The following is a 57,361-nucleotide window of genomic DNA, read 5'->3' on the forward strand; positions in this document are numbered from 1 at the left end:
GTCGAAGGCGCGGGGGGCGGCGGGCATGGCCCTGGACCTGGTCATGGCGGGGGCCTGGCCCAGGCCGAAGCGGCGCACGGTGGCGGTCATCGCGTCCATTTCCTCGCGCAGGGCGTGGGTGGCGGCGGTGCTTTCCTCGACCATGGCGGCGTTCTTCTGGGTCAGCTGGTCCATCTGGTTCACGGCGGTGTTGATTTCCGCCAGGCCCGAGGCCTGTTCCTGGCTGGCGGCGGCCATCTCGTCGACCAGACCGGAGATGCGGCCGACCTGCTCGGCGATGCCGCCGAGGGCCTGGCCGGTGGCGCCGACCAGGCGGACGCCCTCGCCGACTTGGCCGGTGGAGGCGTTGATCAGGGCCTTGATCTCCTTGGCGGCCTCGGCCGAGCGCTGGGCCAGGGCGCGGACTTCCTGGGCGACGACCGCGAAGCCCCGCCCGGCGTCGCCGGCGCGGGCGGCTTCGACGCCGGCGTTGAGGGCCAGCAGGTTGGTCTGGAAGGCGATCTCGTCGATCACCCCGATGATCTGGCCGATCTGGCGTGAGGACTCGGCGATGGCGGCCATGGCTGTGGTCGCCTGGCGGACAACCTCGCCGGACTCCTCGGCGGAACCGCGGGCCGAGCCCACCAGCCCGGCGGCCTCGCGCGAGCCTTCGGCGCTGCGGCGGACCGAGGCGGTGAGTTGGTCGAGGGCGGCGGCGGCCTCTTCCAAACCGGCGGCCTGGGTCTCGGTGCGGTTGGACAGATCGTCAGAAGCGTGGGCGATCTGGTCGGCGCTGGCGTTCAGCGTCTCGGCTGAGCGCAGGACGGCCGAGAGCGTCTCAGTCAGGGCCTCGACCGCGTCGTTGAAGTGGCCGCGCAGCTGTTCGTATTCCGGCGGGAAGGCGCTGTTGATACGCACCGTCAGGTCACGGGCGGCCAATTGTTCCAGCGCGGCGCCGAGGGCGGCGACCACCGCCTGCTGGTCGGCCTGGGTGGCGGCGCGCTCGGCGGCGGTGCGGGATTCGGTCTCGGCCTTGGCGACTTGGGCTTCGCTGGCCCGGTGGCCGGCGGCTTCGGCGGCGGCAAGGGCTTGGCGCGCTTCCTCGGCCCGCTGTTCCAAGCCGGCGAACAAGGCTTCGAGGTTGCGGGTAGAGACGATCAGAACCCCGGCCTCGACCAGCAGGATCACGGCATGGACGATGACCCGGCCGAGGCTGCCGGCGCCCGGGAAGACCGCCGCAGGCAGCAGGAAGTTGAGCGACAGATGGTGCAGGGCCACCGCCACCGTGGCCACGGCGATGGTCCGCCAGTCGCAGAACCCCGCCAACACGGCCAAGGCGGCGAAATAGGCCATGTGCATGTCGGCCTGCCAGGCATGACCCTGGAAGGCGGCGACCAGCACCGAGACCTGGGCCATCAGCAGGACGCCGAGGGTGGCGCGCACCGCCGAGGACTCGGCAAGCCCGCGCCAGGCGGCCGTCGCCGCGCCGGCCACGGCCACCGCCGCGAGGCTCAGCGCGATCCAGTCGCCGCCCTGCACCAGCCGCGAGGCGAGGATGATCGGCGCCAGCAGCCACAACAGGCCGACGACGGCCGCTGCGGTCTGGCGACGCTGGCCCTGGATGTCGAGGAAGGTCATGCGGGATCTCGATCAGTGGGCGTGGCGCAGAAGGACGCCAGGCGGGAGTCGATGAGGAACAGGGCGCCGGAGGCGCGCAGTCGGTGGCCAAGGTCGGGACGGTCGGACCGCACGACCAGGATGGTGGCGATCCCGCCGATGGCCTGCAGGTCACCTTCGGCGGTCGCCGAGGCGGCGGCGCGGGCGGGGGTCCACCAGGGGGGATAGACAGCGGCCATGGCGTCCGCGCGCCCCGGCGCGGCGGCCAGGGTCAGGAGGGCGGCCGTGCTGAGGGCCAGGGCTCCGATGGGGAGCGCCCAGCCACCGCCGGAATCGGGCTTGGAACCGGTCATTCGCCCCGCATCCCACGGAGCGCCTTACCAAATCCGGAACGGCGGGCCGCCCCGGCTGTGGAATTTTGTCGCGGGTTAACCGTAGCTCTGCAGCGGTCGCACCTGCAGGGACTCGGCCGGGGCGGTGGCGATGGCCTGGGCGGCCGCCACGGCGCCGGATGCGGTAGTGTAGTAGGGGATCTTCATCATCAGGGCGGTGCGGCGGATGGCGAAGCTGTCGCTCATCGACTGGCGGCCCTCGGTGGTGTTGATCACCAGCTGGACCTCGCCGTTCTTCATCGCGTCGACGATGTGCGGGCGGCCCTCCAGCACCTTGCGGATGAGCTCGACCTCCAGGCCGTTCTCCTTCAGCCAGGCGCAGGTGCCGCTGGTGGCCAGCACCTTGAAGCCGGCGCTCTTGAGGTTGCGCACCGCATCCAGGATGAACGGCTTGTCGGCATCGCGGACCGAGACGAAGGCGGCGCCCTCGCGCGGCAGGTCGATGCTGCTGCCCAGCTGGCTCTTGGCAAAGGCGCGGGCGAAGGCGGGGCCGAGGTCGGTCTCCCCCTCGCGCTTCCAGTCCAGGCCCATGACCTCGCCCGTCGACCGCATCTCCGGACCCAGCACGGTATCGACGCCCGGGAAGCGGGCGAAGGGGAAGACCGCTTCCTTGACCGCGATATGGTCGGGCGTCTCGTAGGTCAGGCCGAACCCGGCCAGGGGCACGCCGGCCATCAACTTGGCGGCGATGGCGGCCACAGGATGGCCGATGGCCTTGGCCACGAAGGGCACGGTGCGGCTGGCGCGCGGGTTGACCTCGAGGACGTAGATGCGCGGGCTGTGGGAGAGCGGCTCCTCGATGGCGAACTGCACGTTCATCAGGCCGCGCACATTGAGGGCCAGGGCCATCTCGGTGGTCTGGCGCTTCAGTTCCTCGATGGTCTCGGCTTTCAGCGAAAAGGGCGGCAGGGAACAGGCGCTGTCGCCCGAGTGCACCCCGGCCTCCTCGATATGCTCCATCACCCCGGCGACGAAGACGTCCTTGCCGTCGCACAGGGCATCGACGTCCACCTCGGTGGCGCGGCGCAGGTACTGGTCGATCAGGACCGGCGAGTCCCCGCTGACCTGCACCGCGGTGGCGATGTAGCGCTCCAGCTGGGCGTGATCGTGGACGATCTCCATGCCCCGGCCGCCCAGAACGTAGGACGGACGGATGACCACCGGGAAGCCGACCTCATCAGCGGCGGCGATCGCCTCTTCGCCGCTGCGGGCCAGGGCGTTGCGCGGCTGGGCGATGTCGAGGCGGTGCAGCAGTTGCTGGAAGCGCTCGCGGTCTTCGGCCAGGTCGATGGCGTCGGGGGTGGTGCCGAGGATCGGCACGCCGGCCTGTTCCAGCGGATGAGCCAGCTTCAGTGGGGTCTGGCCGCCGAACTGGACGATTACGCCGAGAAGCGTGCCTTTGCTCATCTCGACAGCGATCAGCTCCAGCACGTCCTCGGCTGTCAGCGGCTCGAAGTAGAGGCGGTCGGAGGTGTCGTAGTCGGTGGAGACGGTCTCCGGGTTGCAGTTGACCATGATCGACTCGACGCCGATCTCCGCCAGCGCAAACGCCGCGTGACAGCAGCAGTAGTCGAACTCGATCCCCTGGCCGATCCGGTTGGGGCCGCCGCCCAGGATGATGGCCTTCTTGCGGTCCGACGGCTCGGATTCGCAGTCGGGCGCCTGGCCCAGCGCCCCGGTCTCGTAGGTCGAGTACATGTAGGGGGTGGTGGCGGCGAACTCGCCGGCGCATGTGTCGATGCGCTTGAACACGGGGCGGACGTTGAGGGCGTGGCGGCGGGCGCGGACCTCGCCCTCGCTCATACCGGTCAGCCTAGCCAGGCGGGCGTCGGAGAAGCCCTTGGCCTTGAGGCGGCGCATGCCGTCGGCGGCGGGCAGGCCGGCGGCGCGGACGATGCCCTCTTCGCGCACCAGGTCGGCGATCTGGCGCAGGAACCAGGGCTCGTAGCTGCAGGCGGCGTTGACCTCTTCCACGGTCAGGCCATGGCGGAAGGCCTGGGCGATGACCCGCAGGCGGTCAGGGGTGGGATTGGCCAGGGCGCGCAGCACGGCGGCGTGGGCGGTGTCGGGGTCCTCGGCGCCGGGGATGTCGATTTCGTCGAGGCCGGTCAGGCCGGTCTCCAGGCCGCGCAGGGCCTTCTGCAGGCTCTCGGCGAAGGTGCGGCCGATGGCCATGACCTCGCCGACCGACTTCATGCTGGTGGTCAGGTAGGGCTCGGATCCCGGGTACTTCTCAAAGGCGAAACGTGGGATCTTGGTGACCACATAGTCGATGCTGGGCTCGAAGCTGGCCGGCATGGCGCCGCCGGTAATGTCATTATCCAGCTCATCGAGGGTGTAGCCGACCGCTAGCTTTGCCGCGATCTTGGCGATCGGGAAACCCGTCGCTTTGGAAGCGAGCGCGGAGCTCCGCGACACCCGCGGGTTCATCTCGATGACCACCATCCGGCCGTCGGCGGGATTGACCGCGAACTGCACGTTCGAGCCGCCGGTCTCCACCCCGATCTCGCGCAGCACGGCGATCGAGGCCGCCCGCATGCGCTGGTATTCCTTGTCGGTCAGGGTCAGGGCCGGGGCGACGGTGATGCTGTCGCCGGTATGGACGCCCATCGGGTCGATGTTCTCGATGGAGCAGACGATGATGCAGTTGTCCGCCTTGTCGCGGACGACCTCCATCTCATACTCCTTCCAGCCCAGCACGCTCTCCTCGATGAGGACCTCGGTGGTGGGGGAGAGGTCGAGGCCGCGCTCGACGATCTCGCGGAACTCCTCGACATTGTAGGCGATGCCGCCGCCGGTGCCGGCCAGGGTGAAGCTGGGGCGGATGATGGCCGGCAGGCCGACGAAATCGAGGCCTTCCAGGGCCTCGTCCATGGTGTGGGCGGCGTGGGACTTGGGCGATTCCAGGCCCAGCTTGTCCATCGCATCGCGGAATTTCTGGCGGTCCTCGGCCTTGTCGATGACCTCGGCCTTGGCCCCGATCATCTCGACCCCGTACTTCTCCAGCACCCCCATCGATTCCAGCGCCAGGGCGGTGTTCAGCGCCGTCTGGCCGCCCATGGTGGGAAGCAGGGCGTCGGGGCGCTCCTTCTCGATGATCTTGGCGACGATCTGGGGCGTGATCGGCTCGATGTAAGTGGCGTCGGCCACCTCCGGGTCGGTCATGATCGTGGCCGGGTTGGAGTTGACCAGCACGATCCGATAGCCCTCGGCCCGCAGCGCCTTGCAAGCCTGGACCCCCGAATAGTCGAACTCACAGGCCTGGCCGATGACAATGGGACCGGCGCCGATGATCAGGATGGACTTGATGTCGGTGCGTTTGGGCATGGGGTCTCTATGTCGTTCCAAGTCGCGCACAGAGGCGGTCGCGCAGCCGCGCGCCCGTCCCCCGTGAGTCATCATTCAGGCTAAGGCGCCCGTTTAGAGGGGGGAGGGGGGTTGGGCAAGCGTTGATCCGCGCTCCGCGATCCCGCACCATGCCCACAGGGAGACACCACCATGAAAGCCGCCGCCTTCGCCGCTGCCCTGTTGCTCTGCGTCGCCGCCCCGGCGGTGGCCCAGGCGCCGGAAACCGTGGTGCTCGGACGCTATGGGACGACCAACACCGGCCAGCCGATCCTCGGCCCCGATGGGCCGGTGGAGGTCACCGTCAGCCGGGTGACCATCCCCGCCGGCGCCAGCCTTCCGGTCCACAAGCATCCCCATCAGCGGCTGGCCTATGTCGAGGCCGGCCACATCCGGGTGACCAACCTGGACACCGGAACCTCGGCCGAGTTCAAGCCCGGCGACACCATCGTCGAGGCCCGCGACCAGTGGCATACGGGGACGGCGCTGGGGGATACGCCGACGGTCCTGCTGGTCATCGACCAGGCGCCGCCGGGGGCAGCGACCACGGTGCGGAAGGAGCCGTGAGCCGCACCGACACCGGCCAGCGCCTGATCGCCGCCAGCCCGGAGCGCCTCTACGCCGCCTACGTTGATCCGGATGCTATCGCCGCCTGGCGCCCGCCCGAGGGAATGACGGCGCGGATCGAGGCGTTCGACCCGCGTGAGGGCGGCGGCTATCGGATGGCGTTCGTCTATGAGGACGCCGCCACGGCGGGTAAGTCCGGCGACAATGTCGATCTGTTCGAGGGGCGGTTCGTCGAACTGGTCCCGGGCCGCCGCATCGTTGAGCAGGTGGATTTCGACAGCCCGGACCCCGCCTTCGCCGGGACGATGACCATCACCACCACCTTCGAGCCGGCCGAGGGCGGGACGCTGGTCAGCGTCGCCTGCGCCGATGTGCCCCCGGGGATCTCGCAGGCGGACCACGAGGAAGGCATCGCCTCCAGCCTGGCGAACCTGGCGTCGTTCGTCGAATAGGTTCATCGACCGGGTTCTGACGCCGAACGGCCCTATTTCCGCCCGCCATGATTCCGAAACATCCCCGACATGGGGCTGGGCGAAGGGACGACGCGCGGCCCCCTGTCGCCAGCGGTCGGCCGCGTGCGGCGCCGAAGCTCGTCGCGCGCTGGGGATGGCGCCATGGATAGACGCAGCCTGATCGTGGCCGCTCCAGCTCTGTGGCTGGGTGGCTGCCAGGATGGGGTGGAGGTTCAGGTCTCCGGGCCGGCCGAAGCGCCGCTGTTTCGCTTTCGACGCACCAGCCCGTTTGGTGAGCCCAACATCGAGTTTCCGGGCTCCCTGGAGATCACCGAGGACGGCCAGCGCATCTGGGCCATCCGCACCGCCCGCGTCGCGGACCGGCGGCCAACTGTGGTGCGATACGGCGAGGTTCCGGCGGGCGGGCAACTGTGGGGCCCGCCGGCGACGCCGCTGGCGCCGAGGGTGATCTATGATGTCAGGGTCTTCGGCCGTGGCTTTTCCGGCGCGGCCCGGTTCCGGATCGAGAATGGCCGGGCGATGCGCCTCTAGAGATAGCTCAGCCACCAGTCGCGGCGGCGCTGCTTCAACCGGCCCCACCAGCGGCAGATCGGCCAGAGCAGCACCAGCACCAGCAGCCAGACGGCATAGACCACGCCGAGCGAGAAGCCCCAGCCGCTTTCGATCAGCGGCTGGGGGTTGGCCATGAAGCCCAGGAACACCTGCAGCGGAAAGCCCATCGCCACCCCGATGATCAGCATCAGCGCATGGCCCAGAAAGATGTGCAGGACATAGAAGGCCATCGGCGCCCGGCCGAAGTCGAGCAGCACCTGGGCGAACCAGCCTTTGGCCTTTTCCAGATGCGGCAGGAGCAGGAAGGCCGGGCCCAGGGTGATCAGCACATAGGCCAGCGACGGCGGGTATTTGGCGACGTTGAACAGGGCGAAGCCGTCGCGCAGGACGCCGGGCTGGTCCTTCCAGGGCGCGGGATCGCCGTAGAGGTTGAAGCCGCGCAGGACCAGGAAGGCGCCGATCATCGACAGGCCGAGGATCGTGAGAATCCGCGCCCGCCGAGCCGGCTCCAGCTGGAAGACCGGGGCTATGCCGTAGCCGAAGGCCATCACCCCGATCCAGGGGATCACCGGATAGCCTACGAAGGTCATTGGCGGGATGAAGCCCGGCTCCATCAGCAGGACCCACAGCGGCCCCAGCGCGCCGACGGCATTCGCGTCGATCGGCGCCAGCAGCACATGGCCGACGATGATCGCCACCCCGATGCCCAGCACCACCCGCGTCGGCAGCCAGACCAGGGCGGCCAGGACCACCATCGCCGCGCCGATCGCCCAGATGACGATCAGCCCGAACCCGGCAAAGGTGAAGTTCCAGCCGAAGTTGATCAGGGTCAACTCCAGCAGGATGAGCCAAAGCCCCCGCGTCAGCAGGAACCAGGACAAGGCCTTCTTGCCCTTGCCGTTGGTTCCCTGGAGGAAGGCGGAAACCCCGGCCAGCAGGACGAAGGTGGGGGCGCAGAAATGGGTGATCCAGCGGGTCAGGTAGAGCCAGAAATGGGTCTTGGTCGGATCCAGCGGGTCCATGCTGTAGGCGGTGGCGTGGAAGAAGTCGCGGACGTGGTCGAGGGCCATCAGGATGATGACCAGGCCGCGCAGCATGTCGATGGAGGTGAGGCGTGGCTTGGGCGCGCCTTCGGCGGTGACTGGCTCGGTCATGCTGTGGCCCCCTCTTGCCCAGTGGGAGTTTGGCCATGCGCTAGCGAGGCCGACAAGGCCCCAGTTCCTCCCCCATCGGGCAGGGCAATCGCACTTGAACTTGCGTAGCTTGGTGAGGGAGTTCGCCTCTGGTGTCCCTTCTCCCCTTGCGGGAGAAGGTGGCCTGAAAGGCCGGATGAGGGGTCGCACTGGCCTCCTACACAGCCTGTGGTCACCGCCATATCGCCGCTTAGAGGGTCATCGACCCCTCATCCGTCGCTTCGCGACACCTTCTCCCGCAAGGGGAGAAGAGACATCTCACGGCGGCTGAACAAGTCTTCGAGACCATCAGCCATATGCGATAGCCCTCCCCCGAAGGGGGAGGAACTGGTGAGAGGCTACTTCGCCTTGTCCATCAGCCCGGCGAAGCGCTCGAACAGGTAGAGGCTGTCCGTTGGCCCGGGGGAGGCTTCCGGGTGGTGCTGGACGCTGAACACCGGCTTGTCGGTCAGGGCCAGGCCGGCGTTGGTGCCGTCGAACAGGGAGACGTGGGTCTCCGTCACCGGGGCGAGCAGGCTGTCCCGGTCGACGGTGAAGCCGTGGTTCATCGAGACGATTTCGACCTTGCCGGTGGTCAGGTCCTTGACCGGGTGGTTGGCCCCGTGGTGGCCCTGCTCCATCTTCACCGTCCGGGCGCCGAGCGCCAGGGCCAGCATCTGGTGGCCCAGGCAGATGCCGAACACGGGCTTGCCGCTATCGACCAGCTTGCGGATCTCAGGGACGGCGTACGCGCCGGTGGCGGAGGGATCGCCCGGGCCGTTGGACAGCAGCACGCCGTCGGGATTGCGGGCCAGGATGTCCTCGGCGGAGGTGTCAGCCGGCACGACGGTGGCGCGGGCGCCGATGGAGGCCAGGCTGCGGAGGATGTTGCGCTTGACGCCGTAGTCGATGACCACGACCTCGTACTTCGGGGTCTCGAGCTTGCCGTAGCCGTCGCCCCATTCCCACTGGGTCTCGTCCCAAGTGAAGGTCTGGCGGGTGGTGGCGTCCTTGGCCAGGTCCAGGCCGACCAAGCCGGACCAGTCGGCCGCCTGCTTGACCAGGGCAGGGATATCGAACTCGCCGGTCGGGCTGTGGGCGATCACCGCGTGGGGCATGCCCTTCTCGCGGATCAGACGGGTCAGGCTGCGGGTGTCGACGCCGGACAGGCCGATCATCCCCCGGCGGCTCATCCAGCTCGCCAGGTCGGCGTTGGAGCGCCAGTTGGCCGGGTCGGTGGGCGCATCGCGGAAGATGGCGCCCCGGGCCGCCGTCTCCGACCCGCCGCTCATCTGTTCCAGGTCTTCGCTGTTGGTCCCGACATTGCCCATGTGCGGGAAGGTGAAGGCGACGATCTGGGCCATGTAGCTGGGGTCGGTCAGGATCTCCTGATAGCCGGTCATGGCGGTATTGAAGCAGACCTCGCCCACCGCCGCGCCGACCGCGCCGACGCCGATCCCTTGAAGAACGGTCCCATCGGCCAGGACCAGAACGCCGGTGACGCCGGGCAGGAGGTCGGTCATGGTGGGTCTCCGGGTGGGCAAACGGCCGCGTAGGTAGTGACTCGGCCCCCCCGGGTCAAACGCTATCGGAGGCTCCTATGCTCCAACTCCGCCCCAATTGCGAATGCTGCGACACCGACCTGGCCCCAGACGCGGCCGGGGCTATGATCTGTTCTTTCGAATGCACCTTCTGCGCGAGGTGCGCGGAGCGGCGGTTCGCCGGGGTTTGCCCCAACTGCGGTGGCGGGCTGGTAGCCCGGGCGGCCCGGCCGTCGGCGCTGCTGGCCAAGTTTCCCGGATCGACGGGGCGGGTGGTGAAACGGCACGCAGCCTGCGTCTGACCGGAGCGGGAATCGGGTAAACCCGGCCCATGCGTATCACCACGGTCGGCCTCGATGCCGATGACACCCTCTGGCACAACGAGACCCTGTTCCGCCTGACCCACAAGCGGTTCGTCGGGCTGCTGGAGCCGCATGCCGATGAGGCGACCCTCGAGGCGCGCCTGGCTGAGGCGGAGAAGCGCAACCTTCGGCTCTACGGCTATGGGGTGAAGGGCTTCACCCTGTCGATGATCGAGACGGCCATCGAGATCACCGACGGAGCGGTTCCGACCCGCGTCATCCAGGAGATCCTGGCGGCCGGCCGCGAGATGCTGACCGAGCCGGTCGAGCCCTTGCCGGGCGTGGAGATCGCCCTGGCGCAGCTGTCGGAGAAGTACCGGCTGGTGCTCATTACCAAGGGCGACCTCTTGCATCAGGAGCAGAAGTTGGCGGCCAGCGGCCTGGGCGACCTGTTCGCCGCGGTGGAGATCGTCAGCGAAAAGGATCGCGGAACATACGAGCGGGTATTTTCCCGTCACGGCACCGGCGCCGAGCAGGCCGTGATGGCCGGCAACTCGGTGAAGTCGGACGTCATCCCGGCGCTGGAGGCCGGAGCCTGGGCCGCCCTGATTCCCTATCCGCTGGTCTGGGCCCATGAGGCGGCGAGCGCGCCGGCGGACCATCCGCGGTATCGGGAGCTGAGCACGCTGGCGGAGTTGCCGGGCTGGCTGGAAGAGCTGGCAGGATAGTCGCCACCCCAAACCCCGTCATCCTCGGGACGAGCCCGAGGATGACGGGGTTTGGGGTGAAAGGTGGCGGCTGGTGGAATCGACCCGCCGCGCTAACCTGCAGCGTCCCTCAGGAGCCCGCCATGAAACGCCTGCTGCCGCTCGTCGCCTTGCTCCTGCTCTCCTGCTCGACGCCGGACAGCGGCCCGACCCACGACCTCGTCATCCGCAACGGGGTGATCTACGACGGCTCCGGCGGGCCGCCGTTCAAGGGTGATCTCGCCATCGACGGCGACCGGATCGTCGCGGTGGGCAAGGTCTCCGGCCGGGGGCGCGAGGAGATCGACGCCGCCGGAAAGGCCGTCTCGCCCGGCTTCATCAACATGCTGTCCTGGGCCACCGAGAGTTTGATCGAGGACGGCCGGGGGCTGTCGGATCTCAAGCAGGGGGTCACGCTCGAGGTGATGGGCGAAGGCTCCTCGATGGGGCCGCTCACCCCCGCGATGACCGCCCAGGAGCTCGAGCGGCAGGGGGACGTCAAGTATCCCATCACCTGGAGCACCCTCGGCGGCTACCTGGAGATGCTCGAGAAGAAGGGCGTCGGGCCCAACGTCGCCTCGATGATCGGGGCGGAGACGGCCCGCACCTATGTGCTTGGCGAAGGCGACGTCGATCCGACCCCACAGCAGCTGGCGGCCATGCGCGGCCTGGTCGTCCAGGCGATGGAGGAGGGGGCACTGGGCGTCGGCTCCTCCCTGATCTACGCGCCGGGCGGCTATGCGGAGACCGACGAGCTGGTCGCCCTGTCGGCCGAGGCCGGCCGGTGTGGCGGCATCTATGTCAGCCACATGCGCTACGAGAGCGACCGGTTGCTGGACGGCATCGACGAGTTGATCGAGATTTCCCGCCGCTCCGGCGCCCCGGCCGAGATCTGGCACCTGAAAGCGGCCGGCAAGACCAACTGGGACAAGCTGGACCCGGCTATCGCCCGCATCGAGGCGGCCCGCGCCTCCGGCCTGCGGATCACCGCCAACATGTACACCTACACGGCGGGCTCGACGGGGTTCGACGCCGCCATGCCGCCCTGGGTCCAGGCCGGCGGTCGCGAGGCCTGGATCGCCCGGCTGAAGGACCCCGCCACCCGGGCAAAGGTGATCGGCGAAATCCGCGACCCCAAGGCGCCTTACGAGAACCTCTACCGCCACGCCGGGGCCGAAGGGACCATCCTGGTCGGCTTCCGCACCGCGGCGCTTAAAGCCCTGACCGGACGAACCCTGGCCGAGGTGGCCAAGGAGCGCGGCGTCTCTCCGGAGGACGCGATGATCGACCTGGTCATCGCCGACGGCAGCCGGGTGCAGGTGGTCTACTTCCTGATGAGCGAGGAGAATGTGAAGCGCCAGACGGCCCTGCCCTGGATGAGCTTCGGCTCAGACGCCGCCGCCCTGGCGCCGGAGGGGGTGTTCCTCAAGTCCTCCACCCACCCCCGCGCCTACGGCAATTTCACCCGGGTGCTAGGCAAGTACGCCCGCGACGAGAAGGCCCTGACCCTGCCCGACGCCATTCGCCGGATGACCAGCTTCCCGGCCCATAACCTGGGGCTGAAGGACCGGGGCCTGCTCAAGGCCGGCTACCACGCCGACGTGGTGATCTTCGATCCGGCGACGGTGGGCGACCGCGCCACCTATGCCGATCCCAAACAGTATTCGGTCGGGGTCAGCCACGTGATCGTCAACGGCGGTGTCGCCCTGGCCAACGGCGAGCCGACCGGCAAGCTCACCGGCCGGTTCGTGCGCGGCCGGGCCTGGACAGGCTGGAAAGACGGCGGCTGCCGCAAGTCCGCAAAGGACTGGACCTGGTAAGGCGGGTCAGTCGGCCTCGTAGGCGTAGAAGACCTGCCGGACTGCTCCGCCCAGGCGGGCATAGGTCGAGATCACGTGGGTGCGTGAATTTTCGATCTGGACGCGCTCCTTGCTGCAGTTCGACAGGGGCCACCTTGCCGACGGCATCTCGGGGCGGGAAATCTTCTCGAACTGGGATCCCATGACGTTCTGCGGCGGCCGGCCCTCGCCGTACCATTCGAAGACCTGGCTGATGACCACGCCCTTGGGTTCGGACGATTCGGCCGAGACGTAGCAGAACCAGGCGGCCGAGCCCTGGGCGTGGGCTGGCGCCGCTCCGAGGGTGGTCAGCACCAGCGCAGCGGCCGAAAGAAGGGCGGCTTTCAGGCCGAGCTTGAGAGAGGCGGTCATACCGGGAGCTCCAGGTTGGGCAGGCGCCAGGCTTCCGAACGCGACCGTCGGGACCTTGCGCCACGTGATGAGGCCATGGTCCAGCCGCGCGGAGTATCCCCATTTGCAGGGCCTTGATCAGGAGCTCATCGCCCAGGCCCAGACGACCCAGGCGCTGAACAGCAAGGTTCCGACCGCCAGGGCCTGTGTCGCCAGCCGCCGGCCGGTGTCGCCGATCAGCCGGGCTTCACGGAAAAGGGCGGCACAGCAAAGAACATAGGCTGTCATCGTGGAGGCCACGGTCATTCCGATCAGGATATTGAGCTGCTTGGCCAGGGTCGGTGAGGCGGTGGCCAGGGCGATGGCCGACATGATCACGCCCGTGACGATGATGCCGCGCCTAGGGATGGCCAACGGATCCGTCTCGGTCAGCAGTTTGGGGAAATAGCCGACGGCGGCTCCGGCGCGGGCCGTTTCGGCGGTGACCAGGATCCAGCCGGCCAGGGTGCCGCTGGTCTTCACCACCGCGAAGATCGCCACCAGCACGCCTGCGATGGGGCCGGCCAGTTTGGCCACCACGTCGGCGAAGGGGGCGGTCGACTTGGCCAGCTCGGCCGGCGGGATGACCCCCTGAACCGCCACGCAGGCGGCGACATAGACCACGGCGGCCAGGGCGATGCCGCCCATGGCGGCGATGGGGATGTCGCGTTCGGGGTTGCGGACCTTGGCGGCCACGGCATTGGCGCACTCCATCCCCAGGAAGGCCCAGAAGATCAGCAGCACCATGCCGGGGATGTTGGCCAGCACCGGCTTGCCGGTCGGGTTCCAGCTGGCGGCGAACAGCTCGGGATTGAAGGCGGCCAGGCCCAGGACAATCGCGGCGAGGATGGGCAGCAGGCCCAGGACCAGGGCCAAGCCGCTCAGCCGGGTGACCGTGCGGGGGCCCAGCAGGTTCAGCAGGGTGAACACCCAGATGGCGCCCATCAGCGCCAGCAGGGTGGGCAGGGGACCGGCCAGGCCTGGGATCAGCGAAGTGAGGTAACCCACCGCCGCCAGGCCGATGGCGACGTTGCTGAGCGGGCAACCGACCCAGTAGGCGAACCAGGTGACGAAGCCCAGGAAGGGATGGAGGGCGGCGCGGGCATAGGCGTGGATGCCGTCGGCTTCGGGGCGCAGTCGGCCGAGGATGGCGAACACCGCCGCCAAGGCGATCCCACCCGCCGCCGAGACCAGCCAGCCGACCAGGCTGGAGGTCCCGAACGGGGCGATGGAGGTCGGCAGGATGTAGATCCCCGCGCCGATCATGTTGCCCGCCACCAGGAAGGTGGCCAGCAGCGGCCCCATCCGCTTGCCTTCAGTCATGGTGTTCCCCCGCACGCTGTTCGGCGGGCAGTTCCACATGCGGGGGGGAACAGGTCAACTGGCGGGCGGGCCGTTGGCGCGATAGCCTGCCCGCATGAGCGAATTTGATTTCGATGCGGTCGTTGTGGGCGCGGGCGCCGTGGGTCTGGCTTGCGGCTACGCCCTGTCACAGCGAGGCCTGACGGTGGCTGTGCTGGAGAAGGAGGCGGCCATCGGCCAGGGTGTCTCCTCGCGCAATTCCGAGGTGATCCACGGCGGGCTCTACTATCCGACCGGCTCGCTGAAGGCGCGGCTCTGCGTCCAGGGCCGCCGGCTGCTGTACGCCTTCCTCGACAAGCATCATGTCGATTACCGCCGCTGCGGCAAGCTGGTGGTGGCCACCGAGCCCGAGGACGTCGCCCGGCTCGACGCCATCTTTGACCAGGCGACCACGAACGAGGTCGAGGACATGCAGCGCCTGACTGGCGCCGAGGCGCGCGCCCTGGAGCCCGGCCTGCGCTGCGAGGCGGCGCTGCTGTCCCCGCAGAGCGGGGTGTTCGACAGCCACGGCTACATGCTGGCCCTGCAGGGTGAGATCGAGGCGGCCGGTGGGGCGGTGGTCGCTTCCACCCCCTTTGAAGGGGCGACGCCTCTGACCGGTGGCGGATTCCGGGTAAAGGCCGGCGGCGAGGAGGCCACGGAACTGACCTGTCGCCTGCTAGTCACCGCGCCTGGCCTGTCAGCCCAGGGTGTGGCGGGCGCCATCGCGGGCTTCCCGGCGGACCGCATTCCGGCCGGCCACTACGGCAAGGGGGTCTACTTCCGCCTGGCGGCCAAGGCCCCGTTCGAGCGGCTGATCTATCCGCCGCCGATTCCCGGCGCCCTGGGCACCCACTACCGCAAGGATCTCGGCGGGCAGGCGGTGTTCGGCCCCGATCTCGAATTCGTGGCGACCGAGGACTATTCGGTCGACCCGGCCAAGGTCGAGGAGTTCGCCCGCTACATCCGAAAGTTCTGGCCAGACCTGCCGGTGGAGGACCTCGCCCCCGACTACGCCGGGATTCGGCCCAAACTGCATGGACGGGGTGAGCCTCAGCCCGATTTCCAGATCAGGGGCGCGGACGACCACGGCATCGAAGGCCTGGTGGCTTTGTTCGGGATCGAAAGCCCGGGGCTGACCAGTTCATTGGCGATTGGGGAATCGGTGGCCGGCAAGCTCCACCCTCCGTCATCCCGGCCGTAGCTCGGCGAAGCCGGGCGGAGAGCCGGGACCCCGGGGGTGCGTGATCTCGCTATCGAGCGCGGCGTTACGGCTGGTGCGCTGCAACCCCTGGGTCCCGGATCGGCGTTCGGCCGTCCGGGATGACGGGGAGGAGACTTAAGCCTTCGGAACGAGTTTGATCAGCGAACCGCCGTCGGTCAGCACATAGACCGCGCCGTCCGGCCCGACCCGCACGTCGCGGATCCGCTGGCCCAGGTCCTTCAGCAGCCGCTCTTCGCCGACCACCTTCTCGCCTTCCAGGGTCAGGCGAACTAGGTCCTTGTCCTTCATGCCGCCAATGAAGACGCTGCCCTTCCAGGCGGGGAAGAGGTCAGCCTCATAGAAGGCCATGCCGGAGGGGGCGATGACCGGGTCCCAGTAGTAGAGCGGCTGCTCCATGCCGGCCTTCTGGGTCAGGCCCTCGCCGATCGGGCCGCCGCTGTATTCATTGCCGTAGTTGATGGTCGGCCAGCCGTAGTCCTTGCCGCGGCGGGCGACGTTGAGTTCGTCACCGCCGCGGGGGCCGTGCTCGACGGTCCATAGTTCACCGGTCTTCGGATGGATCGCGGCCGACTGGATGTTTCGGTGGCCGTAGGACCAAATGGTCGGCAGGGCGCCGGCGACCGAGGTGAAGGGGTTGTCCTTCGGGACGGCGCCGTCGGGCAGGATACGGATCACCTTGCCGAAAGCGGCGTCCAGCTTCTGGGCCTGCATCCGGCCGGCCATGTCCGAGCGCTCACCGGTAGTGATGAACAGGAAGCCGTCCTTGGAGAAAGCCAGCCGCGAGCCGTAGTGCTTGTCGCCGTTGTAGGTCGGGGTCATCCGCCAGATGACCTTGACGTCCGTCAGCGCGTTTCCGTCCAGCTTGCCGCGCGCCACGGCCGTGCCGTTGCCGTCCGCGCGCGGCTCGGCGAAGCTCCAGTAGATCAGGCCGTCGGGACCGACAACCACGTCCAGCAAACCGCCCTGGCCCTTCGCGTCGACCGCCGGCACGCCGCCGACGGGGTCGCTGAGCTTGCCGTCCTTGCCGACGATACGCAGGGTTCCGCCCTTTTCGGTGACCAGCATCCGGCCGTCGGCCAGGAAGGCCAAGCCCCAGGGGCGTTGCAGCCCCTCGGCCACCGTCACGGTGTCAAAAGCGATGCCGGCGCTCTTGAGCGGGGCGCGGGTCTGGCCGGGGAAGGCGGGCTGGTAGTTGGTGTTGGCGGGCCGGGTCTCCAGCGACGTGCCGGCCGCGGGCGGCGTCTGGGCCTCCGAAGGCTGGCCTCCGCAAGCGGCGAGCACGGCGGCGGCGGCGATCAGGGACAGGCTGCGCATGGAAACTCCTCAGGCGTTACGGCTCGCCGAGCAAAGCAGCGAGGGCGGCTACGGGTTCCGCCCCCTCGAGGTGGATCAGGCTCCACAGGGCGAAGAACAGCAGGGGCCAGCGGCGGGCCTCATGTTGATCCTCGGTAAAGATGGCGCTGACCGCGTCAGGATCAATGGCGGCTGCCACCCCTTCGACGGCCGCGACGCTGACGGCCAAGTCGGCGGCGCGCGGCGCGATCCAGCCGGCAACCGGCACAGTGAAGCCCTGCTTCTTGGCCCAGGGCTCGGCGGCGGGACAGTGACGCTCCAGCCATTTGCGCAGCAGCCATTTGCCGAACCGGCCGCGCAGCTTCATCCGGTCGGGCAGGTTGAAGGCGAACTTCGCGACCTCGGGGTCGAGGAAGGGGGTGCGGCCCTCCAGCCCGTTGGCCATCAGGCAGCGGTCGAGCTTCAACAGCAGGTCGTCGGGCAGCCAGGTGGCGACATCGGCCGCCTGGATGTTCTGCAGCGGGGTGCGGCCGGGCAGGGCGCGCTGGTCGACGGTATCCCGCCAATCGCCGATCCAGGGATAAGGCACGCGCGGCTCGGCCGGCCGGCCGCCCAGCCAGCCAGGGCGCAGGGCGCGGCGATAGCGGCCGTAGCCGCCGAACAGCTCGTCCCCGCCCTCGCCGGTCAGGACGACGGTGAGGTCGCTGCGCGCCGCCTGAGCCAGCTTGTAGGTCGGCAGGATGGCGTAGTCGGCGGTGGGGTCGTCGAGCGCCCAGGCGACCTTGGGGGCGATTGCCCAGAAGTCGGCTTCGGTGAAGGTGGTCTCGCGCCAGTCGAGGTTCAGGGCCTTGGCCACCCGCTCGGCCTGGGCTCGTTCGTCCTTGGCGCCGGGGGCGTCGAAGCCGCAGGTGAAGGCCACCACCGGCCGCTCGTTCAGCCGCGACATGAGGGTGGCGATGGCGGCGCTGTCGATACCGCCGGACAGGAACAGGCCGTAGGGCACGTCCGACCGCTGGTGGACCCGGACGCTGTCTTCCAGCACCGCGTCGAGGCGGTCGAGCAGCTGGGCCTCGTCGCCGGGGGTGACGCCGGCCGGGGGCAGGGCGGGGCGGATGCGTCGTTGCTCGACGAAGTCGCCGACCACCTCGGCGATGGCGCCCGGCTCCAGCCGGTGGGTGTGGCCCAGCAGGGTGGGGCTGAAGGTATAATTCAGGTTCAGGAGCTGGCCGGCCGCGTGCCGGTTCAGAACCGCGGGCCGGTCGACCAGGGCCCGGGGCTCGGAGGCGAAATGCACGCCGGCGCCTTGGGCCAGGCCGCTGCCACCGTCGCGGAAGTAGAGCGGCTTGATCCCGAACGGATCGCGGACCAGCCAGGTGCGCCCGTCGTGGCCGACCAGGCAGAAGGCGTACATCCCGCGCAGCCGGTCGAAGGCCTTCTCGCCCTCCAGCGCGTAGAGGTGCAGCAGGGGTTCGAAGTCGGATCCGGTGGAGAGTTTGTCCTTGAGTCCGAACTCCTCGGCCAGCTCAAGGTAGTTGTAGATCTCGCCGTTGCCGATCACCGTCGAGCCGACGGCGTGCAGCGGCTGCCAGCCGCCTTCCAGGTCGATGATCGACAGGCGCGCATGGCCGATCGACCAGCCCTTGCCGTCCTCGACGCGGATGCCGTTCGGCCCGCGATGGGCGAGGGTCTCGATCAGATTGCGGGCCGAGCCCGGCCCGTTGAGCACGCCGGCGATGCCGCACATTCAGGCCGCCCCATACTGGGCGAAAAGCTCGCGCCACTGGGTCACGACGGCGGTCTTGCTGAACTCCGCCTCGACGCGGGCATGGCCGTTCTGGATCAGGCGGATGCGCTGCATCGGATCGGCCAGCAGGCCGGCGATCCGCTCGGCCAGCGCCGCATCGTCATCGATGGGAACCAGCAGGCCGTCTTCGCCGTCGCGGATCAGGGCGGCCGGCCCTTGGCTGGCGGCGGCCACCACCGGCAGGCCGTGGGCCCAGGCCTGGATGACAACATTGCCCAGTGGCTCATACCGCGAGGGGAAAACACAGACGTCGGCCGCCCGGTAAAGCGCCGAGGCGTCCGATCGCCAGCCCAGGAACCGCACCCGCTCCAGCACACCCAGCGACTGGGCCAGGGCCTTCAACTGATCCTCCAGCGCTCCAGCGCCGGCGATCCACAGGTAGGCCTCGGGCAACGCCTTGAGGGCCTTCAGCGACACGTCGTGGGCCTTGGCCGTGTGCAGCCGGCCCATGCCGAGCAGCAGTGGCGCGTTTTCCGGGGTGCCGAGCTCGGCGCGGGCGATGGGGGTGACCTCCTCGGGCGCGGCGGCGAAGTTCGGGATATGGCGCACCCGGTCCGCCGGCCAGCCCTGGGCGACGACCCAGTCCATGATGTCCTGGGTGTTGGCGACCAGGGCCTCGAAGCCGCGATAGTTCTTCAGCTTGTAGTAGCCGCCCAGCCGCCCGATCCGCGCCCAGGGGCCGGCCGGGGCATGACGCGCCGCCCGGTTCATCCAGGCGACCAGCAGTCTGGCGTCGGCGTTTCGCGCTGTGCCGGCCACGCCGGGCCGGGTGAGGAAGTCCAGCGGGCCGCCGAATCCCAGGGTGCGCACGGGCACCCCAGCCGCCGCCAATGCCTTCTCCCGCCCGGGATTGGCGCGGATGGCGCAGGCCTGTTCCAGCCCGGCGGCGCGCAGGGCGGCGACCAGCTCGACGAAGTAGGTCTCGGCCCCGCCTTCGCCGGCCGACCCCAGAAGATGCAGGACGCTCATCGGGCGCGACCCTAGCCGGACAGAGCCCGTTTCCCAAGACGCTTGATGGGAGGTTTCAACGCCACTATAAGGCCCGCCTCCCTCGGGATGGGCACGGCCTATGGCTGGGTAGCTCAGATGGTTAGAGCGGTGGATTCATAACCCACAGGTCGGCGGTTCGATCCCGCCCCCAGCTACCATCCCGACGTGTTCAGGCGGCCGCCGAGCCGCGCGCCTCCGACGAGTCTTCGGTCGTTCCGTTCAGCACCTTGTCCAGCACGCTCAGCAGCCGCTCGGCTTTGATCGGCTTTTCGACCACGTCGTTCATCCCCGCTTCCAGATAGCCGCGCACGTCCGAGGGATCGGCGTTGGCGGTCAGGGCGACGATGGGGGTCTGGCCGGCGGGGCCGGGCAGGGCGCGGATGGCGCGGGTTGCGGCGACGCCGTCCATGCGCGGCATCTTGATGTCCATCAGGATCAGGTCAAAGCCCCGCATCCGGGCCGCCTCCACGGCTTCGATCCCGTCGACCGCCTGCTCACTGGTGCAGTCGAACATCTCGCACAGGGCCTCGGCGACCATGCGGTTGGTGGCGTTATCATCGACGATAAGAATGTGGGCGGTGGTCGGGATCAGACCGGCTGTCGGGTCGGCGGCCTCGGCCACCGCTTCTGGGGCGACGAGCGAGACCACCACCGTGGCCCCCGCTCCGGGGTTGGCCTCTGCCCGGATCACCCCGTTCATCGCCTTGGCGATGGCCGCGGCGTGGGCCATGCCCAGGCCGATCGACAGGGGCCGATGGCCGGTAAGCGATTCGAAGATGTGCGCCAGTTCGGCCGCCTCGGGCGTTTCGCCGGCGTCGCGGACTCGGGCCTCCAGGATCAGGCCATCGACGGCCGGCCGGGCCGACAGGGTGACCTCGACCGCGCCGCGTCGGGTGGCGCTCAGCGCGCGCTCGACCAGCCCGTCCAGCATTTCGCCCAGCAGCACGGCATCGACCTCAGCGGCCAGCTCCGGCGCGCCGTCGTAAGCGCAGAGCAGGGTGACGCCCGCGTTGGCGGCGCGGTGAATCCAGCGTTCCTGCAGGTCGTCGATCACTTCGCGCAGCACCGTGGGCCGCGGCGTGATCGCGGCCAAACCGGCCTCGGCGGCGTGGACCGCAGCGGCCCGGCCCATCAAGCGGCGAACATCATCAAAGGCGTCACCCAGGGCCTGGGCGCAACTGCGCGCGTCCGAAGGCAGGTTCTGGCGTCCAAGGGCGTCGATGAAGGTGCGGGCGTCATCAAGCTGGCGCATCACGTCGATGGCCAGGGCCTGGGTGACGGCAACGGTATTGTCCCGGCTCTGGCGCGACCGCTTGGCGCGCGCGGCCAGCAGCGTGTGGGCGCCGCCTACCCCCAGATAGCGACCGCCGTCCGTGACCACAAAGCCATAGGCCAGGGCCAGCGGGTTCTCGGCCAGGGTCTCTTCTCGAAACTGAACGGCGTCGGACGCGCCGTCCACCGACAGGAAGGTGGTATCCATCAGCGCGAGGGCGCCGGGCGCACCGCCCGCCGCCTCAAAGGCCTGGCGGCGGACCAGGCCGATCGGCCGCTGGTCGGCATCGACGACTGCCAAGACCAAGGCGTCGGGCTGCTCGGCGAACACCGCGGCCAGGGCGGCCCCATCGGCATTGGCCGACAGGCTCGGGCGGCGTTCGATCAGGTGATCAAGTCGGTCCATGTGGGGCCAAGTCTCTATTGGGATCCCACAATGCACCTGTGCGCTTTCAGACAGGTTAAGCGCGCGAGTGGTTTGTGCCGACCACTGTAGAGCGAAACGCAACCTGTGGGCGGCGCTGAACGGGGCCGACGAAGCCAAGTAACGTTGGTCGGCGAACTCTTGCGGGTGAAGTCGGAATGGTTCGGCCGCGGCGATTCTGAAACTCACGCCGCAAAAGGAAACGGCGGGAACAGAAGTTCCCGCCGCCCAAGTTTGTCGTTGTTTGAACCTGAGGCTTACTGGCCGAAGGTCTTGGTGATCGAGATGCCGAAGGTCTGCGGCTCGGTGAAGAAGGCGTTCCGGAACAGACCCGAGGAGTCATCCGTCAGGTAGGTATCGGTGATCGACTCTTCATCGGTCAGGTTCTTCACGAACAACTCGAAGTACAGGCCGATGTTCTGGTTGCCGACCGTAAGGGTGGCATTGACGTTCTGCCAGCCTTTGATCTTGTCCGGCTCGCTGTTGTAGATCCGCGAGAAGCTGTCGTCCTGGCGGTAGTAGTCGCCGCGCAGGGTCGCGTCCCAACCGCCGAAGTTCCAGGTGTACTGGGCCCCCAGCGAGAAGGTGTACTTCGGCGCGTTCGGCAGTTCCTTGCCTTCCAGGTCGACCGCGATGCCGTCGCCGCCGTTCGGCAGGAGAGCCGGGTTGGAGACCACACCGAGAGCGGCCAGCGGGTTGACCGCCGGGTTGGTGGAGGCAAAGGCGCCGCTGCAGAGACCGAGCAGGGCGTAGGGCGAGACGCCGAAGTTGTTGATGGCGTTGAGCAGCGCCCCGACCCCGGCCGTGCTGGCGACGCAGTTGCTGGCGTTGCTGGCCTTGACCACGGTCAGGGTGGGATCGCCCTGGGTCCGGTTGAACACGTCGATCGACTCGCCGTCGGTGATTTCCGAGTCGAGCAGGCCGATGTTCATGTTGATGCGGAAGTTGTCGATCGGCTCCCAGATGGTCTCAAACTCGAGGCCTTGGATCTTGGCGTCGATGTTCTCGTTGACCGACTGGCGGTTGGTGATCTTCGAGACCTGGTAGCCGATGTAGTCGTAGCGGAAGTAGGTGGCGTTCAGCACCATCCGGCCGTCGAACAGGGTGTTCTTGGAGCCCAGTTCCCAGGCGTCCACGAATTCCGGATCGAAGGTCGGAGCAGCGCAGGCGACGCCCACGGCGCACGGCGGGTTCACGCCGCCCGCCTTGTAGCCCCGCGAGTAGAACAGGTAGAGCAGGTTGTTGTCGGTCGGCTTCCAGTCGGCGCCCAGGCGGCCGGTGACTTCCTTGAAGTCGGCCTCCAGGACCGGCGGAACGCCGGCGACGGTGCTGTCGCTGCCCGGGGTGGCCGGGGTGTTGCCGGCCAGCAGGGCCGTGGTGCGGGCCTGCTGCAGCTTGCGGTCATGGGTATAGCGGATGCCGCCGGTGATCTTGACGCTGTCGAGAACCTGCCAATAGACCTCACCGAAGGCCGCGCGGGACTTCAGGTGATAGTCGCCGGTGCTGTCGAAGTAGTTCCGGCCGCTGCCCGAGGGGGACGGCGACGGATCGATGAAGATACAGCCGGCGGTCGTGGCCGAGCAGTTCGGGTTACCGGTGACCAGGGCGTTGGCGATCTGGGCCTGGCCGGTCAGGGTGTTGCCGAACACATAGTAGTGGCCGTCGGTGGTCTTCAGGTCGAGGTAGATGGCCCCGATGTTGAAGTTGAACGGTCCGTCGAAGTTCGAGGCCAGCCGCAGCTCCTGCGACCATTGCTCAGCGTCGCCGCCGGAAATGTCGAAGGTGGTGAAGCTGTTGCGGGCGCCGACCTGCGGGTCGTTGACCACGCCGCCGGGGAAGAGGCTGGCGTACAGGCCATTGTAGATCGCCGTCGGCACCTGCTGGGCCGCCGGGCTGGAGCTGCACACCGGGGTGAAGTTGTTGCAGGACCCGGCCACCGTATTGAAGGTGTTGATCGGGGTGACGCGGTTGTAGTCCTGCTTCGTGAACAGGTAATTCTTGCTGTAGTTGGTCAGCGAGATCACCGACAGTTCATCGGTGATGTCCCAGGTGGCGCCGAACTGGATGATGTCTGTTTCGACCTGATAGACCGGATCGACCGCCGACTCGATATTGCGGATGTCCTTGTTCTGCATCTTGCCGGCGAAAGCGTCGCCGGTGATGAGGCCCGACAGGTTGCCGAGCAGGCCGCCCAGGGTGCCTTGCGAGTTGGGGGTGCCCAGGACGTTCGCCGAGTACAGCGAGGTCGGCAGACAGCCTTGGCTCAGCAGGCCGCGGGCAGCGGTGGCGCGGGCCGGGTCGGCGGAGTAGCCGAAACCGCCGACGGTGGCCGGACCCGGATCCTTGGTGCAGTACTGCTTGCCGATCCGCGAGCGCTTGTCGTCTTCCTCGAAGTGATCCCACAGGAAGTAGGTGCGGAATTCGTCGACCGGCTCAAAGGAGACCGTCAGGCGGGTGTTCCACAGGTCGCGGTCGTCGATTTCGTTACCGGTCACCAGGTTGGTGCCGTAGCCGCCACGTTGGAACACGTTGCCGGCCAGGCGGACGGCGATGGTGTCACCGATCGGCACGTTGATCATGCCGCGCAGCTTGTAGGATTCGTAGTTGCCGACCTCGGCCTTGATCATCGCCTCGAAGCTGTCGATCGGCTTGGCGGAAATCACGTTGACCACGCCGCCGGTGGCGTTACGGCCGTAGAGGGTGCCCTGCGGGCCACGCAGCACTTCGACCCGCTCCAGGTCGAAGAACTCCGATTCGAACAGGTTGTTGGCGGTCAGCGGGGCGTTGTTCAGGTGGATGCCGGTGCCGGCGTCGCCCGAACCGGCCACCAGCTTGGAGCCGATACCGCGGATCTGGAAGTTGTAGCCGGTGAAGTTCCCCTTGGAGAAGTTCACGTTCGGGATGGCCAGGACGAGGTTCGGGCCGCCGTCGATCTTCTGCTTTTCCAGGGTTTCCTGGTTGAAGGCCGACACCGCGATCGGCACATCCTGGATGGCTTCTTCGCGCTTCTGCGCCGTGATGATCAGCTCACCGACGGTCGTGCCGCTGGGGGCCTCTTCCTGAGCGAAGGCCGGCGCGGCGACGGCCATGATGGCAAACGCGGACGCGCTGACAGCGAGCGCCTTCCGCAGGCGCAGAGATGTGTACATTCTAACCCTCCCCGAGCGCCGCCGGCCTGACAGGGGGCCGTATCGCGGACGCCGTGTGTTTCCTCAAATGTCGCGTCTTTTGTTATGCCGTCGGGGACGCACGACACTCCCCCGCAGCTTCCATCGATTGCATACGCGCGTTTGGAATGTGTCAATGCTCGAGGCCAGGTGAACGGCGATAGGTTACGGCTTTTCACATAACTGTGGCCCAATAAACGCGCCGGTTTTGCGCTGTCGGGCGACTTCCTCCATCCACAGGAGAAATGACGTGGCGGAAGCTTCCGCAACGACAGGCCGCGCGAGGGCGCCGGGCCGCTCGCAGCCGTGAATCACTTCGCAGCCGGTCGCGAAGACTGCGCGGCCGACTTGGCGTGGTCTTGCCGGGCGGGTTCGTGTAGAGGAACGGCCCGCCGGCTCCAACTCCGATCCCGTCATGTCAGCCTCCCTCTCCGACCGCCTCGCCAGGCGTCCGTCCCGCAAGGCCGGAGCCGTGAGCTATGCCGTCAAGGAGATCTTCCTGACCCTGCAGGGCGAGGGTGGTCAGGCCGGTCGCGCCGCCGTCTTCTGTCGTTTCGCCGGCTGCAATCTCTGGTCCGGACGCGAAAAGGACCGGGCTGACGCGGTCTGCACCTTCTGCGACACCGACTTCGTGGGTGTCGATGGCCCGGGCGGCGGCCGGTTCGCCGGCCCGGAGGCCCTGGCCGCCGCTGTCGAGGCGGCCTGGGCGGGCGGGGCGGAGCAGCGGCTGGTCGTCTGCACCGGCGGCGAGCCGTTGATGCAACTCGATCCGCCGCTGATCGAGGCCCTGCATGCGCGAGGCTTCATGATTGCGGTGGAAACCAACGGCAGCCTCGCGGCCCCGCCCGGCATCGACTGGATCTGCGTCAGCCCCAAGGCCGACGCGCCGGTGGTCCAGACCTTCGGCCAGGAGCTCAAGCTGGTCTGGCCCCAGGCCGGGGTCGATCCGGCCCGTTTCGAGGGGCTCGATTTCGAGCGCTTCTTTCTGCAGCCGATGGACGGTCCGGACCGCGAGGCGGCCACCGCCGCCTGCATCGCCTATTGCCTTTCCCACCCCAGGTGGCGTTTAAGCGTCCAAACCCACAAATACCTCGGCATCGCCTGAGGCTCTTCGCCTCGGCCAGCCCTTTTCGCACCCATGACCACGCCCCAGTTCGAGATCACGAAGGCCGCCACCTTCGACGCCGCCCACCATTTCCCCAATGGTCCGCAAGGCAGCCCCTACACGCGCCTGCACGGCCATAGCTTCCGCGTCGAGGCCACCGTGCGCGGCCAGATCAGCGGCCCGATGGGCTGGGTGGCGGATCTGGGCGAGCTGGACAGCGAACTGCGCGCCGTGGCGGCCGAACTCGACCACGGCCTGCTGAACGACAAGCCGGGGCTCGAGACCCCGACCCTGGAACACCTCTGCCTCTATTTCGCGGCCGCCCTGAAGCCGCGCTTCCCAGGCCTCTGCCGGGTGGTGATCTCGCGCCCGACCATCAACGAGAGCTGCGCCCTTTCCGTCTGACGGGCGTCAGATGGCCTTCGCCTCGTCGCTCGCCCGGCGCCACGGCCCCGAGAAATGCGGATCGATCTTTCGTCGCCGGTCTGGGCCGAAATAGTCTTCGGTGCGGATGAACGAGCGAGGAAACTCGACCACCTGGGTGATCCGGTCGATGACGCCCCGCGCGGTCACCGGCTTGGCCAGGAATTCGGTCACCCCGGCGTCGCGGGCCTCGCGCACCCGCTTCTGGGTGGAATGGCCGGTGATCATCACCACCGGGCACATCTGGTTGGGGCTGTCGGGAGAGTTGCGCAGCAGGCGGACGAAGTCGATGCCGTCCAGCGGCTCCATGGCCAAGTCGGTCATCACGATGTCGATGGCGTGCTGCCGCATGATGGTCAGAGCCTCAGCGCCGTCCGATGCCTCGTAGACCCCGCCGACCCCGATGGCGCGCAGGATTTCGCCGATCAGCACCCGCATATGGTGGTTGTCGTCCACCAGCAGGATCTTCAGCAGCTCAAACCGCACGGGTGGCCCCATCGCCTTGAATAACAGCGTCTTGCGTACGGCATATGGGGCTAAACCATTGTCGGTCAACGGAAAAAAGCCCCCCGCATCGCGGGGGGCTCGCAACTAAACGCCGGGAGAGAATCTAAAGTGAATCAACCAAAACGAGTTCTGCGTCCGTCAGCGCCCTGACGGTCAGCACCGCCTCATCCTTCGCCGCCGCCCCGTCCCGGTCCGAGAGGGTGACGCCATTGACCTCCACCTGTCCGACCGCGCTGACCAGATAGGCGTGACGACCGGGGCCCAGGTCATAGGTGGTCGTCTCGCCTGCCTTGAGCGTGGCGCCTAGCACCCGGGCCTCGGCCCGGATCGGCAGGGCGTCCTCATCGCCCGCGATGCCGCTGGCCAGGGCCACGAACTTTCCGGACCGGTCGGCCTTGGGGAAGGGCTTGGCGCCCCAGCTGGGTTCGCCGCCGCGGGTGCGCGGCTGGATCCAAAGCTGGAAGATCCGGGTGGTCTCGTCTTCGAGATTGTACTCGGCGTGACGCACGCCGGACCCGGCGCTCATCACCTGCACGTCGCCGGCGCCTGTGCGGCCGGTGTTGCCCAGACTGTCCTGGTGGGTGATCGCCCCGCTGCGAACGTAGGTGATGATCTCCATGTCCGCGTGGGGATGCGGCGGGAAGCCCGACTTGGGGGCGATCTCATCGTCATTCCACACCCGCAGGTCGCCCCAGCCCATGCGAGTCGGCTCGTACCAGTTGGCGAAGGAGAAGTGGTGGCGGGCATTGAGCCAGCCGTGGTCGGCATGGCCGAGCTGCGCGAAAGGGCGGCGTTCGATCATGGTTCAGGTTCCAATCTGGCGGGTTGTTGCGCCATCGAGGGAATAGATAGGAGGCCGATTTTCAAGTGCAACACCTGCTGTGTCAGATCGCGTGGCGCGCCGCGATCGCCCCTGCCAGCTCGGCGATCCGGGCCCGCAGTTCAGGCGGCGAGATCACCTCCACGTCGAGGCCGAAGCGTAGCAGCTCGCCGGCCGCGAAATCGATCCCTTCGATGGCCAGCTCCACCGTTCCGTCAGACAGGGTGGTCAGGGCGCCGCCTTCCCGTTGCAACCTCGCCTGCGCCTCCGGACTGGCGCGCAGCCGGGCCACGCCCTGGATCAGCCCGGCCGCATAGGCTTGCTGGGCCTCCGCCCAATGGGCGGCGAGGTCAAAGCCCTTGGGCCGTTCGAAGGTCTCCTCGACGGGCGCGACGTCCAGAAACTGCGAGACTCTGTAGGTCCGGATCTCGCCCCGCGAGCCGGCGACCAAGTACCAGACCCCTGCCTTGAGAACGACGCCGAGCGGCTCCAGCACCAGCGCCACCGGCCGCCGCGGGCCATAGCGGGCCGAGACCCGCCGGTCGGCCATCGCCGCCTCCGCAAGGGTCCGCAGGGCCGGGCTGTCGTCGGCGTCCTTGAACCATCCGACCGGGTCCAGGTGGATCCGCGCCTGCGCCCGCCGCGCCGCCTCGCCCGGCCCGTCTGACAGGGCGGTCAGCACCTTCATCTGTGCGTCGGCCGCCGCCTCGCCCAGCCCCAGCTGCGCCGCCGGCCCCGGCAGTCCGGCCAGGATCAGGGTCTGAGCCTCCGCCGCATTCAGCCCCGTCAGCCGGGTGCGATAGCCGTCGAGCAGGGCGAACCCGCCCCCTGGCCCCCTGTCTGCATAGACCGGTACGCCGGCGGCGCTCAGCTGGTCGACGTCGCGATACACCGTGCGCACCGAGACCTCGAAGATCTCGGCCAGCGCCTGGGCCGTCATTCGCCCCCGGGTCTGGAGCAGCATCAACAGGGTCAGGAGGCGGCTCGAGCGCATTTTTCGAGCCTAGCCGAGATTAGCTGACATTGGGTGTCAGCTTGCTCGGGCAAAGACGCATTCACCGCATTGGAGGAGCTTCGAATGACCCGGCCACGAACCGCTGGTCGATCTGGTGGCTCGACGCCCGCTACCCCAACATCGAGCCGCCTGTGCACGGCGGCTTTCAGGATGGCGTCGGAACCTTCATCGGCGCGGATGTTTTCGACGGTCGTCCCATCCTCGTCCGTTTCACCTGGTCGAAGATCACCTCCACCACGGCCCACTGGTCCCAGGCCATCTCGCCCGACAACGGCCGGACCTGGGAGGTGAACTGGAACATGGAGTTCGAGCGCGTCACCTGACCGCAACCCTTGGAAGCCTGGGCGGTTCTGTGGTCCAAGGACCGCCCATGACCGACGCCCAGACCTCCGATGCCTTGATCGTCGCCTGCCCCGTCGACAGCGCCCTCAACCGCGTTCCTCGCGGTCGCCTCGCCGCCGAGCCCAGGTGCGGGACCTGCAAGTCCCTTCTGTTCACCGGCAAGCCCATGGTCCTCACGGCCGACAACTTCGACCGTCACGCGACCCGTTCGGACCTGCCCCTGCTGATCGACTTCTGGGCTGCCTGGTGCGGCCCTTGCCAGGCCATGGCCCCGGCCTTCGCCACCGCCGCCGGCAAACTGGAGCCGGCCGTCCGCCTCGGCAAAATCGACACCGAGGCCCAACAGACCCTCGCCGCCCGCTACAAGATCCGCTCGATCCCCTGCCTGGTCCTGATCCACAAGGGCCGCGAGATCGCCCGCCATGCCGGCGCCATGCCGGCCGACGCGATCATCGCCTGGACGCGCCAGAACCTGCCCTAAGCCACCGCTACCTCCGCCAGGTCCCCATCGTCCGCGATGCGGGCGATCTCCGCGACCAGCGCGCCCGGCGAGATCGGCTTGGCGACCACCCCGCTGCAGCCGCAAGTGCGATAAGCCGCCAGCTGGGCCGGCATCACGTTGGCGGTCGTAGCGACGATCGGGATCTGCCCGCGAACGCCCTCCATGGCGCGAATGCGGCGGGTGGCTTCCATGCCGTCCATGACCGGCATCTGGATGTCCATGAAGATCAGGTCGAACGGCGCGCGCTCCACGGCGGCCACGCCCTCGGCGCCGTTCTCGGCGGTCTCGACGCTGGCGCCCAACTGGCCGAGCAGGCCGGTGGCGACCAGGCGGTTGGTCGGGTTGTCCTCGACCACCAGGACCCGAAGGCCCTCAAGCCAGCGGCCCTCGGTCGCCGCCTCACCGGCCACCGCCTCCAGCGGCGACGCGGTCTGTCCCGCCGCGGCCTGCTTCGTGGCCGGGGCGGCCACCTCCAGCCAGAAGGTGGAGCCGACGCCCTGAGCGCTGCGGAAGCCGACCGAGCCATCCATCAGGGCGGCCAGGTGGCGGGTGATGGTCAAGCCCAGACCCCCGCCGCCGAACTTGCGGGTGGCGCTGTTGTCGGCCTGGCGGAAGTGTTCGAACAGCTCGGCCTGAGCGGCAGGGGCGATGCCGACGCCGGTGTCGGCCACCTCCAGGCACAAACGCTGGGCCGGGCCCGCGCCCAGTGCGTTCAGGCGCACCCGCACATGGCCCTGCTGGGTGAATTTCACCGCATTACCGACCAGGTGCAGGAACATTTGGCGCAGGCGGCCAGGATCCACAGTCGCCGGGGCGATGGTCCTATCGCAAGCCACCTCCAGCGCCACGCCCTTGGCCTCGGCCTGAGGCTGCAGCAGCTCGACTACCATGGCCAGCTGCACGCCCGGATCGACGGCCTCGCGGGCCAGCACCAGACGGCCCGACTCCAGGTCGGCATAGTCGATGATGTCGTTGAGCAGGGCCGACAGATTGGCCCCCGAACTGAGCGCCTGCTGGATCAGCTGCGTCCGCACGCTCGGCGAGGGCTCGGCCTTCAACAGGTGCAGCACCCCCAGAACTCCGTTCATCGGGGTGCGGATCTCATGGCTCATGTTGGTCAGGAACTGGCTCTTGGCGTCGATGGCCGCCCGCGCCGCCGCCTGGTCGCGCAGCGCCGCGTCTCGGGCCTGGACCAGTTCGGTGACGTCCTGGGCGATGCCGAGGATCTCCCAGCGGCCCGAGTCGCGGGGTCGCACGCCCTGCCAGGCGACCCGCAGGTGTCGCCAGCCGTCGCGGCCCGCCCGCACCCGATACTCATGGCGGCAGGGCTCGCCCGTCTCCACCGACCGTCGCCAGGTGGCCTCCAGCTCGGCGACATCCTGGCGGTGGACGGTCTGGCGCATCCGCGACGCATCGATCCGGTGTTCGGCCCGCGCCTGGCCGCCGGGGCGATTGAAGTCGGGATTGACCTCGTAGTGGTCCCGGTCCGGGTCGAACCGCCAGACGGTGACCCCCGCCGAATTGCGCAGCATCTGGCTGACCCGCCGGGCTTCCCGCGCGTCCGCCTCGGCCCGCCGCTCCTCGGTCAGGTCTCGGATGATGGCCAGGATCCAGCCCTCCTCGCCCAGCACCACATGGCTGCGCACCCACAGCCAGTCGCCGGCCTTGGTGGCCAGCCGGTGCTCGGCCACCGTCCGCTCGCCCAGAGTCAGTGCGGCGACGGCGTTGCGGGCCGCCTGCTCGTCCTCGGGGTGGAAGAAGGACCAGAACGGCTTGCCGTAGGCCTCGGCCGGACTCCAGCCGGTTAATTTCCTCCAGCGCTTGTTGGCGTTGTAGACGTGGTCGCCCTGGAGGGTGACGAAGGTGTCCAGGCTGTTCTCGAAGAACCAGCCGATCGCCTTCAAGGCGCCGGTCGGGATGCTGGCTTCGGTCTGCTGATTGGCCATCTCGCCAACTCCCGGAAGTCTCCCCAAAGTGAGGCTAAGCGGGCGAGGGTAAACCAATCGTCTGCGACGGACGGTCGCAGAGGAATTTATCCAACCTGGGCGCGATGTCTAAGGAAGGCGTCAGCCAGGACGCAGGCGACCATGGCCTCGACCACCGGCACGGCGCGGACGCCGACGCAGGGGTCATGGCGGCCCTTGGTGCGCAGTTCGACTTCCTCGCCTGCCTCGTTGAGGGTGCGACGAGGGGTGAGGATGGAAGAGGTCGGCTTGAAGGCGACGCGGGCGATCACCGGCTGGCCGGTGCTGATGCCGCCCAGCACGCCGCCGGCGTGGTTGCTCAGGAAGTTCGGCCCATTGTTGCCGGCCCGCATCTCGTCGGCGTTCTCTTCGCCGGACAAGGCGGCGGCGGCGAACCCTGCCCCGATCTCCACCCCCTTGGCGGCATTGATCGACATCAGGGCGGCGGCCAGTTCGGCGTCCAGCTTGCCATAGAGCGGCGCCCCCCAGCCGGCCGGAACCCCCTCCGCCTCGACCTCGACGATGGCTCCGGTGGAGGAGCCGGCCTTGCGCACCTCGTCCAGGTAGCCGTCCCATTTTTTGGCCGTCTGGGCGTCCGGCGACCAGAAGGTGTTCTGGCGGGTCTGCTCCCAGTCCCAGGCGCTCCGGTCGATGGCGTGCGGCCCGACCTGCACCAGGGCGCCGCGCACCGTCACGCCGGAAATCACCTTGCGGGCGACAGCGCCGGCGGCGACGCGGGCGGCGGTCTCCCGGGCGCTGCTGCGACCCCCGCCGCGATAGTCTCGCCGGCCATACTTGGCGATGTAGGCGTAGTCGGCGTGACCTGGCCGGAAGGCATGGGCGATCTCGCCGTAGTCCTTGGACCGCTGGTCCTCGTTCTCGATCATCAGCGAGATCGGCGTGCCGGTGGTGAAGCCCTCGAAGACGCCTGAGAGGATGCGCACGGTGTCGCTTTCGCGCCGTTGGGTGACGTGCTTGCTGGTGCCCGGCTTGCGCAGGTCCAGGAAGGTCTGGATGTCGGCCTCGGTCAGCTCGATCCCGGGCGGGCAGCCGTCGACCACGCAGCCGAGCGCCGGCCCATGGCTTTCACCCCAGGTGGTGACGCGGAACAGGTGGCCGAAGGTGTTGTGCGACATGTCGGATCGGTCTTAGCGGACAACGCCCGGCTTACAAGGCCGCCCAGGCCGCCGTGAAGGCGCGCAGTCGACTGCGCGCGCCGCTTTCAGCCCCCGCTGATGGCCGCAGCCGCACAATGAAGTCGCCGACCGAATGCGGTCCCCTCGCCGGCAGCCCGGCCCCGCTCAGCCGCACCAGCCCGCGCCGCAGGGCCCTGCGGTCGATCCAGACGGCGCGCGGCCCGGCCGGCGTCTCGACCGGCAACCGGCCGCCCCATGGGGCGTCGCTCGGCAGGTCGGCGGTCAACCACAGATCGTCGCCGCGCAGCGTCAGCCCCTCGGCTCCGCGCACCGCCACCGTCAGCAGCGCATCACCGGCCCGCACCCGATCACCGTCCCGCAGGCCAGCCGGCAGGCTGACCGCGATCTTCCGGCCATCGGCCAGCCGCGCCATCGCCTCGCCGCCGAAGGCCGCCAGGGCGGGGCTGATCTCCAGGACCTCGGTGGCGACCGCCGGCCGGGGCGCCGGTGCGGGCGGGGAAGGGGAGGGCGCGGTTTTCAGAACCTCATAGGCCTCGACCACCTCGCGCAGCCTGGCCGCATCGCCGCCCGCTCGGTCGGGGTGGGTGGCCTTCACCGCACGGCGGAAGGCAGCGCGCGTCGCCGCCTCGTCCGCCGGCCCGCGCAGGCCCAGCACCACCCGCGCGCGGCGGGGGTCCATTGTCTTCGTCGCCACCATCTCGGCCTCTGTTCTGGGGCCCCGTTCTTGTTGCGCTCAGCCTGGACCGCACAGAGTCAATTCGAAGTTAAGCCTGTGGCGGGCCATGACGTGGCGCTGTGGCGGCGCTACATAGCGTCCATGTCCGATGACACCCTGATCCCCGCCTCGCCCAGCGAGGATGACTACGTCACCCAGGTGACCACGGCCGAGCCGCTGCCCCTGCTGCCGGAGGCCGACCCGATCGCGCTGTTCGAGACCTGGCTGAAGGCGGCGGTCGAATCGGAGCCCAACGACGCCAACGCCATGACCGTGGCCACCGTCGACGCCGACGGCCTTCCCGATGCGCGGATGGTGCTGCTCAAGGACGTCGGGCCCGACGGCTTCACCTTCTACACCAACCTGGAAAGCGCCAAAGGCCGCGAGCTGGCCGCCAACCCCCGCGCCGCCCTGCTGTTCCACTGGAAGTCCCTGCGACGCCAGGTGCGGGTGCGGGGCGCCGTGGAGCGGGTCTCCGACGCCGAGGCCGACGCCTATTTCGCCACCCGCGCCCGCCACAGCCAGCTTGGCGCCTGGGCCTCCGACCAGTCGCGGCCGCTGACCGACCGTTTCGCCCTGGAAAAGCGGGTGGCCGAGGCCGGCCTGCGGTTCGGCCTGGGCAAGGTGGCTCGGCCCCCGCACTGGTCCGGCTTTCGCGTGCGGCCCCAATCGATCGAGTTCTGGCGCGACCGGCCGTTCCGCCTGCACGAGCGGCTGGTGTTCACGCGCGCCGCCCAGGGCTGGACCACCTCGCGGCTGTTTCCTTAGGCCGCGTACCGCGCCAGGAAGGTCTCGACCGCCTCCTCGCCGATGGTGTCCACGGGCCGCTGCGGCTGGGTCTCGTCGCCGGCCATCAGGCCCATGGTCAGGGTCGGGTGTTCCAGCATGCCCAGGAGTTGACCGGCCGCCGAGGCCGGGTCATCGACCTTCAGCAGCCCGTCGTCGGCCAGTTCCTTGATCAGCGCCAGCGCCACCCCGCCGATCTCCTGGCGGGACCGAGCCTGGAAGCGGTCGGCCAGTTCGGCGAACCGCCGCCGCTCGGCGGTCACCAGCCGGAACAGCGAGCGCGACAGCGGCTCGCAATAGAACCGCCCCAGCGCCACCGCGAACTGGGTCAGCCGCGCCCGCGCGTCCCCATGGTCCCGCGTCGAGCGCAGGTCGGCGGTCAGGCCCGTCACCGCCTCGTCGACCACCGCCGCGAACAGGTCGGCCTTGCTTGGGAAATGGGCGTACAGGGTGGCGGTCGAGACGGCCGCTGACCGCGCCACCATCTCCATGCCGGCCCCGGCATAGCCCTCGTTCAGAAATATCTCGCGACCGGAATCCAGGATGTCACGGCGCTTGCGCGCGGTCCGCGTCTCCCCCTCACGCTCCCCCATACGTCCCTCATGTCCCCCGCAGCGGTTCCGCTGGTGCGCCCCCCGACGCACGCTGACAGAACAATGATTCATACCCTGTATGGGTTGCGCGGAAGGCCTGCAAGGGATCGGCAAGGGACGTCGCGAGTTTGGCTGTGTTATGGACCCGGGATGACCGAACCGTCCGCAGACTCCGTCGCCGAAGCCTTGCAGGAAGCCGAGATCGCCGCGTGGTTGGGCGACCGGGCCGACCGGGTCATCGAGACCAGCTGCGCGCGTGTCTATCTGACCGGGGACCTGGCGCTGAAGATCAAGCGGCCGGTCAACTTCGGCTTCCTCAACTATGAGACCGCCGCCCTGCGCCATTGGGCGCTGGAGCGGGAACTGGCCTTCAACCGCGCCGCCGCGCCGGACATCTATCGCCGGGTGGGGGCCATCACCCGCGCGGCCGGCGGCGGGCTGGAGCTCGACGGGGCCGGAGAGCGAGTCGAATCGGTGCTGGAGATGCGCCGTTTCGACGAGACTGCCGTGCTGGCCGAACAGCCCTATGCGGTCGATGGCGAACTGGCCGAACAGCTGGGCCGCGCGGTGGCCCGCTTCCATGCCGAAGCGCCGGTCAGCGAGGGGACCGAGCCTGGCGGGGGGATGAGCTACACCATCCGCTCCAACGCCAATCTGCTGCAGGACCTGGCGCCCAAGCTCGGTCGCGAGCCGGTTGAGGCCCTGATCGCCGCCACCGACGCCGAGCGGGCCCGCCTTGAGGCCCTGCTCGCGGGACGACGCGAGGCCGGCTGGGTGCGCCGCTGCCATGGCGACCTGCATCTCGGCAACATCCTGCTTGAGGGCGGACGGCCGATCCTCTTCGACTGCATCGAGTTCAACGACGTGCTGTCGGAGATCGACGTCCTCTACGACGTGGCCTTCCTGTTGATGGACCTGGATTTCCGCCGTCGGCGCGACGCTGCTGTCCGCGTGCTGTCGGCCTGGCTCGACGAAGGCGCCCGGCTGTTGCCCGAAGGCCTGTGGCCGGGCCTCGAAGCCCTGCCGCTGGCCCTTTCCGTCCGCGCCGGCGTACGATGCCACGTCCAGGCCCACGGCGGCGACCTCGACGCCAGCCGCGCCTACCTGGCCGCCGCCCTGGCCCACCTGGAGCCGGTCCGGCCGGTCCTCGCGGCGGTCGGCGGCCTCTCCGGTTCCGGCAAGTCGACCTTCGCCCGCATCGCCGCCCCGGGTCTGGGCGCCTCGCCCGGCGCGGTGATCCTGCGCAGCGATGAGATCCGCAAGCGCCTGTGGAGCGCGGCCCCCCTCGACCGCCTGCCAACCGAGGCCTATGCCCCCGAGGTCAGCCCCCGCGTCTACGGCCGGATGTTCGACGAGGCATCCGCCTGCCTCGCCGCCGGACGCGCCGTGATCCTCGACGCCGTCTTCATGAAGCCGGAGGAACGCGCCGCCGCCGCCGATGTCGCCCGCCGCGCCGGAGTTCCCTTCGAAGGTCTTTGGCTGGAGGCTCCCGCCGGCCTCCTCCACCAGCGCATCGCCGCACGGGCCGGAGACGCCTCGGACGCCGACAGCGCGGTCCTGGACACCCAACTGACCCGCGATCTCGGCGACATGACCTGGCGCAGGGTGGACAGCGACGGGGCCTTCGAGCCGGCCGCCGAGGCTTTGGTCAATTCGTTCAGTTAGATTTCAAACAGCCGGACAATCGTTTTCATCGGACGGTCAGCAGGCAGACAGGCAGATCCATGTCGGAAGACACAGACGAATTCGTATTCGACGAGGCGACCGGGGAATGGGTCCAGGCCGGCGCGCTGACGGCCGGCCCGGCGCAGTCAGCGGCCGTGGTTGTCCGCGATTCCGTGGGAAATCCTCTCGCGGACGGGGATGCGGTGACCCTGATCAAGGATCTCAAGGTCAAGGGTGCCGGACAGACGCTCAAGCGCGGGACGGTTATCCGATCAATCCGGCTGACCGGCGACGAGCAGGAGATCGACTGCCGCTACGAGGGCATCAAGGGGCTCGTCCTGCGCGCCGAGTTCGTCAGGAAGCTCTGACCGGGATCGCCGATTGACGGCCGCCGCGCCTCAGGCAATCTGGGGCCGGGGCGTTTGTCGGGTTTCTCATATGCATCTGTCACGGCGCGCGGCGCTCGCGGGATTGGGCGCTGTCGGCCTTTCGCTGGCGGCCGCCCCGGCGTTCGCCCAGGACGAGGCCAGGTCCGGCTGGGCCGGCGTCAGCCTGACCGTCACCGACGGCGCGGCCCATATCGCTGACCTGGACCCGCTCGGCCCCGCGGCGCGCGCTGGCCTGCGCGCCGGCGATCTTGTCCTCGGCTGGAGTGGTGGAGCGCTTTCCGCCCTGCCGGCCGCCCTCAGCGGCCCGCCGGGCGAACGCCTCGACCTGACCGTGGCCCGAGGCGACCGGCGGCGCACCGTGCGTCTTGTGCTTGAAGCGATGGAAATCGCTCGCCCGTAGGCGGCGCCCGTTTGCACTGCGGCATTCCGCCCGTTAGCGTGCTCTCCTTAAGGAAACACACTTTCGGGGATGAAGCGTATGCGCGGCCTGATGCAGGACTCGGCCCTTACGGTCGACAAGATCCTGGACCACGCGAAGAACTGGCATGGCGACCGCGAGGTGGTCACCCGCTCGGTCGAGGGACCGATTGTTCGCACCACCTATGCCCAGATCCACACCCGCGCCAAGAAGGTCTCCAACCTGCTGCTGCAGCTGGGCGTGACGCTTGGTGACCGGGTCGCCACGCTGGCCTGGAACACCGCTCGTCACATGGAAGCCTGGTACGGCATCATGGGCATCGGCGCGATCTGCCACACCCTCAATCCGCGCCTGCATCCCGAACAGATCGCCTGGATCATCAACCACGCCGAAGACAAGGTCATCTTCGTCGACCTGACCTTCGTGCCGATCCTGGAGGCCATCCTCGCCCACTGCCCGAGCGTCGAGCATGTGGTGGTCATGACCGACCAGGCCCATATGCCGGGCTTCAAGATCAACGGCGTGCCGACCATGAAGTGGAGCGGCGCCCACTGCTACGAAACCGCTATCGGCGGCCAGTCGGACCAGTGCGCTTGGGGCGGCTTCGACGAGAATACCGCCTGCGGCCTCTGCTACACCTCGGGCACCACGGGCGACCCCAAGGGCGTGCTGTACAGCCACCGCTCCAACGTGATCCACGCCCTGGTCGGGCTGCAGCGGGACGTGCTGGGCATGTCGGCGGTCGACACCGTGCTGCCGGTGGTGCCGATGTTCCACGCCAACGCCTGGGGCACGGCCTTCGCCTGCCCGGCGGTCGGGGCCAAGCTGGTCATGCCCGGCTCCAAGATGGACGGCGCCTCGATCTACGAACTGCTCGACAGCGAGGAGGTGACCTTCTCCGCCGCCGTGCCGACCGTCTGGCAGATGCTGCTGGCCGAACTCGATTCCAAGCAGCTGAAGCTGCCGCACCTGGGCAAGGTGGTGATCGGCGGCTCGGCCTGTCCCGAAAGCATCATCCGCGGCTTCAAGGAGCGCTACGACGTCGATGTCCTTCACGCCTGGGGCATGACCGAAACCTCGCCATTGGGCACCCTCGGCTCGCCGAACGCCCGCGTCGCCAAGCTCAGCTACGACGAACAGATGCCCTACAAGCTCAAGCAGGGCCGGCCCCCCTACGGCATCGAGATGAAGCTGACCGACGATGCCGGCAATCGCCTGCCGCACGACGGCAAGACCTTCGGCCATCTGATGGTCAAGGGGCCGTTCGTGGTCGGCGAGTACTTCAAGGGCGCCGGCGGCGAGATCCTCGACAGCGAAGGCTTCTTCGACACCGGGGACGTGGCCACCATTGACCCCGAAGGCTTCATGCAGATCACCGACCGGGCCAAGGACGTCATCAAGTCCGGCGGCGAGTGGATCAGCACGATCGACATCGAGAACATCACCATGGGCCACCCCAAGGTGGCCAACGCGGCGGTGATCGGCATTCTGCATCCCAAGTGGGACGAACGGCCGCTGCTGATCGTCCAGCTGAAGCCGGGCGAGACGGCGACCAAGGAGGAGTTCATCGACTACCTCCAGGGCAAGATCGCCAAATGGTGGATGCCCGACGACGTCGCCTTCGTGGACGAGATCCCGCTCGGCGCCACCGGCAAGATCGACAAGAAGGTGCTGCGGACGCGGTTCGCCGACTACAGGCTGCCCGAGGTTCCGATTGCAGCGGCAATGGCTGCCGCCGCTACCGCGACTCCGGTCGCTCTTCGCGCCGAGGCCGACCCGGTGCTTCACGCGCCCGAGCCGATCAATACGGTGGAGGCCGCCGACCCTTTCGTTCCGGCGGCGGCCGCGACTGACGCAGACGATCATTCGGCGGGTTCGCTGGGCGACCATATCGCACCCGCCGAAAACACCCTGCCGGCCACGGAAGCCGGTCAGACCGAGTCGGCCGTAGCCGACGCGCCCGAGAACCGCATCGAGACCGTGGTCGGACCCCAGCTTGCAGAGGCGGCCGATCCGGAACCGGTCCAGCCCCGCCCGGCCTTCGTGCCACCGGAAGCGGTCGCCACACTGACGGCCGAACCGGTGTCACAGCCGGCGTCCTCGCCTGAAGTCGCGCCCGAGCCCAAGTCTGCGCCGCTGGCCGAGGCTCTGATCGCCGGTGCCGCCGCCGCCGCGGCCGGCAAGGTGGTCGCCGACTTCGTCAAGGCGCCGGAAGCCAAGCCGGTCGATGCCCGGCCGGCCGACGCCCCGAGCCCGGCGGCGCCCGGGACCTCGCCCGACGAGATCCCGGAGTCCGATCTGCCGCTGACCTGGTCCCCCGGCGGCGCGGCCGAGCCGCCGCGCACCGAGCACATCAGCCACAAGCCTCGCAAGGATGAGGACGAGGTTCCCGACGCCCTGCCCGGCATGCCGGACATGACGCCGTTGGGCGCCGCCACCCTGGCCGGTGGAGCGGTCGCCGCCGCGGCCGCGGTGACTGCCCCGAAGTCGGGCGGACAAGACCTGGCCTTCCCGAGCCTGAAGGCTGCGGAGCCGGCCAGCCGTGATCCTGACGAGGAGCCGCTCAGCTTCACTCCCGTCCGCACCGACGCCCGCGCCGCCGAAAAGTCGCGCTTCCGCACCGGCGACGGCAGCGAACTGGCCTTCAGCCCGGTCCCGGCCGGTGGCCGCAAGGCGGACAAACCCAAGGGCGGCGCCGCCGACCACTTCCTGACCCTGGCCGTGATGGCCGCCCTGGCCCCGGCTCTGGTCGTCGGCGCCGGCGCCGTCGGCATGCGTTTTGGCATCTTGGACTGGCGCGAGGGCTTCCAGTCGGTGTTCCATACCGGCCCGACGCCCGCCCTCGGCTGGGCGCCGGCCGTGGCTCTGGTCAGTGTGGTGATCGCCCTGATCGGCCTCTTGGTCGCGGCTTTCGGCGGCTGGGGCCGTCACTGGAAGAAGGCGATGCTGGCCCTGGCCCTGTCGGTGGCCACGGTCGGCGGCTTCCTCGGCCTCAGCTACTGGGCCGGCCAGTCGCCTCGCATCCACGACGTGGCCACCGACTGGTCACAGCCCCTGCTGTTTACGGCCAACACCATGTCGGCGCGTGGCCCGGACGCCAACCTGGTCGAGCCCGGCCCGGTTGCCCCGCTCGACGCGGGCGCCTTCGCCGGCCGGCCGATCGCCGAGATCAACCAGGAAACCTGCCCCGGCGCCCGCCCGGCCATGACCACCCTGTCGCCGGAAAAAGCCTTTGCGGCGGTCAAGGCCGCCATGCTGGCCCAGGGTGTCGCCCTGGTCGTCGATGACCCGGCTACCGGCCGCCTCGAGGGGGCCGCCACCAGCCCGATCTACGGCTTCAAGGACGATGTCGTCGCCCGGGTCCAGCCACAGGGCATCGGATCGCGCGTGGACTTCCGCTCGATCAGCCGCGTCGGCGACGGGGATGGGGGCGCGAACTGCCGGCGGGTGGGGAACCTGACCGCCGCGGTAGGGGCGGCGTCCTAGAGCGCGTTCCGATTGGTGGGAACCAGTAATCGGATCAAACGCGCGACCAGCAAGGACCTGGAGCAGCGCGATTTGATTCCATCAAATCGAGCCCTGCTCTAGGCGGCGAACACGGCTTTAGGCCGCAACCGTCGCCAGCCGGTAGTCGCTGTCCAGTCCTGGCTCTCCGTCACAGACGATCCGCCCCTCGCGGACCAACTGGACCATGTGGGCCATGACCGAATGGGCCGCCGCCGGGTGCAGGCGGGAGTCCACGTCCTTGTAGAGCTCGGCCACCATCGCCTTGATCCGCGTATGGCCCCGGCCCAGCGCCGCCAGGATCTGCGCCTCGCGCCCGCGCCGGTGGTCGATATAGGCCTGAACGAAGGGCGCCGGGTCGGTCACCGGCGGGCCGTGGGTCGGCCACAGAGTGGCGAAGTCGCGGGCCTTGATGGTCGCCAGGCTCTCGAAATAATCGCCCATGTCGCCGTCCGGCGGGCTGATCACCGTGGTCGACCAGCCCATGATGTGGTCGCCGCTGAACAGGGCGTTCTCTTCCAGCAGGGCGTAGCAGATGTGGTTTGAGGTATGGCCAGGCGTCGGAATCGCCTCCAGGGTCCAGTCGCCGCCGTTGAACATCCCGCCGTCACACAGACCGACATCGGGTCGGAAATCGCGGTCGTCTCCGGCCTCCATCCGCACCTCCGACTCGGTCGGCACGCCCAGCTTGGCGCAGGCATAGATGGTCGCCCCCGTCCGCTCGGCCAGCGGCCGGGCCAGGGGTGAGTGGTCGGCGTGGTTGTGGGTGACGAAGATGTGGGTGATCCGCTCGCCGGCGGTCGCGGTCAGGATCGCCTCCAGATGGTCGTCCATGTCCGGCCCGGGGTCGATCACGGCCACCTCGCCAGTGCCGACAATATAGGTGCCGGTCCCCTTGAAGGTGAACGGTCCCGGGTTGCGCGCCACCACCCGCCGGATCAGCGGTGAGAGGCGGTCACAGGCCCCGTACTCGAACTCGATGTCTCGAACGAAGGGAATCATGCCCCGCCACCCGTGCCGGAATCTTCATGGATAAGACGCAGGAAAGCGTCCGCGAGCAACCCTGTCGCCTTCAACTTGTCCCTCAAGGGCAGGCTGATCGGAGGTCCCATGTCGGTCTTGTTCACATCCACCACATAGAGGCGACCATCCTTGTCCCGGAGGATGTCAAGCCCGCCCCAGTCGAGACCCATGGCGCCGCAGAAGGTTCCGATGGTGGCGATCTCCTCGGGCGAGAAGATGGCTTCCGGCGCATGCAGGGTGACCCGGGTGTTGTGATTGCTGAACCGCACCCCGATCGGACGGCGCTTGATGAAAACCACCACCGGCTTCCCGCCGACGCAGGGCGTGCGCAGGTCGGCGACCAGCGGACCTTCGGTGTTGTCGATCAGCTTCTGATAGGTCTTGCCGGCCAGGGCGGGGCAGGGGGCCTCGACGATCCGCCCGTCATGCACGCCGTTGTCCTCGCCCTTTTCCACCAGGGGCCCGACGGCGGTGGTGGGATCTACGGCGAGACCATAGCCGAACGATTCCTCGAACGCGGCGGCCACCCGGCTCTTGGTCACGTCTGTGCAGCGCCAGTTGATCCGCCGGGCCGGGCCGGCGTTGGGCGCCATACCCCGGGCGCTGTCGTCGAAATAAAAACCCGCCACGGCCCCCTCAGGCCGCCGCACGATCCGCGCGCCGGCCCAGGCGGCGCTGGCCCAGGCCAGGTACCAGGGGCGGGGGCTATCGGGTGCGAACCAGACGTCTGGACCCGGCCGGGTCAGGCGCATCCAGGCCGCCTTCAGGCGCACGGGCACATAGTAGACCAGCCAGACGAGCGCCTCCGCGATCAGGGCGCCGTCGAGGGGAATGACGATCCCCGTCTTATGGATTCGGACCCGGCCCCCCTCGAAGGAGAAGTCGGATCCCCAGAACCAACGCATTCGCCACTGCTCTCCGCGCCCCGCAGAGGATTAACTAGGCCAATTCGCATCACGGACAAACGACTTGCCCGCGAGGCGTGCGTGATCGGCCCGAACCTTGCGCTCAACCCCGCCGAACAGGTGGGAGTTATGGCGTCATGGCCCTTGATGCGCTGATTTTTGTCTCAAAACGGCTCCAACGCGCCGCGTTCGCCGTGATCTGTCTCATGGCGGCCCAACTGGTCCTGGCCTCCTGCGAGGCCGAGCCCAGCGCCATGGCCGCCCGGGTCACCCTCGGCGGCCAATAGCGCCGCCGACTTGAGCGGCCCAGGCTTGAGCGAGGGGCCGATTGGCCCTTAATGCCGCCATGGCCGACACCGTCGAATCCCTGCTGTCCCAGGCGGCCGAGTTGCGCCGCGCCGGCAGGATCGCCGAGGCCATCGCGGCCTATGAGGCCTTGCTGGCGGTCAAGGCCGACCTGCCGGACAGCTGGTACAACCTGGCTCTCCTGCAACGCCGCGCCCGCCGGCCCGAGGCAGCCCTGGCCGCTTACGCCCACGCCTTGGCTCATGGTCTGTCCGGCCCCGAGGAGGCCCATCTCAACCGCGGGGTCATCTTCGCCGACGACCTGCGCCGGCCGGACGAGGCCGAACGGGAGCTGGCCGCTGCTCTGAAACTCAATCCGCGGTACGCCCCGGCCCTGCTCAACCTCGGCAACCTGCATGAGGATCGCGGTCGCCGACCGGAGGCCCGCGCAGCCTACGAGCGCCTGCTGGCTCTTCAGCCCGACCATCCAGTGGCCCTGGCCCGCGCCGCCGGCCTGCACTCGGTCACCGGTCCGGACGACCCGCTGATCGCCCGTTTGGAAGCCACCCATGCGCGGCCTGGCCTGGACCCCGTCAGCCGGGCCGAACTGCTGTTCTCCCTCGGCCGCCTGCTGGATGCGGCCGGCGCCTACGACCGCGCCTTCGCCCGCTACCAGGCCGCCAACGCAGCCGCGCCCAGGGCCCGCTACGACCGCGTCGCCCACGAGGCCCTTATCGACCAGCTGATCGCGGCCTTCCCGGCGCCCGGGGCCCTGACCCCAGTCCCGGGGGCCCGCCTGCCGCCGGTGTTCATCGTCGGCATGTTCCGCTCCGGCTCGACCCTGGTCGAACAGGTCCTGGCCAGCCACCCGCGCGTCACATCCGGCGGCGAGCTGGACCTGATCCCGGCCATGGTCCGCCATCAGCTGTCGCCTTATCCGCAGGCCATCGCCGCCGCAGACCCCGCCGCACTCGCAAAGGCCTACCTCGCCGACCTCGCGGCCCGCTTCCCGGACGCCGATGTCCTGACCGACAAGCGTCCGGACAATTTCCTCCATGTCGGGCTGATCAAGCGGCTGTTTCCGGACGCCCGCATCGTCCACACCCGCCGCGACCCGCTGGACAACGCCCTCAGCGTCTTTTTCCTGCATCTGTCGGGCGCCATGCCCTACGCCGCCGACCTGATGGACATCGGCCATTACCTGGCCCAGGAGCGCCGCCTGACGGCCCACTGGCGGTCCCTGTGGCCGGACGACATCCTCGATCTGGACTACGACGCCTTCGTCCGCGACCCCCGCCCGCACACCCAGGCGCTGCTGGCCCACTGTGGCCTGGACTGGAACGACGCCTGCCTGGCCTTCCACCAGGCCGACAGCAACGTCCGCACCGCCAGCGTCTGGCAGGTGCGGGAGCCGCTCTATCAACGGTCATCGGGTCGCTGGCGGAACTACGCGGCGCCGTTGGCGCCGCTGAAGGCCTGGCTGGAGGGGCAGGGGCTTTAGGCCGGCAAGACCCCCGACAGGTCATAGCCCGCCGCCGAGCCCTGTTCGATCAGGTCCTGCCGCGACTGCGCCCCCGCCAGCCGCTCCCCGATGCTCCAGGTCACGATCGAGCGCGTGCCCGACCGGCAGAAGGCCAGCACCGGCCCGCCGGCGCTCTCGATCGCCGCCCGATTTTGCTCGACCTGGTCGGGCGTTGGCCCGCCGATCACCGGGATGTGCACATAGTCCATCCCCGCCGCCCGCGCCGCCTGTTCCATCTCCAGGCTGGTCGGCTGGCCGGGCGCCTCTCCGTCGGGGCGGTTGTTGATCACCAGGGTGAAGCCGCGCGAGGCGGCCTCTGCCATGTCGCTGGGCGCCAGCTGGGGGGCCACGGCGAAATCGGGGGTGACGGCGCGAATATCGCTCATGCTGCGTTCATCCTGGGAGGCGTTTGTTTGACAAGATCGGGTCCATGCGGCCAAGACGCAACGTTCCCTTCCGGTACGCCGTGGGGGTAACCTGAATTTTTTGCAACGTGACAGTCGCGCTTCGATCTTGCGACGGTCGCGCCACAGGGGCCGAAAAGCCCCGCCAGTACAGGGTCGTCATGCTTCGATTTCTCTCCAGACGCCTGCTGGTCGCCATACCGACGATGTTCCTGGTCGTCACCCTGGCCTTCTTCATGATGCGCGCGGCGCCGGGCAGTCCGTTCATCAACGAGCGGCAGATGACCCCGGAGGTCCAGAAGGTGGTCGAGGCCAAGTACGGCTTTGATCGGCCCCTCTACGAACAGTACGGCCGCTATCTGGCGGACGTCGTGCGGGGCGATTTCGGCCCGTCGCTGAAATACCGCGACAAGTCGGTGCTCGACATTCTGGGCGAGAACTACCGGGTCAGCCTCTGGCTTGGTCTTTCGGCCATCCTCCTGGCCTCGATCATCGGGGTGTTCCTCGGGGTGATCGCGGCGCTGCGCCAGAACAGGTCCATCGACTACGCCACCATGGCGGTGGCCATCCTGGGGGTCTGCATCCCCACCTTCGTCACTGCCCCGCTGCTGGTGCTCACCTTCGGCTCCATTCTGGGTTGGCTGCCCCTGGCCGGATGGGGCTGGACCAAGGTGGCCGGAATCGAGTTCCCAAGCTGGAAGAACATGATCCTGCCGGTCACCGTGCTGGCCCTGCCGCAGATCGCCATCATCTCGCGCCTCGTCCGCGCCGGGATGATCGAGGTGCTGCGCTCCAACTATGTCCGCACCGCCCGCGCCAAGGGCCTCCCGGAAAGCCTGATCGTCCGCAAGCACGCGCTGCGCGCCGCCATCCTGCCGCTGGTCAGCTATCTGGGTCCCGCCTGCGCCGGCCTGCTGACCGGTTCGCTGGTGGTCGAGCAGATCTTCAATCTGCCGGGCCTGGGCAAGTTCTTCGTCATCAGCGCGCTGCAGCGCGACTACACCGTCGTCATGGGCATGGTTATCTTCTACGCCGCCCTGATCCTTATCCTGAACCTGATCGCCGACATGCTGTATGCGGCGCTCGATCCGCGCGTGAGGCTGTCGTGAGCGTATCCGCCTTCACTCCCGGGTCTTCGGACCGCGACCAACTGATGCAACAGGCGGTCAAGGGCCGGTCCCTGTGGGACGATGCCCGCCGCCGGCTGCTGCGCAACAAGGCCGCCGTGGCCAGCATGATCGTGCTGGCCACCCTGGTGGTGATCGCCCTCCTGGGCCCCTTCTTCGTCCCCTACGCCTACGACACGGTGACCAAGACCGACGTCTGGGCCACGCCGGGCACGCGCGGCCACCTGCTGGGCGCTGATTCCCTCGGCCGCGACCTGTTGGCCCGGCTGTTCGCGGGCCTCGGCGTCTCGCTCGGCATCGGGGTGGTGGCCACGGCCGTGTCGCTGATCATCGGTGTCGCCTGGGGCGCCTTCGCCGGCTACATCGGCGGCAAGGTGGATGAGGTGATGATGCGGGTGGTCGACACCCTCTACAGCCTGCCCTTCATCTTCTTCGTGATCCTGCTGATGGTGGTGTTCGGCAAGAACATCTTCCTGATCTTCCTGGCCATCGGGGCCGTAGAATGGCTGACCATGGCCCGCATCGTGCGCGGCCAGACGCTCAGCCTGAAGCAGAAGGAATTCATCGAGGCGGCCCGCGCCGCCGGCCTGACCACTCCAGCCATCATCCTGCGTCACATCGTGCCCAACCTGTTGGGACCGGTGGTGGTCTATGTCACCCTCACCATCCCGGCGATCATCATCGCGGAGAGCTTCCTCAGCTTCCTGGGATTGGGCGTTCAGGCGCCGATGGCCAGCCTCGGCACCCTGATTTCCAACGGGGCCAAGGACATGGAGATGGCGCCCTGGCTTCTGATCTGGCCGTCGGCCACCATGGTGGTCACCCTGATGGCCTTCAACTTCATCGGCGACGGCCTGCGGGACGCGATCGACCCGAAGGATCGTTAAGCGGATGCCCCGTCCGACTCAGGCGCCTCGTCCCGTGGACCCCGGCCTGCGCCGGGGTGAGCGGCACATCGGCGGCCGTTCAGTTCTCCCGCTTCGCCCGGATCTGGCCGATACCTTCGATCTTGAGGAAGTAGCTGCCCAGGCTGGCGGTGCGGATCTCGACCTTGGTCCCGGGCGCCGGTCCCTTGCGCAGTTTCTCGGTGTCGATCTGCTTCCAGACCGCCCCGTCGGCCAGCTTGATGGTCCACTTGCCGTGCGGGTCCTGGCGGGAGGAGGCGACCGTCGCCTCGATCCGGTTGAGTTCCTCGACCTTTTCGCCGCGGGTCATGAAGGCGGGCATCTGGAAGTTGAAGCCGAAGGACGCGCGGCGGGCCTCCTGCACCTGCTTGCGGTCCACGACCACCACATCGCCCTTGGCCTCGGCGGCGTCCAGCGCCGCGGCCGCCGCGTCGTAGCAGGCCAGCCGCGCCGTCCCATCCTGGATCGCGCGGCAATCGACCACCGCCTTCAGGGCGCCCGCCCGTTCCGGCGGCCTGTCCTGAGCCGAGGCGCCGCTGGCCAGCACAAGGCCGCCGGCCAGTCCCAATCCCAGAATCGCGGGGCGTAGCGTCATGACCGTCTCCAACTCGACTATTCGCCCCATAGAAGGCCGCTCGCGCGTGATCCGCAATCTCTTCCTGGCCGGCGTCGGCCTTCTGACCCTGGCGGCCTGCGGCGAACAGCCCGTTTCGCGCCCGCCCTGCCCGCAGGGCAAGGTCTGCCTGACCATCGGCAACACCTCCGAGCCGGCCACCCTGGATCCCCACAAATCGACCGGCACCTGGGAAGACCGCATCCAGAGCGACCTCTTCGTCGGCCTGACCCAGTCGGCCGCCGACGGATCGACCATTCCGGGCATGGCCGAGCGCTGGGAGGTCACTCCCGACGGCCTGACCTGGACTTTCCATCTTCGTGACGCGGTCTGGTCGGATGGCGTGCCGGTGACCGCCGAGGACTTTGTCTACAGCCTGCGCCGGGTGCTCGACCCCGACACCGCCTCCGAGTACGCCTCGCTGATCTTCCTGATCAAGAACGCCGAGGCGGTGAACGGCGGCAAGGCCCCGCTGGAGGCGCTGGGCGTGCGAGCGGTGGATCGGAAGACCGTCGAGATCACCCTCAACCACCCGGCCGCCTACCTGCCCGAGCTGACCCGCCACCACGTCCTCTATCCCGTGCCCAAGCACGTCGTCGAAAAGCTGGGCGAAAAGTGGGTTCAGCCCGGAAACCTGGTCAGCAACGGGCCCTACGTCCTCAAGGCCTGGCGCCTGGGCGACAGCGTCATCACCGAGAAGAACCCGAGATTTTGGGACGCCAAGGACGTCTGTGTCGATCAGGTCCACTGGTATCCGACCACCGACGCGATCTCGGCCGAGCGCCGCGTTCAGCGGGGCGAACTCGACATCAACACCGATATCTCGTCCAACCGTATCGCCCGCCTGCGCCAGACCATGCCGGGGTATGTCCACACCAACACCTATCTCGGTGTCACCTACCTGGCCTTCAACACCCGGCCCAACAGCAAGGTCCCGGCCTTCAAGGACGTTCGCGTGCGCCAGGCCCTGACCATGGCCATCGACCGCGACTTCATCGCCAAGGGCCTGCTGCGCGGCGGCCAGCTGCCGGCCAACACCAAGGTTCCGCCCGGCGTCGCCAACTACAAGCCCTCGCCCGGGCCCTACTGGGCCAGCTGGCCCCTGGCCAAGCGCCAGCAGAAGGCCCGCGAACTGCTGGCCGCCGCCGGCTACGGCCCCAACAATCCGCTGAAGTTCGAGCTCAAGCACCGCAACAGCGCCGACCCCATGCAGTTCACCCCGGCCCTGCAGTCGGACTGGAAGGAAATCGGCGTCCAGGTCACCCTGGCCCAGCAGGAGGGCCAGATCTCCTACGCCGACTATCGGGTGCGCAATTTCCAGGCCGCCGACGCCGCCTGGATCGCGGACTACAACGACCCGACCAGCTTCCTGGACATGGAGAAGTCCAACTACGGGCCGCAGAACTACGGCGACTACAACAACCCCGCCTATGACGCCCTGATGGCCAAGGCCGGCAACGAGCCGGACGCCGGCAAGCGCGCCGACTATCTGCGCGACGCCGAGACGATGATGCTGAACGACGCGCCGATCGCGCCGATCTACTTCTATATCAACAAGAACCTGGTGAACCCGCGGATCACCGGCTGGGTGGACAACATCGTCGACCATCACCGCACGCGTTGGCTCTGCGTCAAATCCGGCGGCTGAGTCGGGGAGCCGGGCCGAAGTCGCAGCTGCCAACCATCCGCCGCGACACGGACCGCGGCCGCTCAGCCACACCGGGCGCCACGGACACGCCCTAGAACCGCCGCGTTCCGACGGCGTGAAAGCCTGGATTCGCCCACGGCGTAGGCGTTTTGCGGGTTATATACCGACGGTACGCCTCCCTGTGGCGCGGATGCGACAATCTCACGGCGTTCTCATTACGGAAATGCAATGAGCGTTGACCGTGCTTCGAGCGCGGGCCTATTCCTTCGGTAACCGGTCGTCCTTGTGCGTCCGGGAGGCCCGAATTCATGCTTTTGAGGGGAGCGCGACCGTCAACCCGGCGCGCTGGCTCGGAGGGAATAAGTTGAAAGTCCAAACCACGCGCGGCCGCCTGTTGGCGTCCACGATGATCTGCGGCGCCGCCTTCGCCGCGCTCGCCACCGCCGCTCCGGCGTTCGCGCAAGACGATACGGAAGTCGATGCCGTCTTCGTCACCGGCTCGCGGATCCCGCAACCCAACCTGGTGACCACCAGCCCGATCACTCAGGTGACGGCCGAGGACATCACCACTCAAGGCGTGACGCGCGTTGAAGACCTGGTGAACCAGCTGCCGCAGGCCTTTGCCGCGCAGAACTCCACCGTGTCCAACGGCGCCTCCGGCACGGCCACCGTCGACCTCCGCGGCCTCGGCTCCGTCCGCACCCTGGTGCTGATCGACGGCCGCCGCATGCCCTACGGCTCGCCGAATGATCCGGCCGCCGACCTCAACCAGATCCCCGGCGCGCTGGTCGAGCGCGTTGAAGTCCTGACCGGCGGCGCCTCGGCCGTCTACGGTTCGGACGCCATCTCGGGCGTCGTCAACTTCATCATGAAGAAGGACTTCGAGGGCGTTCAGCTGTCGGGTCAGTACAGCTTCTACCAGCACAACAACGACTACGATGGCCCCGGCAACCTGCGGGCTGAAATCGCCCGTCGCGCCACCACCAACGCCTCGCAGTTCCAGCTGCCCGACGACAACGTGATCGACGGCTACGGCAAGGAAGTGTCGATGCTGGTCGGCGTGTCCTCGCCGGACGACCGCGGCAACGTCACCGCCTACGTGACCTACCGCAACAACGACGCGGTCATGCAAGCCGATCGCGACTACTCCGCCTGCACCGTCGGCGCGCCGACCGGCCCGCTGGGCGCCAACACCTTCACCTGCGGCGGTTCGGGCACCTCGTTCCCGGGTCAGTTCACCGACTTCTCGACCTTCGCCCTGACGGTCGGCCCGGGCCGGACCTTCATCCCCTACTCGGCGGCCAACAACGCCTACAACTTCGGCCCGATCAACTACTACCAGCGTCCCGACGAGCGTTACTCGCTCGGCGCCGTGGGCCGTTATGAAGTCAACGACCATGTCGAAGTCTTCACCCAGCTGATGTTCACCGACTACTCGACGGTCGCCCAGATCGCCCCGTCGGGTAACTTCTTCAGCACCGGCACCATCAACTGTGGCAACCCGCTGCTCTCGGCTCAGCAAGCCGGCCTGATCGGCTGCTCCGCCGCCGAAATCGCCGCCGACACCGACGAAGACCTGTACATTGGTCGTCGTAACGTCGAAGGCGGCGGTCGTCAGGACGACCTGCGCTACCAGTCCTACCGCGCCGTCGTCGGTCTCCGTGGCCAACTGGACGAAGCCTGGTCCTACGACGTGGCCGGCCAGTACAGCCGCGTTCAGCTGTCGCGGATCTACCGCAACGACTTCTCGGTCACCCGCCTGGGCCGCGCCCTGGACGTCGTGTCCGTGGGCGGCACCCCGACCTGCCGGTCGGTGGTTGACGGCACCGATCCCAACTGCGTCCCCTACGACATCTTCGTCCTGGGCGGCGTGACGGACGAAGCGCTCGACTACCTGCAGGTCCCCGGCATCCAACGCGCCGCGACGGTCCAGCAGATCGTCACCGCCTCGATCGCGGGTGACCTGGGCGCCTACGGGATCAAGCTCCCGACCGCGACCAACGGTCTGCAGCTGGCCTTCGGCGCCGAATACCGCCGTGACGAGCTGGAATCCGACACCGACCTGGCCTTCTCGACCGGCGACCTCGCCGGCCAGGGTGGCCCGACCATCGGCCTGTCGGGCGTGACCGAAGTGTACGACCTGTTCATGGAAGCCCGCCTGCCGCTGGTCGAAGACATGCCCTTCGCCAAGCTGCTGTCGCTCGAGGTGGCCTACCGCTTCTCGGACTACGGCACCGGCGTCAACACCGACACCTACAAGATCGGTGGTGACTGGGCTCCTTCGGATGACGTGCGCTTCCGCGCCGCCTACCAGAAGGCCGTTCGCGCCCCGAACGTGATCGAACTGTTCACGGCCCAAGGCCTTGGCCTGTTTGATATGGACGAAGATCCCTGCGGTCTGACCGCCGTGGCTTCCGGTGACGCCAGCCGCTTCGCCACCCCGGCCCAGTGCGCCGCCACCGGCGTGACCGCGGCTCAGTACGGCACCGCTTCGCTGGACAGCCCCGCCGGGCAGTACAACTTCTTCGGCGGTGGTAACCCGGCCCTGTCGCCCGAAACCGCGAAGACCTTCACGGTCGGCGTGGTGTTCACCCCGACCTTCGTCTCGGGCCTGAACGTCTCGGTCGACTACTTCAACATCGAAGTCGAGAACATCATCACCACCTTCGGCGGGGCCAACACGGTCAACGCCTGCTACGAAGGCGGCGATGCGGTGGCTTGCGCTCGGATCAACCGGAACGCCCTGGGCAACCTGTGGACCACCGGTGGCTTCGTCGAAGACTTCAACATCAACGTCGGCTTCCTGGAAACCAGCGGTTACGACATCGTCGCTAACTACGGGATGGACGCGGGCGACTTCGGTGGCCTGAGCTTCAACTTCGTCGGCACCGTGCTGACCAAGCTGGAATCCACCAACTCGGGCGACTGCCTGGGCGCCTTCGGTTCGCGCTGCGGCGTTCCGGCTCCGGAATGGCGTCACCGCTTCCGGGTTTCCTGGGACACGCCGTGGGGCATCGACGTCTCGGGCACCTGGCGCCACATCGGCGAAGTGACCCTCGACTCGGGCGACCGTCCGCTGGACGGCACCTGGGACGCCGAGAACTACTTCGACGTGTTCGCCTCCTGGAAGGCCACCGACTCGGCCAGCTTCCGCGTCGGCGTCAACAACGTGCTGGATAACGATCCGCCGCTGTCCTACAGCGTCGGCACCACCGGCAACGGCAACACCTTCCCGCAGACCTACGACTCGCTCGGTCGTTACGTCTTCATGGGCTTCACCCTGGACTTCTAAGTCTAAGGTGATGGTGTGATTACGGAGGCGGCGGGCCATAGGCCCGCCGCCTTTCGTTTGACCGCTTGACGGCCCCACCGGTCATGGCGACACCGGAGCGATGAGCGGATCAGCGGAGCAGTGGCGACAGCAGGCCCTGGCGGCCAGCGCCCGGCGCGACCATGCCGGCGCCATCCGCGCCTTCGAGCAGGCCCTGGCCCTGTCGCCGCGGGATCCGGCCCTTGCCGCCCGCCTGGCGCTCGAACATCTTACCTTTGGCGATGTCGAGGCCGCCCGCCGCACGGCCCATGCCGCCCGCGCCCTGCCTGGCGCCGACGCCAAGACCATCGACCGCCTGGGTCATGTCTTCAGCCGCCTCTCCGAATTCGGGCCGGCGCTGGAACTTTTCCGCCAGGCGGCGGCCGCCGCTCCCGCCGACGTCGGCATTCTGCGCAACCTCGCCTGGGGCGCCCAGCACCTGGGCCATTTCGAGGAGGCGGCGGCCGCCCTGCGCCGCGCCCTGGCCCTGGCGCCGGACGATGATCGTGCCTGGTTCAACCTCTCCGGACTCCCCGGCTGGACCCCCGATGACGGCGATCTCGCCCGCCTGACGGCCCTGCGCGACAGGCTGGCGGGGGACGAGGAGCGCAGCCTTCAGGTGGGTCACGCCCTGGCCCGTGGACTGGAGCAGCGCGGCGATCGTCCCGCCGCCCTGGCCGCCCTGAATCTCGCCAAGGACGCCCGCCGCCGCGCCCGCCGCTACGACATCGACGCCGCCCTGGGCGCCTTTACCGCCGCCCCGGAGGCCTGGCGCAAGGGACCGATCGGCCCGGGCGATCCTTCGGCGGCGCCGATCTTCGTCGTCGGCCCGCCCCGGTCGGGCACCACCCTCATGGACCGGATCCTCTCCTGCCACCGCGACGTCACCGCCGCGGGGGAACTGCGGGCCATGCCTCTGCTGGCTCTGCGCGCCGCAGGCGTCGGCCGCGAGGCGCCGATCACCGCCCAGGTCATGGCCGCCACCGCCGCCGCCTCGGCCGGACAGCTGGGCCGGCTCTACCTGGACGCCGCCGCCCCGCTGGCCGGGACCACGCCGCGCTTCACTGACAAGCGGCCGTTCAACCTGATCTTCGCCGGCATGATATCCCGCGCCCTGCCGAACGCCCGCATCCTGCGCATGCGCCGAAACCCCGCCGACACCGTGCTGGGCAACTATCGCCAGCTGTTCGGCTCGGCCTCGATGTTCCACGACTACGCCTATGACCTGGAACACACCGCCCGCTACGTTGCCGGCCTGGAAACCCTCAGCGAAGCCTGGCAGGCCCTCCTGCCTTCCGATCGCTACCGTGTGATCGACTACGAAGCCCTTGTCGCCGATCCCGAGGCCCAGATTCGCGCCGCCCTCGACTTCTGCGGCCTGGACTGGGACCCGGCCTGCCTCGACTTCCACAACAGCGCCGCCGGCGTCTCAACCGCCTCTGCCGTGCAGGTCCGCGAACCCCTGCACGACCGCAACATCGGCCTCTGGCGCCGCTACGGTGACGGCTTCGAACCGGCCCTGCGCATCCTGCGCGCCGCCGGCCGCCTCACCGATTGATCTCAAAGAAAAAGGGCGGGGATTTCTCCCCGCCCTTGTCGCCCTTGAAGGCTGAGGGTCCTTACAGACCCCCCGGCCCGCATTCGGTGCGCAGGTAGTTGTCCACCGCGGTCAGCACCTCGGCGGTCTGACCCGACATCCAGGTGCCGTAGCTGTGGCCCATGTCCTTCAGCTTAAGGAACTTCACCGGCTGGCCCGACTTCTGGGCCGCGGCGACGAAGCGTTCGGACTGCGAGATCAGCACGTTGGTGTCCCGGTCGCCGTGGTACAGGAAGATCGGGATCTTGATGTTCCCGGCCTGGCTCAGCGGCTCGAGGCCATTGACGGTCGGGCGCTGGAACTCACGCTGGATACGGTTCTGGTTGTTGCGTTCGCGGAAGGTCTCAAGCTCGGCAACGCCAGCCCCGGCGACGGCGCACTGGTACAGGCCGTTGGGCCGCACCGAGGCCGCCATGGCCGCATAGCCGCCGTAGCTGTAGCCGTGCATGGCGATGCGGTCGGGCGCGGCGATCTTCTGATCGATCATCCACTTGGCGCCGTCGTCCTTGTCGTCCTGCATCTTCTGACCCCATTCGGAGTCACCGGCCCGCCACAGCTTCTGGCCCCAGCCTTCCGAGCCGCGGTACTGCGGCTGCAGCACGGCGTAGCCGCGGGCGGCGAAGTACTGCGTCCAGCCGCTGCTGTCCCAGCCCATGTCGTCCCGGGCCCACGGGCCGCCGTGCGGCAGCACGATGGCGGGGTAGGGGCCCGGACCCCAGATCGAGGCCTTCGGCTTGGTCAGGAAGCCCGGCACCATCAGGCCGTCGCGAGCGGCGTACTGGACCAGGGTGGTGTCGCCCAGGGCGCGGGTGTCCAGCCAGGGGCGCGAGGAACCCAGCTTCACCACCTTCGTCCCGTCCTGCAGCAGGTAGTATTCCGGCGGCTGGCTGGCCCCGGACTTGACCACGATCACCTTGCTGAAGTCGTCCGACCAGCTGGTCATTTCCACATCGGCGCCGTCGGCCACCCGGAAGGTCACCTTCTCGCCGGTGGCGATGTCGACCCAGTTCACCGGGTTGGTCTTCACGCCGAACGCCTTGCGCAGGCCCTTGGCGACCGAACCCATCTTCTCATCGACCCAGAAGGTCTCGGTGGTGGCAGAGTCGTAGGTGAAGCCCAGCAGACGGCCGAACTCCGAGGGGCTGCGCGAGCGGCGCAGGCCGCCGGCGTCGAACAGTTTGATCTGGAACGCCGGCTCGACGATCTTCCGCTGCTTGATGTCGTAGGTGAAGATGCCGGTCTTGTCCTGGCCCTCGTTGGTGGCCACGTAGATCAGGTTCGGATCGTCGGTGAAGCCGACGATGGCCTTCGGTTCGCGGTTGGCCGCGTACCAGCGGAAGTGCTCTTCCCAGTTCCCGTTGGCCGGGTTGCGGATGTACTGGGCAATGTAGACTTTGCCGTTGTCGAAATCGACCGACTGACGGGCGGCGATTTCGCCGTTCAGGTCGAACTGCTCACCGCCGAACTTGTCGGACCCGGTGTAGATCTTGGCCTTGGTGAAATTGTAGACGTTCAGCTTGTAGATATCGCCGCTGATGCGCACCAGGACGTTCTTGGGGTCCTTCGGCAGGGTGTTGATCACCTGCACGAAGCCGCCCTCGCTTTGATTGATCTCGCCCGAGGCGTCGCGGAAGTTCTTGCCTTCGATATCGCTGATGAAGGTGCGGAACAGGTGACCGTTGAAATTTCCCTGCGTGTAGGTTTGACGAACGGTCAGGGCGATGCGGTCACTCTTGATGAACGACACGCCCATGCAGTCCGAGCGATCACCGCAGCCCAGGTTGACCGGTGGCTTGTCCATCGCGTCGGTGCGCCAGACGGTGACATAGCTCTTCACGCCGTCCGGCGAGGTGATGCCGGCGATGTATTTGCCGTCCGGCGAGATCGACACACCGGTCAGCGCCGGCTGCCGGCCGAAGGCCTCTGCGGTGGGCGGTTTGATCGCGGCCGGGGCGGCCGTCTGCGCCTGGACGGCGCCGATCGGCCCGGCCGCAAGGGCGAGCAACGCGGCTAGGCCGCAGGCTTTCAGGAGTTTGTTCACTAAGGAATCCCCGAGGTTGAAACGCGTTCGCGCGGCAGGGGAAGGATCACCGCCAGTTTCGCGTACTGGCGTTCGATCCGGCCCAGAGGCTCGCGGTTGGCGCACAATCTACCCCGAAACGCTGGCCAGCCAAGCCTATCTTCCCTCTGGGGCCTGCGGCGCATTGTGGCCCTATCCGTCCGTCGGCTCGTGAACTGTGGCGAGATTGTAACGCCCCCATGACGAATGGCCCCAATGCCGTCATCATTCTTGGCAGGCTGTCGGAAGCTGCTTAGGGTCTCCGCTACCTCGCGGAATCTCGTGTTCCGCGGCGGCCGTCTGTGCGGCCGTGGGGATCATCGGGCTACTGGGGAAAGTGCTCAAAATGCTGGATCGCAAGTTTTTGCTCGGAACGACCGTCATTGCCGGCCTCGCGGCCGCCGCTCTGATGACTCCGACTGTCACCTTGGCTCAACCCTCCGCGGCCGCCGCGCCGGCGGATGACGAGGACGAGGAAGAAGAAGAGGGCGACGTTTCGGCCCTGGTGATCACCGGGTCGCGCATCAAGCGCTCGGAGTTCAACAGCGCCGCCCCCATCCAGGTCATCACCTCCGAGCAGTCCTCGCTCGAAGGCCTGGTCGACACCGCTGAAATCCTGCAGCAGTCGTCGGTGGCCTCCGGTTCGTTCCAGGTGAACAACCAACTGACCGGCTTCGTGACCGACGGCGGTCCCGGCGCCAACACCATCTCGCTCCGCGGCCTGGGCGCCACCCGCACCCTGGTCCTGCTGAACGGCAAGCGCGTCGGCCCCGCCGGCACCCGCGGCACCGTCGGCCCCGTCGACCTGAACGTCATCCCCAACTCGATCGTCGAGCGCTTCGAAATCCTGAAGGACGGCGCCTCGTCGGTCTACGGTTCGGACGCCGTCGCCGGCGTTATCAATATCATCACCAAGTCGAACCTCGACGGGTTCGAAGTCAACGTCTACGGCAACCAGCCGTTCGACGGCGGTGGCGAGCAGTACCGCGCCTCGGTCGCCTGGGGTAAGACCTTCGACCGCGGCTACGTGAACATGTCGCTGAACTGGCAGGACAGCAAGATCCTGCGCCGTCGCGACCGTGACGACACCGCCTGTGCGGCCGACTACCTGTTCAGCGGCGCCGGCGGCGTCAAGGGCGGCCGCGTCGACTACGCGAACACGGACCCGGCTCAGGCCGCGCCGGACGGCACCAAGTGCTACGGCCTGTTCGCCCGCGTTATTCGTTCGGGCAACGGCGACTTCATCTACAAGGATCCGGGCGTCACCTACGCGACCCCGCAGCAGGGTAACAACGCCGCCGTTGGCGTCCCCGGCTACGATCTGGCCCGTCAAGGCCGCGCCGGCTTCCCGGCCACCTTCCCCTACGGCCACTACGACGACCCGATCTACGGGCGTCAGTCGATCCTCAGCCCGGTGACCAACACCTCATTCTACCTGTCGGGTGGCTTCGACATCCTGCCGGCGCTCGAGCTGTACGGTGAGTTCCTGTTCAACCGTCGTGAGTCGGCTCAGTATGGCGCTCGGCAGTTCTTCCCGTCGACCTCGCCGCTGAACGGCGCGGTCCCCGGGCCGTTCAAATCTGTCGCTCAAGGCGGCACCGGTCAGTTCAATACGGCCGGTGGCGCCC

48 protein-coding genes and 1 tRNA gene (1 of these 49 cut by a window edge) are annotated in these 57,361 nt (G+C 68.3%); 25 read left to right on the top strand and 24 right to left on the bottom strand.

Annotation, left to right across the window (positions count from 1 at the left end; all coding sequences use genetic code 11):
• From GVN21_RS07530 to carB, 3 genes are all read right to left on the bottom strand, one after another.
• Nucleotides 1-1,617 (bottom strand): methyl-accepting chemotaxis protein (locus GVN21_RS07530; protein ID WP_166574113.1); only part of this gene is annotated, 1,617 nt, incomplete at its 3' end.
• A complete protein-coding gene (locus GVN21_RS07535; RefSeq protein ID WP_166574114.1) occupies nt 1,614-1,949 on the bottom strand; it encodes a hypothetical protein in 336 nt (111 codons plus the stop codon). The genes GVN21_RS07535 and GVN21_RS07530, both read right to left, overlap by 4 nt.
• 75 nt (nt 1,950-2,024) lie before the next feature.
• Complete coding sequence (gene carB, locus GVN21_RS07540) at nt 2,025-5,315, bottom strand: carbamoyl-phosphate synthase large subunit (RefSeq protein WP_166574115.1); 3,291 nt, start codon at nt 5,313-5,315, stop codon at nt 2,025-2,027.
• 171 nt (nt 5,316-5,486) lie between these two features.
• Between carB and GVN21_RS07545 the strand changes: the two genes are divergently transcribed.
• The 3 genes from GVN21_RS07545 (at nt 5,487) to GVN21_RS07555 (ending at nt 6,904) form a co-directional block, all read left to right on the top strand.
• Nucleotides 5,487-5,900 carry a cupin domain-containing protein gene (locus GVN21_RS07545; RefSeq protein WP_166574116.1) on the top strand — a complete coding sequence of 138 codons (414 nt, stop codon included), beginning with the start codon at nt 5,487-5,489 and terminating at the stop codon, nt 5,898-5,900.
• Entirely contained in the window at nt 5,897-6,352 is a 456-nt protein-coding gene (locus GVN21_RS07550; protein ID WP_166574117.1) for an SRPBCC family protein, read from the top strand. The genes GVN21_RS07545 and GVN21_RS07550 overlap by 4 nt, the downstream gene beginning before the upstream one ends.
• 162 nt (nt 6,353-6,514) lie before the next feature.
• Nucleotides 6,515-6,904 (top strand): hypothetical protein, encoded by a 390-nt coding sequence (locus GVN21_RS07555; RefSeq protein ID WP_166574118.1) that lies wholly within the window; start codon nt 6,515-6,517, stop codon nt 6,902-6,904.
• Here GVN21_RS07555 and GVN21_RS07560 read toward each other — a convergent pair.
• Both GVN21_RS07560 and carA read right to left on the bottom strand, forming a co-directional pair.
• Nucleotides 6,901-8,079, bottom strand: coding sequence for a heparan-alpha-glucosaminide N-acetyltransferase domain-containing protein (locus GVN21_RS07560; RefSeq protein WP_166574119.1), 1,179 nt, complete (start codon nt 8,077-8,079; stop codon nt 6,901-6,903). The genes GVN21_RS07555 and GVN21_RS07560 overlap by 4 nt on opposite strands.
• Nucleotides 8,080-8,456: 377 nt before the next feature.
• Entirely contained in the window at nt 8,457-9,620 is a 1,164-nt protein-coding gene (gene carA / locus GVN21_RS07565) for a glutamine-hydrolyzing carbamoyl-phosphate synthase small subunit (protein ID WP_166574120.1), read from the bottom strand.
• Between the two features lie 77 nt (nt 9,621-9,697).
• Between carA and GVN21_RS07570 the strand changes: the two genes are divergently transcribed.
• From GVN21_RS07570 to GVN21_RS07580, 3 genes are all read left to right on the top strand, one after another.
• Nucleotides 9,698-9,940: a DUF1272 domain-containing protein gene (locus GVN21_RS07570; RefSeq protein ID WP_166574121.1), complete on the top strand. Its 243-nt coding sequence runs from the start codon at nt 9,698-9,700 to the stop codon at nt 9,938-9,940.
• Nucleotides 9,941-9,969: 29 nt separating this feature from the next.
• Entirely contained in the window at nt 9,970-10,668 is a 699-nt protein-coding gene (locus GVN21_RS07575; protein WP_166574122.1) for an HAD family hydrolase, read from the top strand.
• A 122-nt stretch (nt 10,669-10,790) separates the two neighbouring features.
• Entirely contained in the window at nt 10,791-12,506 is a 1,716-nt protein-coding gene (locus tag GVN21_RS07580; RefSeq protein ID WP_166574123.1) for a D-aminoacylase, read from the top strand.
• A gap of 6 nt (nt 12,507-12,512) precedes the next feature.
• Here GVN21_RS07580 and GVN21_RS07585 read toward each other — a convergent pair whose 3' ends face one another.
• Nucleotides 12,513-12,896 carry a hypothetical protein gene (locus tag GVN21_RS07585; RefSeq protein ID WP_166574124.1) on the bottom strand — a complete coding sequence of 128 codons (384 nt, stop codon included), beginning with the start codon at nt 12,894-12,896 and terminating at the stop codon, nt 12,513-12,515.
• 117 nt (nt 12,897-13,013) lie between these two features.
• Nucleotides 13,014-14,237 (bottom strand): amino acid permease, encoded by a 1,224-nt coding sequence (locus GVN21_RS07590; protein WP_166574125.1) that lies wholly within the window; start codon nt 14,235-14,237, stop codon nt 13,014-13,016.
• Nucleotides 14,238-14,331: 94 nt separating this feature from the next.
• Here GVN21_RS07590 and GVN21_RS07595 point away from each other — a divergent pair, with 94 nt between their 5' ends.
• On the top strand, nt 14,332-15,459 hold the full coding sequence (locus GVN21_RS07595) for an NAD(P)/FAD-dependent oxidoreductase (RefSeq protein WP_166574126.1): 1,128 nt from the start codon (nt 14,332-14,334) through the stop codon (nt 15,457-15,459).
• 135 nt (nt 15,460-15,594) lie between these two features.
• Here GVN21_RS07595 and GVN21_RS07600 read toward each other — a convergent pair whose 3' ends face one another.
• From GVN21_RS07600 to GVN21_RS07610, 3 genes are read right to left on the bottom strand one after another with little or no spacing between them, the layout of a single operon-like run.
• A complete protein-coding gene (locus GVN21_RS07600) occupies nt 15,595-16,794 on the bottom strand; it encodes a PQQ-dependent sugar dehydrogenase (protein ID WP_166574127.1) in 1,200 nt (399 codons plus the stop codon).
• Nucleotides 16,795-16,810: 16 nt separating this feature from the next.
• The gene (asnB, locus tag GVN21_RS07605) at nt 16,811-18,517 is read right to left on the bottom strand and encodes an asparagine synthase (glutamine-hydrolyzing) (RefSeq protein WP_166574128.1); all 1,707 of its coding nucleotides are present in this window, start codon (nt 18,515-18,517) and stop codon (nt 16,811-16,813) included.
• The gene (locus GVN21_RS07610; protein ID WP_166574129.1) at nt 18,518-19,546 is read right to left on the bottom strand and encodes a glycosyltransferase; all 1,029 of its coding nucleotides are present in this window, start codon (nt 19,544-19,546) and stop codon (nt 18,518-18,520) included. It abuts the gene before it with no gap.
• A gap of 102 nt (nt 19,547-19,648) precedes the next feature.
• Here GVN21_RS07610 and GVN21_RS07615 point away from each other — a divergent pair.
• Nucleotides 19,649-19,725 (top strand) — tRNA-Met (locus GVN21_RS07615).
• An 11-nt stretch (nt 19,726-19,736) separates the two neighbouring features.
• Here GVN21_RS07615 and GVN21_RS07620 read toward each other — a convergent pair.
• Together GVN21_RS07620 and GVN21_RS07625 are read right to left on the bottom strand one after the other, a co-directional pair.
• Nucleotides 19,737-21,245 (bottom strand): response regulator, encoded by a 1,509-nt coding sequence (locus GVN21_RS07620; protein WP_240902803.1) that lies wholly within the window; start codon nt 21,243-21,245, stop codon nt 19,737-19,739.
• Between the two features lie 275 nt (nt 21,246-21,520).
• Nucleotides 21,521-24,412 carry a TonB-dependent receptor gene (locus GVN21_RS07625; protein WP_166574130.1) on the bottom strand — a complete coding sequence of 964 codons (2,892 nt, stop codon included), beginning with the start codon at nt 24,410-24,412 and terminating at the stop codon, nt 21,521-21,523.
• Nucleotides 24,413-24,902: 490 nt separating this feature from the next.
• Here GVN21_RS07625 and queE point away from each other — a divergent pair, with 490 nt between their 5' ends.
• Together queE and GVN21_RS07635 are read left to right on the top strand one after the other, a co-directional pair.
• Nucleotides 24,903-25,535 carry a 7-carboxy-7-deazaguanine synthase gene (gene queE, locus GVN21_RS07630; RefSeq protein WP_166574131.1) on the top strand — a complete coding sequence of 211 codons (633 nt, stop codon included), beginning with the start codon at nt 24,903-24,905 and terminating at the stop codon, nt 25,533-25,535.
• Nucleotides 25,536-25,568: 33 nt separating this feature from the next.
• Complete coding sequence (locus tag GVN21_RS07635; RefSeq protein ID WP_166574132.1) at nt 25,569-25,940, top strand: 6-carboxytetrahydropterin synthase; 372 nt, start codon at nt 25,569-25,571, stop codon at nt 25,938-25,940.
• A gap of 6 nt (nt 25,941-25,946) precedes the next feature.
• On the opposite strand, the gene GVN21_RS07640 is transcribed toward GVN21_RS07635, so the two are convergent.
• From GVN21_RS07640 to GVN21_RS07650, 3 genes are all read right to left on the bottom strand, one after another.
• On the bottom strand, nt 25,947-26,444 hold the full coding sequence (locus GVN21_RS07640; protein ID WP_166574133.1) for a response regulator: 498 nt from the start codon (nt 26,442-26,444) through the stop codon (nt 25,947-25,949).
• Between the two features lie 124 nt (nt 26,445-26,568).
• Complete coding sequence (locus tag GVN21_RS07645) at nt 26,569-27,267, bottom strand: pirin family protein (RefSeq protein ID WP_166574134.1); 699 nt, start codon at nt 27,265-27,267, stop codon at nt 26,569-26,571.
• 82 nt (nt 27,268-27,349) lie between these two features.
• Nucleotides 27,350-28,279: a WYL domain-containing protein gene (locus GVN21_RS07650; protein ID WP_166574135.1), complete on the bottom strand. Its 930-nt coding sequence runs from the start codon at nt 28,277-28,279 to the stop codon at nt 27,350-27,352.
• 41 nt (nt 28,280-28,320) lie between these two features.
• Here GVN21_RS07650 and GVN21_RS07655 point away from each other — a divergent pair, with 41 nt between their 5' ends.
• Together GVN21_RS07655 and trxC are read left to right on the top strand one after the other, a co-directional pair.
• Nucleotides 28,321-28,623, top strand: a complete 303-nt coding sequence (locus tag GVN21_RS07655) for a hypothetical protein (protein ID WP_166574136.1) — start codon at nt 28,321-28,323, stop codon at nt 28,621-28,623.
• Between the two features lie 47 nt (nt 28,624-28,670).
• The gene (gene trxC, locus GVN21_RS07660) at nt 28,671-29,123 is read left to right on the top strand and encodes a thioredoxin TrxC (protein WP_166574137.1); all 453 of its coding nucleotides are present in this window, start codon (nt 28,671-28,673) and stop codon (nt 29,121-29,123) included.
• On the opposite strand, the gene GVN21_RS07665 is transcribed toward trxC, so the two are convergent.
• The 3 genes from GVN21_RS07665 to GVN21_RS07675 all read right to left on the bottom strand — a co-directional run bounded on the left by GVN21_RS07665 (nt 29,120) and on the right by GVN21_RS07675 (nt 32,944).
• Nucleotides 29,120-31,090, bottom strand: coding sequence for an ATP-binding protein (locus GVN21_RS07665; RefSeq protein WP_166574138.1), 1,971 nt, complete (start codon nt 31,088-31,090; stop codon nt 29,120-29,122). The two genes, trxC and GVN21_RS07665, sit on opposite strands and share 4 nt — an antisense overlap.
• A gap of 86 nt (nt 31,091-31,176) precedes the next feature.
• Nucleotides 31,177-32,244, bottom strand: a complete 1,068-nt coding sequence (gene aroC, locus GVN21_RS07670) for a chorismate synthase (protein ID WP_166574139.1) — start codon at nt 32,242-32,244, stop codon at nt 31,177-31,179.
• A 31-nt stretch (nt 32,245-32,275) separates the two neighbouring features.
• Entirely contained in the window at nt 32,276-32,944 is a 669-nt protein-coding gene (locus GVN21_RS07675; protein WP_240902804.1) for a DnaJ C-terminal domain-containing protein, read from the bottom strand.
• Nucleotides 32,945-33,082: 138 nt separating this feature from the next.
• Between GVN21_RS07675 and pdxH the strand changes: the two genes are divergently transcribed.
• Nucleotides 33,083-33,748 (top strand): pyridoxamine 5'-phosphate oxidase, encoded by a 666-nt coding sequence (gene pdxH / locus GVN21_RS07680; RefSeq protein ID WP_166574141.1) that lies wholly within the window; start codon nt 33,083-33,085, stop codon nt 33,746-33,748.
• Here pdxH and GVN21_RS07685 read toward each other — a convergent pair.
• A complete protein-coding gene (locus tag GVN21_RS07685; RefSeq protein ID WP_166574142.1) occupies nt 33,745-34,359 on the bottom strand; it encodes a TetR/AcrR family transcriptional regulator in 615 nt (204 codons plus the stop codon). The two genes, pdxH and GVN21_RS07685, sit on opposite strands and share 4 nt — an antisense overlap.
• 150 nt (nt 34,360-34,509) lie before the next feature.
• Between GVN21_RS07685 and GVN21_RS07690 the strand changes: the two genes are divergently transcribed.
• The 4 genes from GVN21_RS07690 (at nt 34,510) to GVN21_RS07705 (ending at nt 40,317) form a co-directional block, all read left to right on the top strand.
• On the top strand, nt 34,510-36,024 hold the full coding sequence (locus GVN21_RS07690) for a bifunctional aminoglycoside phosphotransferase/ATP-binding protein (protein WP_166574143.1): 1,515 nt from the start codon (nt 34,510-34,512) through the stop codon (nt 36,022-36,024).
• 155 nt (nt 36,025-36,179) lie between these two features.
• Entirely contained in the window at nt 36,180-36,392 is a 213-nt protein-coding gene (locus GVN21_RS07695; RefSeq protein ID WP_346764229.1) for an alkylphosphonate utilization protein, read from the top strand.
• Nucleotides 36,393-36,462: 70 nt separating this feature from the next.
• Nucleotides 36,463-36,813, top strand: a complete 351-nt coding sequence (locus GVN21_RS07700) for a PDZ domain-containing protein (RefSeq protein WP_166574145.1) — start codon at nt 36,463-36,465, stop codon at nt 36,811-36,813.
• Between the two features lie 78 nt (nt 36,814-36,891).
• Complete coding sequence (locus tag GVN21_RS07705; protein WP_240902809.1) at nt 36,892-40,317, top strand: long-chain-fatty-acid--CoA ligase; 3,426 nt, start codon at nt 36,892-36,894, stop codon at nt 40,315-40,317.
• 117 nt (nt 40,318-40,434) lie between these two features.
• Here the strand turns inward: GVN21_RS07705 and GVN21_RS07710 are convergent, their stop codons facing one another.
• Nucleotides 40,435-41,337 (bottom strand): MBL fold metallo-hydrolase, encoded by a 903-nt coding sequence (locus GVN21_RS07710; protein ID WP_166574147.1) that lies wholly within the window; start codon nt 41,335-41,337, stop codon nt 40,435-40,437.
• Nucleotides 41,334-42,263: a hypothetical protein gene (locus GVN21_RS07715; RefSeq protein ID WP_166574148.1), complete on the bottom strand. Its 930-nt coding sequence runs from the start codon at nt 42,261-42,263 to the stop codon at nt 41,334-41,336. Before GVN21_RS07715 ends, GVN21_RS07710 begins: the two co-directional genes overlap by 4 nt.
• A 137-nt stretch (nt 42,264-42,400) precedes the next feature.
• Here GVN21_RS07715 and GVN21_RS07720 point away from each other — a divergent pair, with 137 nt between their 5' ends.
• Nucleotides 42,401-42,550: a hypothetical protein gene (locus GVN21_RS07720; RefSeq protein ID WP_166574149.1), complete on the top strand. Its 150-nt coding sequence runs from the start codon at nt 42,401-42,403 to the stop codon at nt 42,548-42,550.
• A 59-nt stretch (nt 42,551-42,609) separates the two neighbouring features.
• Nucleotides 42,610-44,049, top strand: coding sequence for a sulfotransferase (locus GVN21_RS07725; RefSeq protein WP_166574150.1), 1,440 nt, complete (start codon nt 42,610-42,612; stop codon nt 44,047-44,049).
• On the opposite strand, the gene GVN21_RS07730 is transcribed toward GVN21_RS07725, so the two are convergent.
• A complete protein-coding gene (locus tag GVN21_RS07730) occupies nt 44,046-44,456 on the bottom strand; it encodes a TIGR01244 family sulfur transferase (RefSeq protein WP_166574151.1) in 411 nt (136 codons plus the stop codon). The genes GVN21_RS07725 and GVN21_RS07730 overlap by 4 nt on opposite strands.
• 179 nt (nt 44,457-44,635) lie before the next feature.
• On the opposite strand from GVN21_RS07730, the gene GVN21_RS07735 reads away from it, so the two are divergent.
• The gene (locus tag GVN21_RS07735; RefSeq protein ID WP_166574152.1) at nt 44,636-45,583 is read left to right on the top strand and encodes an ABC transporter permease subunit; all 948 of its coding nucleotides are present in this window, start codon (nt 44,636-44,638) and stop codon (nt 45,581-45,583) included.
• The gene (locus GVN21_RS07740) at nt 45,580-46,488 is read left to right on the top strand and encodes an ABC transporter permease subunit (RefSeq protein WP_205689982.1); all 909 of its coding nucleotides are present in this window, start codon (nt 45,580-45,582) and stop codon (nt 46,486-46,488) included. Before GVN21_RS07735 ends, GVN21_RS07740 begins: the two co-directional genes overlap by 4 nt.
• A 79-nt stretch (nt 46,489-46,567) precedes the next feature.
• On the opposite strand, the gene GVN21_RS07745 is transcribed toward GVN21_RS07740, so the two are convergent.
• Nucleotides 46,568-47,101, bottom strand: coding sequence for a hypothetical protein (locus tag GVN21_RS07745; RefSeq protein ID WP_166574153.1), 534 nt, complete (start codon nt 47,099-47,101; stop codon nt 46,568-46,570).
• A gap of 46 nt (nt 47,102-47,147) precedes the next feature.
• Here GVN21_RS07745 and GVN21_RS07750 point away from each other — a divergent pair, with 46 nt between their 5' ends.
• The 3 genes from GVN21_RS07750 (at nt 47,148) to GVN21_RS07760 (ending at nt 53,635) form a co-directional block, all read left to right on the top strand.
• Nucleotides 47,148-48,767: a peptide ABC transporter substrate-binding protein gene (locus GVN21_RS07750; protein WP_166574154.1), complete on the top strand. Its 1,620-nt coding sequence runs from the start codon at nt 47,148-47,150 to the stop codon at nt 48,765-48,767.
• 364 nt (nt 48,768-49,131) lie between these two features.
• Entirely contained in the window at nt 49,132-52,059 is a 2,928-nt protein-coding gene (locus tag GVN21_RS07755; RefSeq protein WP_240902805.1) for a TonB-dependent receptor, read from the top strand.
• A 100-nt stretch (nt 52,060-52,159) separates the two neighbouring features.
• Entirely contained in the window at nt 52,160-53,635 is a 1,476-nt protein-coding gene (locus tag GVN21_RS07760) for a sulfotransferase (protein ID WP_166574155.1), read from the top strand.
• Nucleotides 53,636-53,696: 61 nt separating this feature from the next.
• On the opposite strand, the gene GVN21_RS21345 is transcribed toward GVN21_RS07760, so the two are convergent.
• Nucleotides 53,697-55,715, bottom strand: coding sequence for a prolyl oligopeptidase family serine peptidase (locus GVN21_RS21345; RefSeq protein WP_166574156.1), 2,019 nt, complete (start codon nt 55,713-55,715; stop codon nt 53,697-53,699).
• A gap of 364 nt (nt 55,716-56,079) precedes the next feature.
• On the opposite strand from GVN21_RS21345, the gene GVN21_RS07770 reads away from it, so the two are divergent.
• Nucleotides 56,080-57,361, top strand: partial view of a TonB-dependent receptor gene (locus GVN21_RS07770; RefSeq protein ID WP_166574157.1) — the start only. It continues 1,853 nt past the right edge of the window; only the first 1,282 of its 3,135 coding nucleotides appear in the window; its start codon is at nt 56,080-56,082; its stop codon lies off the right edge, out of view.

The organism is Caulobacter sp. SLTY, assembly GCF_009905535.1.
Classification (GTDB): domain Bacteria; phylum Pseudomonadota; class Alphaproteobacteria; order Caulobacterales; family Caulobacteraceae; genus Caulobacter.

Coding starts and splice junctions, on each gene's coding strand:
- GVN21_RS07535 (WP_166574114.1), bottom strand. CDS start 1,949: ATGACCGGTTCCAAGCCCGATTCCGGCGGTGGCTGGGCGCTCCCCATC.
- carB (WP_166574115.1), bottom strand. CDS start 5,315: ATGCCCAAACGCACCGACATCAAGTCCATCCTGATCATCGGCGCCGGT.
- GVN21_RS07545 (WP_166574116.1), top strand. CDS start 5,487: ATGAAAGCCGCCGCCTTCGCCGCTGCCCTGTTGCTCTGCGTCGCCGCC.
- GVN21_RS07555 (WP_166574118.1), top strand. CDS start 6,515: ATGGATAGACGCAGCCTGATCGTGGCCGCTCCAGCTCTGTGGCTGGGT.
- GVN21_RS07560 (WP_166574119.1), bottom strand. CDS start 8,079: ATGACCGAGCCAGTCACCGCCGAAGGCGCGCCCAAGCCACGCCTCACC.
- carA (WP_166574120.1), bottom strand. CDS start 9,620: ATGACCGACCTCCTGCCCGGCGTCACCGGCGTTCTGGTCCTGGCCGAT.
- GVN21_RS07570 (WP_166574121.1), top strand. CDS start 9,698: ATGCTCCAACTCCGCCCCAATTGCGAATGCTGCGACACCGACCTGGCC.
- GVN21_RS07575 (WP_166574122.1), top strand. CDS start 9,970: ATGCGTATCACCACGGTCGGCCTCGATGCCGATGACACCCTCTGGCAC.
- GVN21_RS07580 (WP_166574123.1), top strand. CDS start 10,791: ATGAAACGCCTGCTGCCGCTCGTCGCCTTGCTCCTGCTCTCCTGCTCG.
- GVN21_RS07585 (WP_166574124.1), bottom strand. CDS start 12,896: ATGACCGCCTCTCTCAAGCTCGGCCTGAAAGCCGCCCTTCTTTCGGCC.
- GVN21_RS07590 (WP_166574125.1), bottom strand. CDS start 14,237: ATGACTGAAGGCAAGCGGATGGGGCCGCTGCTGGCCACCTTCCTGGTG.
- GVN21_RS07595 (WP_166574126.1), top strand. CDS start 14,332: ATGAGCGAATTTGATTTCGATGCGGTCGTTGTGGGCGCGGGCGCCGTG.
- GVN21_RS07600 (WP_166574127.1), bottom strand. CDS start 16,794: ATGCGCAGCCTGTCCCTGATCGCCGCCGCCGCCGTGCTCGCCGCTTGC.
- asnB (WP_166574128.1), bottom strand. CDS start 18,517: ATGTGCGGCATCGCCGGCGTGCTCAACGGGCCGGGCTCGGCCCGCAAT.
- GVN21_RS07610 (WP_166574129.1), bottom strand. CDS start 19,546: ATGAGCGTCCTGCATCTTCTGGGGTCGGCCGGCGAAGGCGGGGCCGAG.
- GVN21_RS07620 (WP_240902803.1), bottom strand. CDS start 21,245: ATGGACCGACTTGATCACCTGATCGAACGCCGCCCGAGCCTGTCGGCC.
- GVN21_RS07625 (WP_166574130.1), bottom strand. CDS start 24,412: ATGTACACATCTCTGCGCCTGCGGAAGGCGCTCGCTGTCAGCGCGTCC.
- GVN21_RS07635 (WP_166574132.1), top strand. CDS start 25,569: ATGACCACGCCCCAGTTCGAGATCACGAAGGCCGCCACCTTCGACGCC.
- GVN21_RS07645 (WP_166574134.1), bottom strand. CDS start 27,267: ATGATCGAACGCCGCCCTTTCGCGCAGCTCGGCCATGCCGACCACGGC.
- GVN21_RS07650 (WP_166574135.1), bottom strand. CDS start 28,279: ATGCGCTCGAGCCGCCTCCTGACCCTGTTGATGCTGCTCCAGACCCGG.
- trxC (WP_166574137.1), top strand. CDS start 28,671: ATGACCGACGCCCAGACCTCCGATGCCTTGATCGTCGCCTGCCCCGTC.
- GVN21_RS07665 (WP_166574138.1), bottom strand. CDS start 31,090: ATGGCCAATCAGCAGACCGAAGCCAGCATCCCGACCGGCGCCTTGAAG.
- aroC (WP_166574139.1), bottom strand. CDS start 32,244: ATGTCGCACAACACCTTCGGCCACCTGTTCCGCGTCACCACCTGGGGT.
- GVN21_RS07675 (WP_240902804.1), bottom strand. CDS start 32,944: ATGGACCCCCGCCGCGCGCGGGTGGTGCTGGGCCTGCGCGGGCCGGCG.
- pdxH (WP_166574141.1), top strand. CDS start 33,083: ATGTCCGATGACACCCTGATCCCCGCCTCGCCCAGCGAGGATGACTAC.
- GVN21_RS07685 (WP_166574142.1), bottom strand. CDS start 34,359: ATGGGGGAGCGTGAGGGGGAGACGCGGACCGCGCGCAAGCGCCGTGAC.
- GVN21_RS07690 (WP_166574143.1), top strand. CDS start 34,510: ATGACCGAACCGTCCGCAGACTCCGTCGCCGAAGCCTTGCAGGAAGCC.
- GVN21_RS07700 (WP_166574145.1), top strand. CDS start 36,463: ATGCATCTGTCACGGCGCGCGGCGCTCGCGGGATTGGGCGCTGTCGGC.
- GVN21_RS07705 (WP_240902809.1), top strand. CDS start 36,892: ATGCGCGGCCTGATGCAGGACTCGGCCCTTACGGTCGACAAGATCCTG.
- GVN21_RS07710 (WP_166574147.1), bottom strand. CDS start 41,337: ATGATTCCCTTCGTTCGAGACATCGAGTTCGAGTACGGGGCCTGTGAC.
- GVN21_RS07715 (WP_166574148.1), bottom strand. CDS start 42,263: ATGCGTTGGTTCTGGGGATCCGACTTCTCCTTCGAGGGGGGCCGGGTC.
- GVN21_RS07720 (WP_166574149.1), top strand. CDS start 42,401: ATGGCCCTTGATGCGCTGATTTTTGTCTCAAAACGGCTCCAACGCGCC.
- GVN21_RS07725 (WP_166574150.1), top strand. CDS start 42,610: ATGGCCGACACCGTCGAATCCCTGCTGTCCCAGGCGGCCGAGTTGCGC.
- GVN21_RS07730 (WP_166574151.1), bottom strand. CDS start 44,456: ATGAGCGATATTCGCGCCGTCACCCCCGATTTCGCCGTGGCCCCCCAG.
- GVN21_RS07735 (WP_166574152.1), top strand. CDS start 44,636: ATGCTTCGATTTCTCTCCAGACGCCTGCTGGTCGCCATACCGACGATG.
- GVN21_RS07745 (WP_166574153.1), bottom strand. CDS start 47,101: ATGACGCTACGCCCCGCGATTCTGGGATTGGGACTGGCCGGCGGCCTT.
- GVN21_RS07760 (WP_166574155.1), top strand. CDS start 52,160: ATGAGCGGATCAGCGGAGCAGTGGCGACAGCAGGCCCTGGCGGCCAGC.